56 protein-coding genes (2 of these 56 only partly in view) are annotated in these 55837 nt (G+C 64.7%); 22 read left to right on the forward strand and 34 right to left on the reverse strand.

The window, feature by feature from the left end:
* On the forward strand, positions 1-454 hold the end of the coding sequence (locus ABT375_RS00295; protein ID WP_416463651.1) for a sugar transferase. It extends 896 nt beyond the left edge of the window; only the last 454 of its 1350 coding nucleotides appear in the window; its start codon lies off the left edge, out of view; its stop codon occupies positions 452-454.
* A gap of 3 nt (positions 455-457) precedes the next feature.
* Positions 458-1588, forward strand: a complete 1131-nt coding sequence (locus tag ABT375_RS00300; protein WP_416463652.1) for a glycosyltransferase — start codon at positions 458-460, stop codon at positions 1586-1588.
* Between the two features lie 15 nt (positions 1589-1603).
* On the opposite strand, the gene ABT375_RS00305 is transcribed toward ABT375_RS00300, so the two are convergent.
* Complete coding sequence (locus ABT375_RS00305) at positions 1604-3307, reverse strand: amidohydrolase (protein WP_416463653.1); 1704 nt, start codon at positions 3305-3307, stop codon at positions 1604-1606.
* Positions 3304-4173: an NAD(P)-dependent oxidoreductase gene (locus ABT375_RS00310; protein ID WP_416463654.1), complete on the reverse strand. Its 870-nt coding sequence runs from the start codon at positions 4171-4173 to the stop codon at positions 3304-3306. Before ABT375_RS00310 ends, ABT375_RS00305 begins: the two co-directional genes overlap by 4 nt.
* A 95-nt stretch (positions 4174-4268) precedes the next feature.
* On the opposite strand from ABT375_RS00310, the gene ABT375_RS00315 reads away from it, so the two are divergent.
* Positions 4269-5516, forward strand: coding sequence for a threonine ammonia-lyase (locus ABT375_RS00315; protein ID WP_416463655.1), 1248 nt, complete (start codon positions 4269-4271; stop codon positions 5514-5516).
* Positions 5517-5628: 112 nt separating this feature from the next.
* Positions 5629-6447, forward strand: coding sequence for an arginyltransferase (locus ABT375_RS00320; RefSeq protein WP_416463656.1), 819 nt, complete (start codon positions 5629-5631; stop codon positions 6445-6447).
* 368 nt (positions 6448-6815) lie between these two features.
* Here the strand turns inward: ABT375_RS00320 and ABT375_RS00325 are convergent, their stop codons facing one another.
* Positions 6816-7907: an RcnB family protein gene (locus tag ABT375_RS00325; RefSeq protein WP_416463657.1), complete on the reverse strand. Its 1092-nt coding sequence runs from the start codon at positions 7905-7907 to the stop codon at positions 6816-6818.
* A 175-nt stretch (positions 7908-8082) separates the two neighbouring features.
* Entirely contained in the window at positions 8083-8565 is a 483-nt protein-coding gene (locus ABT375_RS00330) for a GAF domain-containing protein (RefSeq protein ID WP_416464948.1), read from the reverse strand.
* 105 nt (positions 8566-8670) lie between these two features.
* Between ABT375_RS00330 and ABT375_RS00335 the strand changes: the two genes are divergently transcribed.
* Genes ABT375_RS00335 through ABT375_RS00345 form a run of 3 tightly spaced genes read left to right on the forward strand, consistent with a single transcriptional unit; the run spans position 8671 to position 11260 of the window.
* Positions 8671-9915, forward strand: a complete 1245-nt coding sequence (locus ABT375_RS00335; RefSeq protein ID WP_416463658.1) for a glycosyltransferase family 2 protein — start codon at positions 8671-8673, stop codon at positions 9913-9915.
* On the forward strand, positions 9915-10862 hold the full coding sequence (locus tag ABT375_RS00340) for a glycosyltransferase (protein ID WP_416463659.1): 948 nt from the start codon (positions 9915-9917) through the stop codon (positions 10860-10862). The genes ABT375_RS00335 and ABT375_RS00340 overlap by 1 nt, the downstream gene beginning before the upstream one ends.
* Positions 10862-11260, forward strand: a complete 399-nt coding sequence (locus ABT375_RS00345; protein ID WP_224550297.1) for a GtrA family protein — start codon at positions 10862-10864, stop codon at positions 11258-11260. The genes ABT375_RS00340 and ABT375_RS00345 overlap by 1 nt, the downstream gene beginning before the upstream one ends.
* Here the strand turns inward: ABT375_RS00345 and ABT375_RS00350 are convergent.
* From ABT375_RS00350 to ABT375_RS00360, 3 genes are read right to left on the reverse strand one after another with little or no spacing between them, the layout of a single operon-like run.
* Entirely contained in the window at positions 11229-12920 is a 1692-nt protein-coding gene (locus ABT375_RS00350) for a hypothetical protein (RefSeq protein ID WP_416463660.1), read from the reverse strand. The genes ABT375_RS00345 and ABT375_RS00350 overlap by 32 nt on opposite strands.
* Positions 12921-12948: 28 nt before the next feature.
* Positions 12949-13353, reverse strand: a complete 405-nt coding sequence (gene arfB, locus ABT375_RS00355) for an alternative ribosome rescue aminoacyl-tRNA hydrolase ArfB (protein WP_416463661.1) — start codon at positions 13351-13353, stop codon at positions 12949-12951.
* Positions 13340-14017, reverse strand: coding sequence for an RluA family pseudouridine synthase (locus ABT375_RS00360; RefSeq protein WP_416463662.1), 678 nt, complete (start codon positions 14015-14017; stop codon positions 13340-13342). The genes arfB and ABT375_RS00360 overlap by 14 nt, the downstream gene beginning before the upstream one ends.
* A 78-nt stretch (positions 14018-14095) precedes the next feature.
* Here ABT375_RS00360 and ABT375_RS00365 point away from each other — a divergent pair, with 78 nt between their 5' ends.
* Positions 14096-15055, forward strand: coding sequence for an acyltransferase family protein (locus ABT375_RS00365; protein ID WP_416463663.1), 960 nt, complete (start codon positions 14096-14098; stop codon positions 15053-15055).
* Here the strand turns inward: ABT375_RS00365 and ABT375_RS00370 are convergent.
* From ABT375_RS00370 to ABT375_RS00380, 3 genes are all read right to left on the reverse strand, one after another.
* A complete protein-coding gene (locus ABT375_RS00370) occupies positions 15052-15522 on the reverse strand; it encodes a hypothetical protein (protein WP_416463664.1) in 471 nt (156 codons plus the stop codon). The genes ABT375_RS00365 and ABT375_RS00370 overlap by 4 nt on opposite strands.
* Before the next feature lie 85 nt (positions 15523-15607).
* On the reverse strand, positions 15608-16468 hold the full coding sequence (locus tag ABT375_RS00375; protein ID WP_416463665.1) for a sigma-70 family RNA polymerase sigma factor: 861 nt from the start codon (positions 16466-16468) through the stop codon (positions 15608-15610).
* The gene (locus tag ABT375_RS00380) at positions 16468-16923 is read right to left on the reverse strand and encodes a carboxymuconolactone decarboxylase family protein (protein WP_416463666.1); all 456 of its coding nucleotides are present in this window, start codon (positions 16921-16923) and stop codon (positions 16468-16470) included. The genes ABT375_RS00375 and ABT375_RS00380 overlap by 1 nt, the downstream gene beginning before the upstream one ends.
* Positions 16924-17049: 126 nt before the next feature.
* On the opposite strand from ABT375_RS00380, the gene ABT375_RS00385 reads away from it, so the two are divergent.
* The gene (locus tag ABT375_RS00385; protein ID WP_224550305.1) at positions 17050-17256 is read left to right on the forward strand and encodes a hypothetical protein; all 207 of its coding nucleotides are present in this window, start codon (positions 17050-17052) and stop codon (positions 17254-17256) included.
* Between the two features lie 121 nt (positions 17257-17377).
* Here ABT375_RS00385 and wrbA read toward each other — a convergent pair whose 3' ends face one another.
* Positions 17378-17977: an NAD(P)H:quinone oxidoreductase gene (wrbA, locus tag ABT375_RS00390; RefSeq protein ID WP_224550306.1), complete on the reverse strand. Its 600-nt coding sequence runs from the start codon at positions 17975-17977 to the stop codon at positions 17378-17380.
* A gap of 101 nt (positions 17978-18078) precedes the next feature.
* Positions 18079-18798: a pirin family protein gene (locus tag ABT375_RS00395; RefSeq protein WP_416463667.1), complete on the reverse strand. Its 720-nt coding sequence runs from the start codon at positions 18796-18798 to the stop codon at positions 18079-18081.
* A 106-nt stretch (positions 18799-18904) separates the two neighbouring features.
* Here ABT375_RS00395 and ABT375_RS00400 point away from each other — a divergent pair, with 106 nt between their 5' ends.
* From ABT375_RS00400 to ABT375_RS00410, 3 genes are all read left to right on the forward strand, one after another.
* Entirely contained in the window at positions 18905-19798 is an 894-nt protein-coding gene (locus tag ABT375_RS00400) for a LysR family transcriptional regulator (RefSeq protein WP_224550308.1), read from the forward strand.
* 278 nt (positions 19799-20076) lie between these two features.
* Positions 20077-20784: a response regulator transcription factor CtrA gene (gene ctrA, locus ABT375_RS00405; RefSeq protein WP_224550309.1), complete on the forward strand. Its 708-nt coding sequence runs from the start codon at positions 20077-20079 to the stop codon at positions 20782-20784.
* 153 nt (positions 20785-20937) lie between these two features.
* On the forward strand, positions 20938-21630 hold the full coding sequence (locus tag ABT375_RS00410; protein ID WP_224550310.1) for a pentapeptide repeat-containing protein: 693 nt from the start codon (positions 20938-20940) through the stop codon (positions 21628-21630).
* 116 nt (positions 21631-21746) lie between these two features.
* Here ABT375_RS00410 and ABT375_RS00415 read toward each other — a convergent pair whose 3' ends face one another.
* Together ABT375_RS00415 and ABT375_RS00420 are read right to left on the reverse strand one after the other, a co-directional pair.
* Positions 21747-22445, reverse strand: coding sequence for a hypothetical protein (locus ABT375_RS00415; protein ID WP_416463668.1), 699 nt, complete (start codon positions 22443-22445; stop codon positions 21747-21749).
* 101 nt (positions 22446-22546) lie between these two features.
* Positions 22547-23830: a S8 family serine peptidase gene (locus ABT375_RS00420; RefSeq protein ID WP_416463669.1), complete on the reverse strand. Its 1284-nt coding sequence runs from the start codon at positions 23828-23830 to the stop codon at positions 22547-22549.
* 88 nt (positions 23831-23918) lie between these two features.
* Here ABT375_RS00420 and ABT375_RS00425 point away from each other — a divergent pair, with 88 nt between their 5' ends.
* Together ABT375_RS00425 and ABT375_RS00430 are read left to right on the forward strand one after the other, a co-directional pair.
* A complete protein-coding gene (locus ABT375_RS00425) occupies positions 23919-24407 on the forward strand; it encodes an RNA polymerase sigma factor (RefSeq protein ID WP_224550313.1) in 489 nt (162 codons plus the stop codon).
* Entirely contained in the window at positions 24404-25093 is a 690-nt protein-coding gene (locus ABT375_RS00430) for an anti-sigma factor family protein (protein WP_416463670.1), read from the forward strand. Before ABT375_RS00425 ends, ABT375_RS00430 begins: the two co-directional genes overlap by 4 nt.
* A gap of 45 nt (positions 25094-25138) precedes the next feature.
* Here ABT375_RS00430 and ABT375_RS00435 read toward each other — a convergent pair whose 3' ends face one another.
* From ABT375_RS00435 to ABT375_RS00465, 7 genes are all read right to left on the reverse strand, one after another.
* Complete coding sequence (locus ABT375_RS00435) at positions 25139-28282, reverse strand: amidohydrolase family protein (protein ID WP_416463671.1); 3144 nt, start codon at positions 28280-28282, stop codon at positions 25139-25141.
* A 1-nt stretch (position 28283) separates the two neighbouring features.
* Positions 28284-31112 carry a TonB-dependent receptor plug domain-containing protein gene (locus ABT375_RS00440; protein WP_416463672.1) on the reverse strand — a complete coding sequence of 943 codons (2829 nt, stop codon included), beginning with the start codon at positions 31110-31112 and terminating at the stop codon, positions 28284-28286.
* 185 nt (positions 31113-31297) lie between these two features.
* Positions 31298-32050, reverse strand: coding sequence for a metallophosphoesterase family protein (locus tag ABT375_RS00445; protein WP_416463673.1), 753 nt, complete (start codon positions 32048-32050; stop codon positions 31298-31300).
* Positions 32051-32066: 16 nt separating this feature from the next.
* Positions 32067-32621 carry a dCTP deaminase gene (gene dcd, locus ABT375_RS00450; protein ID WP_224550318.1) on the reverse strand — a complete coding sequence of 185 codons (555 nt, stop codon included), beginning with the start codon at positions 32619-32621 and terminating at the stop codon, positions 32067-32069.
* 6 nt (positions 32622-32627) lie between these two features.
* Positions 32628-33086 (reverse strand): cytidine deaminase, encoded by a 459-nt coding sequence (locus ABT375_RS00455; RefSeq protein ID WP_416463674.1) that lies wholly within the window; start codon positions 33084-33086, stop codon positions 32628-32630.
* Positions 33086-33769, reverse strand: coding sequence for a GH25 family lysozyme (locus ABT375_RS00460; protein ID WP_390902351.1), 684 nt, complete (start codon positions 33767-33769; stop codon positions 33086-33088). Before ABT375_RS00460 ends, ABT375_RS00455 begins: the two co-directional genes overlap by 1 nt.
* Before the next feature lie 13 nt (positions 33770-33782).
* Positions 33783-34265, reverse strand: coding sequence for a UPF0262 family protein (locus ABT375_RS00465; protein WP_224550320.1), 483 nt, complete (start codon positions 34263-34265; stop codon positions 33783-33785).
* A gap of 114 nt (positions 34266-34379) precedes the next feature.
* On the opposite strand from ABT375_RS00465, the gene ABT375_RS00470 reads away from it, so the two are divergent.
* A complete protein-coding gene (locus ABT375_RS00470; RefSeq protein ID WP_224550321.1) occupies positions 34380-35864 on the forward strand; it encodes a replicative DNA helicase in 1485 nt (494 codons plus the stop codon).
* A 54-nt stretch (positions 35865-35918) separates the two neighbouring features.
* Here ABT375_RS00470 and ABT375_RS00475 read toward each other — a convergent pair whose 3' ends face one another.
* The 11 genes from ABT375_RS00475 to ABT375_RS00525 all read right to left on the reverse strand — a co-directional run bounded on the left by ABT375_RS00475 (position 35919) and on the right by ABT375_RS00525 (position 47877).
* Positions 35919-37718 carry a DUF885 domain-containing protein gene (locus ABT375_RS00475; protein ID WP_416463675.1) on the reverse strand — a complete coding sequence of 600 codons (1800 nt, stop codon included), beginning with the start codon at positions 37716-37718 and terminating at the stop codon, positions 35919-35921.
* Positions 37719-37816: 98 nt separating this feature from the next.
* On the reverse strand, positions 37817-39115 hold the full coding sequence (locus ABT375_RS00480; protein WP_416463676.1) for a chloride channel protein: 1299 nt from the start codon (positions 39113-39115) through the stop codon (positions 37817-37819).
* Positions 39116-39323: 208 nt separating this feature from the next.
* Positions 39324-40235: a beta-1,6-N-acetylglucosaminyltransferase gene (locus ABT375_RS00485; protein WP_416463677.1), complete on the reverse strand. Its 912-nt coding sequence runs from the start codon at positions 40233-40235 to the stop codon at positions 39324-39326.
* A 252-nt stretch (positions 40236-40487) separates the two neighbouring features.
* A complete protein-coding gene (locus ABT375_RS00490; RefSeq protein WP_224550325.1) occupies positions 40488-41273 on the reverse strand; it encodes a phosphoadenylyl-sulfate reductase in 786 nt (261 codons plus the stop codon).
* Entirely contained in the window at positions 41266-41706 is a 441-nt protein-coding gene (locus tag ABT375_RS00495) for a DUF934 domain-containing protein (RefSeq protein WP_224550326.1), read from the reverse strand. The genes ABT375_RS00490 and ABT375_RS00495 overlap by 8 nt, the downstream gene beginning before the upstream one ends.
* Entirely contained in the window at positions 41699-43330 is a 1632-nt protein-coding gene (locus ABT375_RS00500; RefSeq protein ID WP_224550327.1) for a nitrite/sulfite reductase, read from the reverse strand. The genes ABT375_RS00495 and ABT375_RS00500 overlap by 8 nt, the downstream gene beginning before the upstream one ends.
* Before the next feature lie 3 nt (positions 43331-43333).
* Entirely contained in the window at positions 43334-43630 is a 297-nt protein-coding gene (locus ABT375_RS00505; RefSeq protein WP_224550328.1) for a DUF2849 domain-containing protein, read from the reverse strand.
* Positions 43627-44415, reverse strand: a complete 789-nt coding sequence (gene cobA, locus ABT375_RS00510) for a uroporphyrinogen-III C-methyltransferase (RefSeq protein ID WP_416463678.1) — start codon at positions 44413-44415, stop codon at positions 43627-43629. Before cobA ends, ABT375_RS00505 begins: the two co-directional genes overlap by 4 nt.
* A 96-nt stretch (positions 44416-44511) precedes the next feature.
* Positions 44512-45945, reverse strand: coding sequence for a succinylglutamate-semialdehyde dehydrogenase (astD, locus tag ABT375_RS00515; protein WP_224550330.1), 1434 nt, complete (start codon positions 45943-45945; stop codon positions 44512-44514).
* A 71-nt stretch (positions 45946-46016) separates the two neighbouring features.
* Positions 46017-46394, reverse strand: coding sequence for a hypothetical protein (locus ABT375_RS00520; RefSeq protein WP_416463679.1), 378 nt, complete (start codon positions 46392-46394; stop codon positions 46017-46019).
* Positions 46395-46491: 97 nt separating this feature from the next.
* Positions 46492-47877, reverse strand: coding sequence for a protein adenylyltransferase SelO family protein (locus ABT375_RS00525; RefSeq protein ID WP_416463680.1), 1386 nt, complete (start codon positions 47875-47877; stop codon positions 46492-46494).
* 37 nt (positions 47878-47914) lie between these two features.
* On the opposite strand from ABT375_RS00525, the gene ABT375_RS00530 reads away from it, so the two are divergent.
* The 6 genes from ABT375_RS00530 to ABT375_RS00555 all read left to right on the forward strand — a co-directional run bounded on the left by ABT375_RS00530 (position 47915) and on the right by ABT375_RS00555 (position 52826).
* On the forward strand, positions 47915-48784 hold the full coding sequence (locus ABT375_RS00530) for an alpha/beta fold hydrolase (protein WP_261935151.1): 870 nt from the start codon (positions 47915-47917) through the stop codon (positions 48782-48784).
* Complete coding sequence (locus tag ABT375_RS00535; RefSeq protein WP_416463681.1) at positions 48777-49922, forward strand: glycosyltransferase; 1146 nt, start codon at positions 48777-48779, stop codon at positions 49920-49922. Before ABT375_RS00530 ends, ABT375_RS00535 begins: the two co-directional genes overlap by 8 nt.
* A gap of 91 nt (positions 49923-50013) precedes the next feature.
* On the forward strand, positions 50014-51417 hold the full coding sequence (locus tag ABT375_RS00540; RefSeq protein ID WP_416464949.1) for an NAD(P)H-dependent flavin oxidoreductase: 1404 nt from the start codon (positions 50014-50016) through the stop codon (positions 51415-51417).
* An 11-nt stretch (positions 51418-51428) separates the two neighbouring features.
* A complete protein-coding gene (locus ABT375_RS00545) occupies positions 51429-51644 on the forward strand; it encodes a DUF2093 domain-containing protein (protein ID WP_416463682.1) in 216 nt (71 codons plus the stop codon).
* Between the two features lie 423 nt (positions 51645-52067).
* A complete protein-coding gene (locus ABT375_RS00550; RefSeq protein ID WP_416464950.1) occupies positions 52068-52448 on the forward strand; it encodes a VOC family protein in 381 nt (126 codons plus the stop codon).
* A 222-nt stretch (positions 52449-52670) separates the two neighbouring features.
* Positions 52671-52826 (forward strand): hypothetical protein, encoded by a 156-nt coding sequence (locus tag ABT375_RS00555; protein ID WP_416463683.1) that lies wholly within the window; start codon positions 52671-52673, stop codon positions 52824-52826.
* Positions 52827-52913: 87 nt separating this feature from the next.
* Here the strand turns inward: ABT375_RS00555 and astD (ABT375_RS00560) are convergent, their stop codons facing one another.
* Together astD (ABT375_RS00560) and ABT375_RS00565 are read right to left on the reverse strand one after the other, a co-directional pair.
* The gene (gene astD, locus ABT375_RS00560; RefSeq protein WP_416464951.1) at positions 52914-54317 is read right to left on the reverse strand and encodes a succinylglutamate-semialdehyde dehydrogenase; all 1404 of its coding nucleotides are present in this window, start codon (positions 54315-54317) and stop codon (positions 52914-52916) included.
* Between the two features lie 2 nt (positions 54318-54319).
* Positions 54320-55348: a DUF1338 domain-containing protein gene (locus ABT375_RS00565; protein ID WP_416463684.1), complete on the reverse strand. Its 1029-nt coding sequence runs from the start codon at positions 55346-55348 to the stop codon at positions 54320-54322.
* 87 nt (positions 55349-55435) lie between these two features.
* Between ABT375_RS00565 and gcvA the strand changes: the two genes are divergently transcribed.
* Positions 55436-55837, forward strand: the beginning of a protein-coding gene (gcvA, locus tag ABT375_RS00570) for a transcriptional regulator GcvA (protein WP_416463685.1). It continues 498 nt past the right edge of the window; 402 of the gene's 900 nt are visible here — the first part of the coding sequence; its start codon is at positions 55436-55438; its stop codon lies off the right edge, out of view.

Raw genomic sequence — 55837 nt, forward strand, 5'->3', positions numbered from 1 at the left:
GGACGCCCGGCCGTTCGCGATCTACAAGTTCCGCTCGATGCGGGCGGAGGCGAGCGACCATAAGGCCGCGACGCTGACCCGGCGCGACGACGACCGGGTGACGAAGGTCGGCGCCTTCCTGCGCAAGACCAGCATCGACGAACTGCCGCAATTGTTCAATGTGTTGAAGGGCGACATGAGCATCGTCGGCCCGCGCCCCCACGCCGCCGCCGCCAAGGCCGGCGACAGCCTCTATTGGGAGGTCGATGCGCGCTATTGGGAACGGCATTGCATCAAGCCGGGCATGACCGGCCTGGCGCAGGTGCGCGGCCATCGCGGCTCCACCGATCATCATCAGGATCTGATCGATCGGCTTCAGTCGGATCTGGAATATGTCAGCGACTGGTCGGTGTGGCGTGACCTGCGGATCATTTTTGCGACGCTGGGCGTGCTGGTCCATCACAAGGCCTATTGAGCGATGGCGACCAACCTTATTCTTGGCGTTGTTCTGCTGCTTTGTCTGGCTGCGGTGGCATGGCCGTTTTTATTCTATCCCTTGATCCTGCGCGCTTTGCCGACCGTGGCGGAAGCGCCGGTCGAGGGGCCGAAACCCAGCGCGTCCCTGCTGTTCTGCGCCTATAATGAAGCGGCGGCGATGCCGGAGAAGCTGGCTAATCTGGCGATGCTGAAAGCGCGGCATCCGGAGCTGGCGATACTGGCGTTCGACGATGGATCCTCGGACGGCACCGGCGATCTGATCGCCGCGCAAGATGATATGGTGACGCTGGTGCGTGGGCCGGGGCGTAGCGGTAAAGCGTATGGGATGAAGCAACTGGCCGCCCGCGCGCGCGGTGATGTGCTGATATTTACCGACGCCAACGTGCTGCTGGAAGCCGACGCGATCGACAATCTGCTTGCCCGCTATGCAGACCCGCAGGTCGGTGGCGTGCTGGGCTCGCTCCACTATATCGGCGCGGAGGATAGCGCGACCGCCTCGGTCGGGTCGCTCTACTGGCGGATCGAGGAAAAGTTGAAGGACGAGGAGTCGCGCACCGGCAATGTGCTGGGCGCGGACGGATCGATCTTCTCGATCCGGCGCAGCCTGTATCCCGATTTCCCCGATAGCGTGCTGGACGATCTGACCGTGTCGATGGCGGTCGTGTTCGCGGGCAAGCGTTTGGTGAAGGCCAAGGATGTGATCGCGCGCGAGCGGTTGGTGACGGCGCGCAAGGACGAATATCGGCGCAAGGTACGGATTGCCGCGCGGGCCTGGCACACGCACGCCCATTTGCGCCTGCAATTGCGGCGGATGGCGGCGGTCGATCGCTTCAAATATGCGTCGCGCAAGATCGTCCGCTGGTTTGGCGGACTGTTTATTCTGGTCGGCGCGATCGCGGCGGGCGCGCTTGCGATGCGGGTATCGCCAGCGCTTTATCTGGCGGGCGCGCTGGGCGTAGCATTGGTCCTTTGGATCGGCGTGCGGGCGAAGAGCGGTCCCTTCGCCGCGCTGGTCGATGTTATGATCGCCTATGCCGCGACCCTGCAGGGCGTCGCCAAGGCCATGACGGGGCGTACCTTCACCGTCTGGAACCCCGCCCAGTCTCGCTAAATCGACCGCGTCGAACTACTGCCCCTTCACATAGACGCGCTTGCCGCCGATCCAGGTTTCCAGCACCTGGGTCTGGCGGATGTCGGCCGGACGCGCCGTCGAGATATCGCGATCGATCAGCAGGAAATCGGCGCGCTGGCCCGGAACGAGGCTGCCGAATTTCTTGTCGGCGAAACCGGCATAGGCGGCCTGGCGCGTGAAACCGTCCAGCGCGGCGTCGAAGCCGACCCGCTGTTCGGGCATCCAGCCACCGGCCGGTTCGCCCTTGCCGTCCTCGCGGCTCATGGCCACGGCGATGCCGGCAAAGGGATTGGGGCTTTCCACCGGCACGTCGGAACCGAAGGCGAGGGGCACCTTGTTGTCCAGCATCGCTTTCCACGCATAGGCGCCATTCAGCCGGGCTTCGCCCAGTCGGGCCGTCGCCATGCGCCAGTCCGACGCTTCATGGACCGGCTGCATCGATGCAATTGCGCCCAGCGGCCCGAAGCGCGGCAGGTCGCTGGGCGTGACGATCTGCGCATGTTCGATCCGCCAGCGGCGGTCGCCCTTATAGGTGTCGTTCAGTTCCTCGATCGCGTTCAGCAATTCATGATTGGCCGCATCGCCGATGGCGTGGACGGCGACCTGGAAATTGTCCATCGCCGCGCGGCTCATGAAATTGCGCAACTGCGTGTCTGGGATCATCGGCAAACCGCGCTGGCCCGGCGCATCGGCATAATCGGCGCGCAGCCAGGCGCCGCGCGACCCCAAGGCGCCGTCGAGCAGCAACTTCACGCCGCCCATGCGCAGATGATCGTCATAGAGCCAGGGCGTCGGTTCCGGCCCGGCGATCAGTACCATATTGTCGATGCCATAGGCATAGGACATGATCCGCACCCGCAGCGCGCCGCGATCGGCCGAGCGGCGGAACGCCTGCCAATCCTCTATGCTGGTGCCCATGTCGGCAATGCCGGTGATGCCAACCGCCAGCAGCGCGCGCTGCGCCTTTTCCAGCGCGATGTCGCGGTCCTTGGGCGCGGGCGGCGGTGTTACCTTCTGGATCAGGTCCATCGCCTTGTCGACGAAGACGCCGGAAGGCTTGCCGCCGGCCATTTCGATCCGCCCGCCCATCGGCGCCTTGGTCGCGGGGGTGATGCCCGCCGCGCGAATCGCCGCGCTGTTGGCCCAGCCGGCATGGCCGTCGATCCGCTCCAGCCACACCGGAATGTCGCCGACCGCCGCGTCCAGTTCTGCGGCGGTGGGGAAGCGCCCCAGACCCCATTGTTCCTGATTCCAGCCGGTGCCGATGATCCACTTGCGCCCGGCATTGGCCTGCGCATAGGCGCGAATCTCGGCCTGCGCCTCCGCCAGCGATCGCGTTTCCGACAGGTCGAGCGTGATCAGCGACAGGCCATAGCCCATCACATGCCCATGCGCGTCGATCAGGCCGGGGATCAGCGTCTTGCCGCCCGCATCCAGCTTGAACGCCAGCCCTTTGGGCGGTTCAGGCCAGGGCTGCCCCTTTTTCGGCTTTTTGGGCCGCTCATATTTGGGCTCCTGATAACGGCCCGGCAGCAGCTTTTCGACCTTGCCATCGTCATCGATCATCAGCGCGGCGAACCGGACGACCTTGCCATTGGGATCGATGGCGATGCCGTTGACATTGTCGATGACGCCCGCGGCGAGCGCGGGGAGGGGCAGGGCGAGCGCAACGATGGCCGCAAGATATAGGGGCTTCATGCGCGGGTGATCCGGCGCACCAGCGCGCTGGTATCCTGCCGGTTGCCGCCCATAGCCTGCACGTCGGCGTAGAATTGATCGACCATCGCGGTCACCGGCAGCGTCGCGCCATTGGCCCGCGCTTCTTCCAGCGCCAGTCCCAGATCCTTGCGCATCCAGTCGACGGCAAAGCCGAAGTCGAAACTGTCCTGCGCCATCGTCTTCCAGCGATTGTCCATCTGCCAGCTTTGCGCCGCGCCGCCGGAAATCGCTTCGAACACCGCGTCCAGATCCAGTTCGGCGGCCTGGGCGAAGCGCAGCGCTTCCGATAGGCCCTGCAAGACGCCGCCGATGCAGATCTGGTTCACCATCTTGGTGGTCTGCCCCGCGCCCGCGCCGCCGACATGGACGATCCGTGCGGCATAGGCCTGCATCACCAGCTTGGCCGCCGCCACCGCCGGATCGCTGCCGCCGCACATGATCGACAGCCGCCCGTTTTCCGCGCCCGCCTGACCGCCCGATACCGGCGCGTCGACGCTGTGGATGCCGCGGCTTTCGCCCTCTACGAACAATTGCCGGGCGATCCGCGCCGACACGGTCGTGTGGTCGATGAACAGGCTACCCTCCTTCATCGTGCGGAACGCGCCTTCGCGGCCCAGCGTAATCTGCGACAGGTCATCGTCATTGCCGACGCAACTGATGACGATGTCCGCCTCTTCCGCCGCCTTGGCCGGGCTGATGGCGACGGCGCCGCCATAGGCTTCCGCCCATGTCTTCGCCTTGCCGATGGAGCGATTGTAGACGGTCAGGCTATGCCCCGCCTTGGCCAGATGTCCTGCCACGGGGCTGCCCATGACGCCCAGGCCGATAAACGCGATATTAGCCATATGCCTCGTACATTTTATGCGTGCGCCCTGCCATAGGGCCAGTTTTGCGACAGTGCCAGTTTCTTAACCCGCAATTTTCGTTTAGGTGCCCGCTCATGAACACGCTCGCCAAGATCGAAAGCGCCCTGCCGCTGCCCGTCACCGTCGATGACATCCTTGCCGCCCGAACCCGGATTGCGGGTTCGATCGTCAAGACGCCGACTTTGATCAGCCAGACGCTGTCGAACATGCTGGGCTGCAATGTCTATCTGAAGTTCGAGAACCTCCAGTTCACCGCTGCCTATAAGGAGCGCGGCGCGCTCAATCGCCTGATCCAGCTGGACGACGCGGCCAAGGCGAAGGGCGTGATCGCGGCGTCGGCGGGCAATCATGCGCAGGGGCTGGCCTATCATGGCAGGCGGCTGGGCGTACCCGTCACCATCGTCATGCCCACCACCACGCCTACGGTGAAGATCACGCAGACGCAGGGCCATGGCGCGACCGTGGTGCAATATGGCGAGAAGTTCGACGATGCCTACGCCCATGCGCGGTTGCTGGAGGTGGAGCAGGGCCTGACCTTCGTTCATCCGTTCGACGAACCCGACATCATGGCCGGGCAGGGCACGGTCGCGCTGGAAATGCTGGAGGACGCGCCGGAAATCGACACGCTAATCATCCCGATCGGCGGCGGCGGCCTTTTTTCGGGCATGGGGACCGCGGCGCGTGCGATGAAGCCGGACATCCAGCTTTTCGGCGTGCAGGCGGAACTGTATCCGTCGATGTACGACTTTATCAAGGGCGCGGATCTGGCCTGCGACGGCGATACGCTGGCGGAGGGCATCGCCGTCAAGCAACCCGGCGAACTGACCCGCCGCTTCGTCGAGCGGCTGGCCGACGATGTGCTGCTGGTGACCGAGCGGCGGCTGGAAGAGGCGCTGAGCCTGTTGTTGCAGATCGAAAAGACCGTTGTGGAGGGCGCGGGCGCCGCGGGCCTCGCTGCGCTGCTGACCTATCGGGAAAAATTCGCCGGGCGCAATGTCGGGCTGGTGCTGACCGGCGGCAATATCGACACCCGCCTGCTCGCCAATGTGCTGCTGCGCGACCTGGCCCGGTCGGGCCGTCTGGCGCGGCTGCGGATCATCCTGCAGGATCGGCCCGGCGCACTGTTCCATGTCGCCCGCATCTTCGATCAGGAAGCGGTCAACATCCTCGAACTGGCGCATCAGCGCATCTTCACCAACCTGCCGGCCAAGGGGCTGAGCCTGGATGTCGAGTGCGAGACGCGCGATCGCGCGCATCTTCAGCGGTTGATCGCGGCGCTGGGCGAGGCTGGTTATGAGGTCGCGCCGATCGAGGTTGCGTGACCGCGGGAAGCGGGCGCGATTTTTCGTGGTAAACGCCCTTTTCAGAGGGGCATCGTGGCGGCATAGTCAATGTTATGACTGACGTCCGCCGCCATGAAAGGAAGCCTGGAGCGTGACTGCCGCCTTCCGCTTTCCCCGTTTCTTCGTCACCAACCCCAGCCCTTGCCCCTATCTGCCGGGCAAGAGCGAGCGGAAGGTGTTTACCGAGCTGAACGGGGACAATGCGGCGGAACTGAACGACGCGCTGGGCCGCATCGGCTTTCGTCGCAGCCAGAATGTCGCCTATCGGCCGAGCTGTGCGGACTGTTCAGCCTGTGTGTCGGTGCGGGTCGTCGCCCATGAATTCCAGCCCAATGCGACGCAACGCAAGCTGATCCGTCGCAACAGCGACCTGATCGTCACGGCCTGCAAGCCCTGGTCCACCGAGGAGCAGTTCGCGCTGCTCCAGCGCTATCTGGTCGATCGTCATCCCGGCGGCGGCATGACCGAGATGGACGAGATGGACTTCTCCGACATGGTCGAGCAGACGCCGGTCGACAGCTATATTATCGAATATCGCGAACCGGGCGTCGATGGTCGCCCCGGCAAGCTGATCGGCGCCTGCCTGACCGACCGTCAGGGCGACGGCCTGTCGATGATCTACAGCTTCTTCGATACGCAGCTTGAGCATCGGCCGGGCCTGGGCAATTACATCATCCTGGATCATATCACCCGGGCGTCCGGTGCCGGCCTGCCCTATGTCTATCTGGGCTATTGGGTCGATGGATCGCAGCGAATGCAATATAAGATCCGCTATCGTCCGCTGGAAAAGCTCAGCCGCAGCGGCTGGGTGCGTTTCGATCCGCACGAGCAGGCACAGGCCATTCGCGGCGCCCAGCAGCGCGACGAACCGCCGCTGCCGGTCGAACTGGTGGGCATGTTCCGTAAATAGACAGCCAGATCGGCGAAGGTCGATCGTTCAATGATGGTTGTGCCATCCGTTTCGGTCGCTGCAACCTGATGCGCTTTTGTCTTGTCGGTCTTCGAACTGATTTTGCCGCCATTGCTGCGCTAGGTAAAACAGAATGGTGCCGCGCCAAACGCCAACGCACGGGCTGGTCGAGGTCTAGATCCTGATGACATGCAGCGGACCGTGGCGTGTCTGGCGCGGTGCGTCGGGCAGGACTTCCATCTGGGCCGACCACTACCGGGCGACACCTTCAGTTCTCCGAAATTCGATCGGCAAAAAAAGGGGTCGGGCCTGTGCGGCCCGACCCCGATCCAGCGCTGGTCCGGCGTCGTGACTCGCCGGACAGGCGCTTATTTGCAGCGGCAGCCTCGGACGGCCCTGCGGCGTACCGGCTGGCGAACCGTTTCGGTGACGTAGGTGGTCGTCGTAGTCGTTGTCGTCTGGGCGGGCTGTATCGTGACGGTCGTCACCACCGGTGCGGGATAATAATAGCCACCCGCGATATAGCCGCCGCCCTGCTGCACCACCGGGCCCGGACCTGCCGACCAATGCGACGCCCCGGCATAAGGCGGCGCGTCATAGTCGACGCCAGCGCCGCGCACTTCGCCCTCGAACCGGCCGTCATAGGTGCCGCTCACCTGCCGCCCGTCATCCGTGGTCCAGGTGCCGGTCCAGCGGCCTTCATAATCGTTCTGGGTGGTGACGCTGTCGTCGGCATAGCCATAGCCATCGTCATAGCCCACGCTCGGACGGCGCGACGGGGGTGGCGCATGACGGCCGGGGCCGTCCTCGGCCTTGTCGATCGCCATGCCCGCCACGGCGCCGACGCCGGCGCCGATCAGCGTGCCCGCGGTGCGATTGCCGCGCCCGGCGATGCGGTTGCCCGCCACGCCGCCGACCACCGCGCCGATGGCGGCGCCACCAACGCCATTATCGTGGCGCGGCTCGTCATAATAGCCGTCATCGCCATCGGGACCATAGCCGCCTTCGTAGCGGTTCCATTCGATGTTGCTGCGCGAGTCGTAGACCCGGCCATAACGGTCGGTCATCACCGCATCGTCATAATAGCGCGACCAGCCATAGCCGTAGGCAGGCGCAGGCAGGCCATAGGCGCCATAGTTGGCGATATAATAATTGGGGCTGGTCCAATATTGCGGCAGGACATAGCCATAGATCGGACGCTGATAGCCGCCCCAGCCGCCCGGCGCGCGCCAGCCGGCGAACCAGCGGCCGTTCTGGCGCGGTCCCCAGCGATGCCCACCATTATTCCAGTGTCCGTTCCAGCCGCCACCGGGGCGTGGCATATGCGTGCCGGGACGGGGGCCGGGGTGCGGCATCGAACCGCCGGGGCGTGGCCCATTCGCGCCGCCGGCGATAGCCGGCGCGGCGACGCCTGCCAGTGCAACGCTCGCCCCCAAAAGAAGTAAGGTTGGAGTCCGCATGGTTAACACTCCCTGTTTTTACGGCGCGCCAACCGGATGCGCAGCCTAAAATGCTAACGCTTCGTTTAGCATGGCGATCCTTGGCTATCCATGATCCAGGGCTTGAAATCCTGTCCCGAAACGGGGCGGAAAGCGCGGCACTGCGGAGGTGCCGTGAAGAAACAGGGTTAATGGATCAGCAAATGCGGGCCGCGATCCGCGCCGCCAGCGCCTCAAGCCCGGTGGCATCGTCCGAGTCGAAGCGGGCGGGAAGCGGGCTGTCGAGATCGATCACGCCGATGAGCTTGCCGTCGTGCAGCACCGGGACAACGATTTCGGACGCGCTGGCCGCATCGCAGGCGATATGGCCGGGGAAGGCATGGACGTCCTCCACCAATTGGGTTTCGCGGGTTGCTGCGGCCGCACCGCATACGCCGCGACCGACCGGAATGCGGATACAGGCGGGCTTGCCCTGGAACGGGCCAAGGACGAGTTCATCCTCCACAATGCGATAGAAGCCGGCCCAGTTGAGATTGGGCAGGAACTGCCAGAGCAGGGCGGACAGGTTCGCCATGTTGGCGATCGGGTCCGGCTCCGATGCGGTCAGCGCATCGGCGGCCGAGAGCAAATCGGCATAAAGGGTGGGCTTGTCGGCGGCGGTGGGGGCGAAATCGTACATGGCGCCCATATAGGCGCGACCTTCGATCGCGACCAGAGCGCGACAAGAATGCATTAACCAAAAGCCGCTATCGCCATCCAAAGGCCTGAAATCCCGAGGGTGACGATGTTCGTAGACGCCATGCATAGTCTGTCCCACCTGCGCGGGGATGTTCGCGCGATCGACGTGTCGATCGTCATGCCCTGCCTGGACGAGGCGATCAGCCTGCCGCATTGCATCGCCAATGCGCGTCGCGCGCTGGATTTGATCGAAGCGCGGCATGGGCTGTTCGGCGAGATCGTAATTGCCGACAATGGATCGACCGACGGCAGCCAACAACTGGCGACGGGGCTCGGCGCGCGGGTCGTGCCAGTGGAGCGGCGCGGCTATGGCGCGGCGTTGATAGGCGGCTGCGAGGGCGCCTATGGCCGCTACCTGCTGATGGGTGACGCTGACGGCAGCTATGACTTCACTGACGGCGTGGCGATGATCGGCGAATTGCTGGATGGGGCGGATTTGTGCATGGGTTCGCGCTTCAGGGGCGGGATTGCGCCCGGCGCCATGCCTTGGAAGAACCGCTATATCGGCAATCCGGTGCTGACCGGCATCCTCAATCTCTTCTTCCGGTCGGGCATCAGCGATGCCCATTGCGGTCTGCGGGCCATTACGCGGGACTGTTTCGCCTCGCTGGACCTGTCGGGGTCCGGCATGGAGTTCGCCAGCGAAATGGTGATCAAGGCCAGCCTGCGCCGCTTCCGTCTGGCCGAGGTGCCCGCGACCTTGTCTGTCGACCTGCGCGACCGGGCGCCCCATTTGCGGCCCTGGCGCGATGGGTGGCGGCATCTGCGCTACCTGATGATGCTGAGCCCGACCTGGGTATTCGGCGTGCCAGGCGTGGTGGCGCTCGGCGTCGGTCTGGCGCTCTTCGCCATGGCGCTGATGCAGGCGCTGGCGCCGGGAAGCTTCCCCGCGGTCGGCAATTACTGGGTCGTGCTGGCGGCGGCTCTGGTGTCCGGCGGGCATTTATGCGGTATGCTGGCGTTCGCCGGCAAACTCTATGGTTTGCGCGCCGGCTATCGCGCTGCGCGACCATGGGAATTGCGGCTGGGCGAAAAATTGTCGCTGGAGGCGATGCTGCTGTCTGGCCTTGCCATCAGCGGAACGGGCGTCGCGGTGCTGGCGGCGGTCTTCTGGAAATGGACGGCCCGCGATTTTGGCGCCACCTATAGCATCCTGCCGGCGGTGTTGGGCACGACGCTCGTCACCATGGGTATGCAGACTGTCATGGGTGGTTTCCTCATGGCGATATTGGGCGGCAATGAATCGCGCTTTTATCGCATGCAAGCGGTGCCGCCGCTGCCGTTGCGCTGATGCCGATACCGCGTCTTTCCATCATCATGCCCGTGCATGAGGGCGATGCCTATCTCGATGCCGCATTGGCGAGCCTGCCGGACGACGCCAACGGCCTGATCGAAGTGATCGTGCTCGATTCCAGTTCGACCATGCGTTGTCGCGACATCGCCGCGCGCCATGCCGGCCGACTGACCCTGCGGTATGAATATCGGCCTGACATTCTGTCCTGGACGGCCAAAACCAATCGGGCCGCGGCGATGGCGCGGGCGCCGCACGTCGCGATGTTGCACCAGGACGATCTTTGGCTTCCCGACCGGCTGACCGCTATTTTGGCTGCGCTGGATGCTGATCCTGATGCCGCTATGCTGCTGACGGCGGCGACCATCATCGACGAGGGTGGGCGGACATTGGGCCGCTGGCGTTGCCCGCTGGAAGGTCGGTCGAGTTGGGAGGGGCCGGCCGTCATGGAGCGGCTGCTGGTGCAGAATTTTGTGGCGCTGCCCTCTGTCGTCATGCGCCGGGACATATGGAAGGACGCGGGCGGGCTTGACGAGAGCCTGTGGTACACCCCAGACTGGGACATATACATGAAGGCCGCGATGCGCGGACGCGTCAGCTACCTCGCCGAACCGACCGTCGCCTTTCGCATCCATGGCGGGTCGCAGACAATGCTGGGCAGTCGGACGCCGGCTGATTTCCTGAATCAGATGGAGATTGTCGTCGCTCGCTACGCGCCGGTCATCGCCGGGCCAAAGGCAAAGACGATCCGCCATATTGCCGCGGCATCGGCGCGCATAAACTGTCTGCTGGCCGAAGTGATGCATGGTCGCACAGCCGCGCTGGCGCAAATCATGGGCGAGTTGCTGAGGCTGGGACCGTGGGGTGTGTGGCGTTATATGAGCCATTCGCGCATTATCGATCGCGTATTGCCACGCATCCACGCACGGTTGCGAGGGGCGCTGTGATGCACGCAGGACTGTTGCGGTTGATGCGGTTCGGTATCGTTGGCGGCGGGGTGACCCTGATCGCTTATCTGCTGTTCCTGGGGGCGATAGCAGGCGGCCTGCACTATGTGGCTGCGAGCGTGCTGGCCTGGGCCGGGGGGCTGTGCGTCGGTTTTCTGGCGCATCGGCATGTCACCTTCGGCGACCGCGGCGGATGGCGCAGCCAGATCTGGCGCTATATTGGCGTGTATCTGCTCCAGCTTTTGTTCGGGACGGCGACGCTTGCCGCGCTGATCGATTTGGCGGGGCTGGCTCCGTGGCTGGCCTATCCGGTCAACATCATCTTCACGGCGACATTCAGCTATGTGCTGATGAGCCGCATGGTGTTCACGCCGGCGGGCGACGTGCAACGCGCCTGATGCTGGCGCAGAGCTTTTCCAGGCGCAGAAATCGATCGGTCGCTGTTTCCTTGGCGGGAATGGCGCGCTGGATTGGGGCAAGCTGCTTCTCGCCGACGAATGCGATGCTGTGCGTGCGGCAGAGCGCCGCCATTGCGCGATCATCCAGTTGGCTGGCCATCAATCGCACCGGCCTGTTGCCCAGATCGGGGCGATTGGATACCAGGTCGCCGCCAAAGGCCGTTGCAAGATCGTCGATCACCGCCAGGTCGCTGTCCGTTCGGTCGATAGTGCGGGACACGGTGGCATAAGGACGCACGATAGTCGCGGCGAGGGCGATGTGGACTGGCACGACGGCCACAAAATTCGCGATGTTCGCGGCCGTCCACAGCGCCGGCGTTCCGGTCCGTTTTCGAAGCGCCGACCAGCCATAGCCCCCCAGCAGGCAGGCATTGCCGATCACGCCGTGGAGATAGCGATAGCCCCATCCGTGTCCCTGATAGGCCAGCAGCAGCGTCGCGGCGGCAATCGGAAGGAGCAGTCCAGCGAGCAGTGAGAGAGCCAGCGGATCGCGCCAGGCGAAACGTATGCCGGCCACCGCCAGAGGGAGCAGCAGCAGATGCTGCCAGGCGACGAAGCGCAGCAGGTTGAGGCTCATCAGCCAAAGGCTGATCCCGTCGAAGCCGGACAGGAGCATGGCGATCCGCGCGCCATAGCCGAGTTGCCCGCCCTGCGTGGCTGCTCCACCCGCTGCGCTCGCGGCAAAATGCGGCCAGGCAAGCCAGGCGAGGCCGATCGCGGCATAGGTCAGGCCATAGAGGCAAAAGAGTCGCCAGCGACGTTGCCAGGCGAGCATGACGATAAACGGAAGGACGAACAGCGGATGGAAAATCGGCTGATGCCAACCGGTGGCGATCAGGCCGATGCATAGCGCGCCACCATGACCCATTACGCCGCCGCGCAGGAAGAGCGCCAGCCAGATGAGATTGAGGGCCAGATAGCCGGGCATGGCATAGCTGCTCATTCCCATCACGACGATCTGGGACGACCCGACGTAGAGCAGGAGGGCGGCTATCTGCGCACTGCCGTCCTGCGGCCAAAGGCGGCGGGCGATGCGCCAGAGGGCCGTGGCGCCAATGGCGGTGAGAAGCGGATTGGTGAGTGCAGGATCGGCGATCGTCCCCAGCAGGTTTCGGGTCAGTGCATGAACCGGCAGATAGTCCGAAATCCAAGCCCGATGCCCCGCAATCGGCAATATGAATTGCTGATTGAGGGCGAGGGCGTTGTGCTGCCAGAAGGCAGGTAACGGCCATCCGAGACGGGCATGGTGATAGATGAATCCGTCGAACAGGCCCATCTGTTCGTCGCGAGTCAAATCATAGCCGTCAAAGGCCAGGCGATGGCCGGCCCAGCAGAGGAGGAGCAGAAGGACAGGAGCGCTCCACCAGAATCGGCCCGCCTTTTCCGCCCATAGCGGCACGGCCGGCGCAGGCCAGAGGCCGAAGCGGAGCAGCAGGATCAGAAGCAGGAGGAAAAGCGCATCTTGCCGCACGAAAAGAAAGGCGGCGAACTGCCTCTTGTCCTGGACGGGGTCGATCAGGATGCCGGCGAAGGCCAGGAGCATCAGAATGCCCAGGCCGTAAAAAACCGCCTTCCGGTCCTGCGCCATTCCACCGTTCATGCCGTCGACGTCCCCCTAAATTCTGTACTCAGTCCATCGGCACTCGTCCGCGGCCCTGCTTCACGTTGCTGCGCGCTTTCTTGGCATCGACCCGCCGCGCCTTCGCGGCCTTGCCCGGTTTGGTGGCGATGCGCCGGGCGTCGCGGACGTGGGCCTTGGCGATCATCTCGTTCAGGCGGTCGCGCGCGTCCTGCCGGTTCGCCTCCTGCGTGCGGAAGCGGGACGCCTGGATCACGATCTCGTTGCCGGCGGTCAGCCGCGATCCGGCCAGTTCCTTGAGCTTGCGATAGGCGTAAGGTGGCAGGGCCAGCCTGAACAGGTTCACGCGCAACTGGACGGTCGTCGCCACCTTGTTGACGTTCTGCCCGCCCGGCCCGCCGCCGGTGATGAAGCGCTCCTCCAGCGCATCATCGGGAATCTCAAAGCCCGGCATCGTCCAGCAAGTCCTGGCCGAAGCCCGCCGCAGCGAAGGTCGCAGGCAGGGGGGCGGTCGCCTCCGCCGCGGGCTTGTCGCCGCGCGGCATACTCAGGAAACGACTGTGCAACAGCATGGCTCCTTCCCCGTCACCATAGACCGGATCGCCGACGATGCCGAAGCCCAGGCCATGCAGCGCATGGACGCGGATCTGGTGGGTGCGCCCGGTCTGGGGGGAGAAGGCGATCAGCGACCGGCCGTCCTTTTCCGCGACCTTGCGCCAGTGGGTGATGGCGTTCTTCCCCGCCTTGGCCGGGATCATGCGCCATCCTTCCGCCGCGGTGCTGACCTTCTTGAGCGCCAGTTCGATCGTGCCTTCATCTTCTTCCGGCACGCCTTCGATCACCGCGACATAGCGTTTGACCACCGTGCCTGCCTCGAACGCGGCGGCGAAGCGCTTGTGCGCCTTGGGATTGCGGGCCAGCAGCAGGCAGCCGCTGGTGTCGCGATCCAGCCTGTGGACCGGCAGCGGCCAGCGCAGGAAACCGAAGGTCAGCGAGGCGAGGTGATTTTCAAGCGCCATGGAGCCGTCGCGCGGCGCATCGACCGGCAGGCCCGCAGGCTTGTCGAGGATGAGGGCTTCGCCATCGATGAACAGCACATGGTCGGTAAGCAGGGCCAAGGAAGAGTTTCCGATCGGGACAGAAGAAAATGGGAGGAGAATTGACGCACGCGGCGCTTCCTATAGGCGGTGGAGGCGATGGAATACAGGGGGCATGATCGGCGCCAGGCGCAATTTCGGCTTGATTGGGTCGATGTGGCGCGCGGGCTGGGCATATTGGCGGTGGTGATCGGCCATGTCTGGACCCGCGGGCCGCTCCGCGATGCCATGTACAGTTTCCATATGCCGCTCTTCTTCCTGCTGTCGGGGATGCTGTCGCGGCCGCACGATGTCGGCGCGTTCACACGGCGGCAACTGGTTGGCCAGATGCGGCCCTATGCCGCCTTCCTGCTGCTGCTGATCCTGATCGACCAGATCATCGAACCGCTGAAGGGCGGTCGGCCCATTTTCCACCAATGGCCGGAGGATCTGGTGCCGATCCTGCTGGGCGGCTTCTGGTTGCGCGGCCCCTATACCATCTTCTGGTTCGTGCCTTGTCTGATGATGGCGCGCATCCTGTTCAATGTCGCGCTAGGCCGCTGGCCCGATGTGCTGGATCGGCGCTGGGCGCTGCTGCTGCTTCCGGTGCTGGTTCTTGCCTATGTCCTGGGTTGGTGGCTGAAAGCGTCACCGTTGGGGATGCTGAGCGTGCCGATGGCCTTCGTGCTGTTATGGGTAGGAGCGGCGTGGCCCCGAGTCCGCTGGCGGGGCTGGATGATCGCGCCGCTGGGAGCGATGGCTGCGGTCGGGCTGACGGGCGTGCTCCCCACGCTCAACATGAAGGTCGCAGATTATGGCTGGCCCTTGCTGTCGGTCGCCTCGGCCATTGCCACTTCACTGCTGTTGTTCCGCCTGTCGGCCCTGATCGCACCCCTTGCCGCGCCGGTTGCGGCGGTGGGGCGGGCGTCGCTGGTCGTCATGTACTGCCATGTCGCCGTCATCCACTATCTCTCCCCCTATTGGGGCAAGCCGTGGCTGCTGCTGGCGGCGTTAATGATCCCGCTGGCGATCGACCGGCTGATCCGCCCGTCGCCGACGGCCAGCCGCTTCCTGCTTTAACCGTCCTGGATCAAGGACATGCGATTGTCGGTCCCGGCGCGGGCAACAATGGCATAGGCGGCCTGGGCGATGAGTTGTGCCTGGGTCAGTGATGCGCTGTCGGTCGCCGTCTGGGCGGTCGCGGCGGGATCGGCGACGGCCGAGGCTTCGGGGGAGGCGTAATAGCCTGCGTCGCTCAGTCGATTGCTCAGGCCGGCCGTGGGTGCGGGATCGGCTACGGCGGTCATTTGACGCGGGCCGGACGAAGGCGCGCTATAGGTTAGCGGCTCGGACGGGGCCGGGTTGGCGACGACTGTCGGCGGGGTAGGGGCTTCGGGTGATGTCGGCGCGTCCGGCGTGTTGGGGGACGGCGTAGGCGCAGGGGTGGCGCTCGGCGCAGGGGGCGTCGCCTGGGCAACCGTGTCCAGCGACTTCTTGATCTGTCCCCATGCGTTGCCGATGCCTGTCGCGTTGATCGCGCTCACCATGTAAATATTCTCCCGTCCCCGCCGTTCTTATCCGTTATCGGCCCTGCCATGCCCTCTACGAACAGGGTGTGCACCCCGTTAAGCGTCAATGCAGGTGCCGCAGCTTGTCCGGGTTGCGCATGATGTAGATGGCGGTGACCCGACCGTCCTGGATGTCCAGTGCCGTGGTCTGCACCTCGCCATCGGCCTCCCGCGTGACGAAGCCGGGCAGGCCGTTGATGAGGCAGGTGCGCAGCAGGGTGGAGCCATGCTTGCGGAAGTTGACGGTCAGCGCCTTGTGCAACTGCATGACCTGACCGAAGCCGATCGCCGGGCGCACCGTCGCGGGCCGCTTGCCCCCCCCGTCGCTGTGCAGGCTGACATCCTGCGCCAGGAGCGCGCCGAGGCTGGTCATGTCGCCGCTGCGCGAGGCCGTGAAGAAGGCGCCGGCAATCTCCAGGCCGCGTTGCTTCTCGACCTGGAAGCGTGGCCGCGCGTCACGGACGTGGGTTCGTGCGCGCGCGGCGAGTTGTCGGCAGGCGGCGGCGTCGCGGTCGATGGTGCGGGCGACCTCCTCGAAGGCCAGGCCGAAGACGTCGTGCAGCAGGAAGGCGGCGCGCTCCAAGGGGGACAGCCGTTCCAGCGCCAGCATCAGCGGGAGGGTTACGTCCTCTTCCTCCTCGTCATCCCCGACCAGCGGCTCGGGCAGCCAGGGGCCGACATAGGTTTCGCGGCGCACCCGCGCCGATTTCAACTGGTCGAGGCAAAGCCGCGTCACCGTGCGGCGGAGGAAGGCTTCGGGTTCGCGGATGGCCGCCCGATCGACGCCCATCCAGCGGATGAACGCTTCCTGCACCACATCCTCGGCGTCGGCGACCGATCCGAGCATCCGATAGGCGACGCGGATGAGGCGGGGACGCAGCGGGTCGAAGCGCGCCGCCGCGTCCTGTTGCGTCCCCCGCTCCATCAGGCCGCCGCCTTCATCGGCATATCGTACCAGAGGTCGAAGCCGACCGCGATGCGGTTCCAGCCATTGATGATGTTGATCATCAAGGTAAGCTTCACCTGCTCCTCCTCGGTAAATTCCCAGTTGAGCGCCTCGCGCGCGGCGCTATGGCTATGCCCCTTGGCGATTTCGGTTAGAGCCTCGGTCCAGGCGAGAGCGGCGCGTTCCCGGTCGGTATAGCAGGGGGCCTCGCGCCAGGCGGAGAGGAGGTAGATGCGCTGCTCGGTCTCGCCCTTCGCGCGGGCTTCAAAGCTGTGCATGTTGATGCAGTTGGCGCAACCGTTGATCTGTGATGAACGAATCTTGACCAGCTCGATCAGGCTGGGTTGCAGGCTCTCTCCGATCGCGGTCGACAGTGCGGTCCAGCTTTTCATCAGTTGCGGCGCGGCGGCATAGGGGTTGATCTTGTCGGTCATGATGCGGTCCTTTCGCTTGGGGATGCAGACATGACGAGAGGCGCGCGCGGGATGTGACATGGGAACGAATTTTTTCGTCGCGAAGCGCTGGACAGGGGCGGGGGCGACGGCTAGCGGGCGCCCCCTATGTCAGTCATTGCCACAATCATGAACACGGCCACGGGCCAGCCCATCCAGAAAATGAAGTTCGAACGGATGCCCAAGCCTTGGGTATCGCTGAACCTGGAAAATGGCGAATTGGTCACGGCCGACCGCGTCGTCGTCGGCAAACCCGCGCCGGGCAAGTTCATCATCCCCGTCGAGGTCTGGGTGACGCCCAAGACATTGGGATAGGCATGGCAGGAAAGGGGCTGGCGCATAGTCCCGATGCGCCAGCCCCTACGGCGTGATTCAAGCCTTGATGCGACCAAAGGGCTCTCGCTGCGCCGCCTCATACAGACGGCGCGGCAGGCGATCAGCCGTGCAGCTTGATCGCGGTCTCCGCGATGCGGCGACCCTGGTAGCGGGCGCCGTCCAGTTCCTCTTCGCTGGGCTGGCGGCTGCCGTCGCTATCGGCCAGGGTGGTCGCGCCATAGGGCGATCCCCCGCGCACCTTGTCCACGCCCATCTGACCCGCAAAGCCATAGTCGAGGCCGACGATGGTCATGCCGAAATGCAGCAGGTTGGTGATGATCGAGAAGAGGGTGACTTCCTGTCCGCCATGTTGGCTGGCGGTCGAGGTGAAGGCGCCGCCGACCTTGCCGTTCAGCGCGCCGCGCGCCCACAGGCCGCCGGCCTGATCGAGGAAGGCCGCCATCTGGCTCGACATGCGGCCAAAGCGCGTGCCGGTGCCGACGATGATCGCGTCATAGTCCGCCAGTTCGGCGACGGTCGCGATGGGGGCGTCCTGGTCGAGCTTGAAATGCGCATTCTGCGCCACTTCGAGCGGGGCGGTTTCGGGCACGCGCTTGATATCGACCTGCGCGCCGGCGGCAATGGCGCCTTCGGCCATGGCCTTCGCCATCGTCTCGATATGACCGTAGGAAGAATAATAGAGAACCAGTACCTTAGCCATGAGGCATCTCCTTGAAAGGATGGGGAAAGGGTAGCCGCCCGCATAGGGGATACGGGCGGCCTGGCCCGTCCGGGGGGAGGGGATTGGACGGGCCGATAGGGTCAGATGCTGTCCACCAGGACGATTTCGGCGTCCTCGATGGCCGTGATGGTGATCGGATCGCCGCCCAGGATCGCCGCGCCATCGCGGGCCTCGAACGGCTGGCCGTCAATCTCGATCCGGCCCGTCGCGGGAACCAGATAGAGGTGGCGACCTTCCGCGCTGTCATAGGTCACGCTGGTCCCGGCCTTCACCGTGCCGCCGAGCAGGCGGGCGTCGGCGCGGATGCGCAGCGCTTCCCTGTCATCGTCATAGCCGCTGGCGAGGACGACGAGCTTGCCGGAGCGATCGCCCTTGGGGAAAGGCTTGGCCCCCCAACTGGGCTGGCCGCCGCGGGCGCGGGGAATGACCCAGATCTGGAACAGGGTGGTTGTTTCATCCTCCAGATTATATTCGGCGTGGCGGATGCCGGTGCCCGCGGACATGACCTGCACGTCGCCGGCCTCGGTGCGGCCCTGATTGCCCAGGCTGTCCTTGTGCGTGATCGCGCCGGTGCGGACATAGGTGATGATTTCCATGTCGCTGTGCGGATGCGGCGGGAAGCCCGAGCGGGGGCCGATTTCGTCATCGTTCCACACCCGGATTGCCCCCCAGTGCATGCGTTCTTCGTCATGATAGTCGGCGAAGGAAAAATGGTGGCGCGCGTTCAGCCAGCCATGGTCGGCATGGCCGAGCGACGCGAACGGGCGGCGCTCGATGCGGCTCGTGGTGGTCGTGGTCATACAAGATGCCTTTCGTTGCGGAGGCGGATGCTTCCGCTTGCTTTCCGACAATCTAGCCATCAGGATCGTTTCTTAAACCGGCAGCTTTGAAACGGATTGTTTCCCGATGCGACTACCTGACTTCGAGGCCTGGGCCATGTTCGCCGCCGTGGTCGAGCATCGCAGCTTCACCGATGCGGCCAAGGCGCTGAGCGTGTCCAAGGCGACCGTGTCCAAGGCGGTGACCCGGCTGGAGGAGCATCTGGACACGAGCCTGTTCAACCGCACCAGCCGCCGCCTGGCGCTGACCGAAAGCGGCAAGCGGCTGGCCGACCACGCCCATCGCATCCTGGCGGAGGGGCAGGCGGCGGAGGAAGCCGCGCGCGACGAGACGGCGGAATTGTCGGGCGTGGTGCGGCTGGGCGCGCCGATGACCTTCGGCCTGCTGCGCGTCGCGCCGCTGGTTGCGCAATTCACCAAGGAGCATCCGTTGGTCGATGTCGACCTGCATTTGTCGGACGCGCAGATCGACATCGTAGAGATGGGGCTGGATGCGACCATCCGCATTGCCGACATGCCAGACAGCTCGCTGCGCGCGCGGCGGCTGGCGGATGTGACGATGCATGTGATCGCTTCGCCCGCCTATCTCGACGCGCGCGGGCGGCCGCAGCATCCCTCTGACCTCGGGAGCCACGACTGTCTCTGCTATTCCAACGTCGCGGCGCCCGACGTGTGGCGCTTTTCAGGTCCGGGGCAGCAGAATGTGGTGGTGCAGGTGCGCAGCCGCATCACGGTGAACAGCGGGGAAGCGATGCTGCCCGCGCTGCGCATCGGGGTGGGCATCGCCCGATTGCCCGACTTCATCATCGGCGATGCGCTGGCGAAGGGCGAGGTGGAGGAGATATTGATCGACTGGCGCCCCGCGCCGTTCGGCTTGCATCTGGTGACGCCGCCGTCGCGCCTGCGCCCCGCGCGGGTCGAAGCGCTGCTGGACTATCTGACGAAGCATCATGGCTGTTAACCCGCAGCATTAAGGTTAGCGAAAAATTTCCGTCCTCGGTTCAGGATGATGGGCGTTTGGACGCGTTTGAGCGTCGTTTCGCAGGTGAATCCATCTTGACTCCGGGTCGGCCGTTTCGGCTTCAACCCTTTGTAAACAGATTCGTTTTGGTGCGACTCGCGGATTTCTGCCGGTTAGCGAAAAATTAACCTTTGTCCTTCAGAAGTTTTTTGGTTAATGATTTGGAGCAGAAGCCGTTCTGGTGGGGTGAACGGGACTGCGACGCAAAGGGGCTTCACATGCGCGTGCTGCTGATTGAGGACGAACCGACCACCGCCAAGGCGATCGAGCTTATGCTCACGACCGAAGGCTTCAACGTCTACACGACCGATCTGGGCGAAGAAGGCCTCGATCTGGGCAAGCTCTATGATTACGACATCATCTGCCTGGACCTGAACCTGCCCGACATGCACGGCTATGACGTGCTGAAAAAGCTGCGGGCGGCCAAGGTGCAGACCCCGGTGCTGATCCTGTCGGGCATTTCGGAGATGGACAGCAAGGTCCGCTCCTTCGGCTTCGGCGCCGACGATTATGTGACCAAGCCCTTCCATCGCGAAGAGCTGATCGCCCGCATCCACGCCGTGGTGCGCCGGTCCAAGGGCCATAGCCAGTCGGTCATCCGCACTGGCAAGCTGGCCGTCAACCTGGACGCCAAGACGGTGGAGGTGGACGGCAACCGCGTTCATTTGACCGGCAAGGAATATGCGATGCTGGAGCTGCTTTCGCTCCGCAAGGGCACGACGCTGACCAAGGAAATGTTCCTCAACCACCTTTATGGCGGGATGGACGAGCCGGAACTCAAGATCATCGACGTGTTCATCTGCAAGCTGCGCAAGAAGCTGGCGCTGGCCTGCGGTGGCGACAATTATATCGAGACGGTGTGGGGCCGTGGCTATGTGCTGCGCGACCCGGACGAGATTCTGGAGGAGCAGGCCAAGGTCGCCTGATCCCGGACTGGTTAATGGGGGGTGGAAAGGCCGGGGTCCGAAAGGACGCCGGCCTTTTCCGTTTTGGGTGTCGGCAAAAGATATGTTCTCTTTTTGATCGCATTTCATCGTTGGGGCGTGGATCATCCTTCCGCTTGCGGTTAAGGCAGGGGCATGGATGACCTGTTTGCCGATCGATCTTTAAGTGAACAGACGCTGGGCCGGGGCGACATCGCGCCGCTGGCGAAAAAGGGTTTGCCTCATCATTTGATCGATTGCGATCTGGACGAGGCGGATCTGTCTGGGCTGGACCTGTCGCGCTGGATCTTCGAACGCTGCCAAGTCCGCCGCACCGACTTTACCGGGGCGAAGCTGGACGCGACGCGCTGGCAATCCTGCCGGGGCGGGTTCGTGCAATTGACGGGCGCGGACCTGCGCGAAGCGGAATTTCTCGCCTGCGATTTCAACAATGGCGTGCTGCGGCGCGCGAAGCTGTTCGGCGCGCAGTTCGAACGATGCAAGCTGACCGGCGCAGACCTGAGCGAGGCGAGCGCGCTGGACGTGCAATTTGCCGAAACGCTGCTCGTCAATGCGCGATTGCCGGGCTTTTCCTTTCGCAAGCTGGTTTTGAAGGCGATCGATTTCAGCCAGGCGGACCTCGCCAAATGCGATTTTCGCGGCACCTTGTTCGATGGATGCAGCCTGCGCGATGCGGCGCTGGACGGATGTCGGTTCGATGGTGCGGACTTGCGCGGGGCAGATATCGGCGGATTGCGGCTGATCAATGCCGGTCTGTTTCGCGGCGCAACGATATCGCGCGAGCAGGCGGGACAGTTGCTGGGCGAACTGGGCTTGAACGTCCGCTGATCGGCACAGTGGAACGGGCCGGCGGTCTCAAAGGCAGCCGGCCCGTTCGTCAGGCGGTGGGGCGTCGGGCGGCGGCGTGGAACTTGACCGCTACCCGCGTGCAGCCCCGTGCGGGGTCAATCGTCCGCCTGATTCGGTGTAGGGGTGCTGCTGCTTGCCGAACCCTGGCCGGTGGCTTCGCCCGAAAGCTGGCCGCTGGCATCGACCGATGCGGCATTGTCGAGCGCGCCTTGCGCTTGGCCCGCAGCACTGCCCGCTGCCGAACCAGCGCCATTGGCTACACCCGAAGCGCGATCGCGGGTGGCATTGACGGCATTGCCTGCCCGGTCGCGGGCATTGGCAGCCGTCGCGCTGGCGCGATCCCGCGCGGCGGAGGCGGTGTCAGTCGCCCGATCACGCGCGGTTCCCACCGTGTCACCGGCGCGGTCGCGCACCGTGCCGACGGCGTTGCGCGCGTCGCTGGTCCCCAATGTGTCGACCGCCAGGCCGCCATCGGCCGATCCGCTGGCCGACCCCGAGGCGCTGCCGCTGCGGGTCTTGCCGTTGCGCGTCGCCGAACCGGTCGCCGAGCCATCGGCCCGACCGCGGCTTGATCCGCTCGCGCCGACCCGACCATTGTCGAGGTCGATGCTGCGATCCAGGCTGCCCGAACCGCCCAGCGTACCGCCGAGCGATCCGCCAAGGCCGCCCCCCAGGCCGCCCAGCGACCCACCCAGGCCGCCGCCACCGCCGCCGCCGCCCAGCAACTGGGCCGAGGCCGGCGCTGCGGTTAATGCAGCGAGGCAGGCGGTCGCGATCAGGAACTTGGCTTTCATCACTCGTCTCCTTCATAGGCGTATCAATGCGATGAAGGGAGAACGGGAGGGGCGGCCGCTTTAATCCCGGTCCGCCAAGAAAAATATCAAGCCTTTGAAAATCATTCGTTATTTCTGCAATCGGCGCAGATGATCGGCGTCTTTCCCTTGGTCGGCGGGGTGGCTTCGGCGCGCAGCGCAGCGATGCCGCCACGCATCAGCAGGCGGCCAGCGACCAGCGGCGCGGCGAAGCTGGTGCCGCGCACCGCGCCCTTGCCGCCACTTGTGGTTGCTGCCTGCATGTCTGCGCCGGGAGCGGCGAAATCGATATGCAGCGCGCGGCCCGCTTCGGGCAAGGGCCGGCCGCGTCCATCGATTCCCGTCACGGCGATGACGCCGGGATAGGAGGCGGGATAGGCCGGCGGGGCGGCGGGGCCGTCATTGCCGACCGCCGCGACCACGGTCACGCCCTTGTCCTGCGCCAGCCGGATCGCGCCGTCGAGCAGCGGATTGGCCGGGCCGACCAGACTGACGGTGACGACGCGCACGCCGCGCGCCGCCATCCATCCCAGCGCGCGGACGATCGCAAAGGCGCCGCCCCCCGCCGGATCGTCGCCATAGACGTCCGCGACCAACAGCGACGCAGCGGGCGCTGCGCCCCGTATCGATCCATCGCCGCTGATGAGCGAAGCGACGGCAGTGCCATGGGCGCTGGCGCGCGGCGCACCATGGGCGAAGCCGCGCTGTTCGATTGGCCCGGTGAGCGCCGGATGCCGCGCGACCCCGCCGTCGATCAGCCCCGCCAGACGACCGTCGACCCCGCCGCCGCCCGCCAATGCGGCGGCGGTGAGCGGCAGCGCCGCGCCGCTGGGGAAATAGAGATTGTCCGCGCTGGCCTGCGCACGCGGGGCGATCCGGCGCACCTCGCGCAGCGCCCTGGCCAGGCTGCGGCCCTTGGGCGGGGTGAGGTGGGCGACGCGCAGGTCGATGCCCTCAACCCTTTCGTCAGTCACGCCATAGCCCGTCGCGCGCAAGGCATCGAGCGTCGCGTCGTCCGCGCCGGTGAGGAGGATGACGCCGCGCCGCGCCGGTTCGCGCCGGTCATCCAGCTCGATGCGATCGCCGTGGCGGCGCAGTAAATCGGTGAGGCGCGTGGCGCGCGCCGCCGCCAGCCGGTCGGCCAGGCGCGCGGGCGACAGGCGGTCGAGATCGGCCGCATCGACCGCGCCGCCGACACGCTCCATAATGTCGGGCACCACCTGACCCACCGTGCCCAGCCCGCCGCCGCCGGGCAGCAACTGCGCCTGGGTGGCGGATGGCGCGATCAGGATCATCCCCGCGATCAGCCAGGGGCGCGTCAGCTTCATGTCCGTCTCACCGATCCTCTCGCATGCAAAATCAACCATTGCGAAAAAATGTCCATCCGTCTTCTGTCTGCGGGATGAAACGGATGGGCTGGCGCGTTTCATCCCTCGAACAAGTGACGGAGTATCGATGTCGTTCGAAAGCGACCTGCTGGCGATCCTGCCCCGGCTGCGGCGTTTTGCCGCCAGCCTGTCGCGGGACCGCGCCGATGGCGATGATCTGTGCCAGGCGGCGCTGGAACGTGGCTTGAAGGCGCGCGATCAGTGGCAGCCCGGCACCCGTCTGGACAGTTGGATGTATCGGATCATGCGCAACCTGTGGATCGATGAGGCCCGCGCGCGCCAGCGCGCCGCCAAGACCTTCGCCCCCGAAGAGGCCGGTGCGCATGTCGGCCATGCCGGCGACCGCGATGTCGAGGCGCATATGATGCTGTCCGACGTCGATCGGGCGATGCAGGCATTGCCCGAAGAACAGCGCGAGGCGATCGCGCTCGTGCTGGTGGAGGGGCTATCCTACAAGGAAGCGGCAGCGGTGCTGGGCGTGCCCATGGGCACATTGACGTCGCGGCTGGTGCGTGGGCGCGGCGCGTTGTTGGAACTGATGGGAGAGGCGGCATGACGGACATAGACGAAGCCATGCTGATCGCGCTGGTCGATGGCGAACTGGACGAGGTGAACCGGCGTCGGGTCGAGCGGGCGGTGGCCGCCGATCCGGCCCTGGCGGCGCGGCTGGCGCAGCATCGTTCGTTGCGCGCGCGACTGGCGGGCCATTATGCGCCTGTGGCGCAGGAGCCGGTGCCAGATCGTTTGCGCGCGGTTCTGGAGGACAGCGCGACGGTGACGCCTCTGGCGCGCCCAGCGCCCCGCTGGCGTGGCTGGGCGATGGGCGGGGCGATCGCCGCCAGCCTTGTGCTGGGGCTGGGTCTGGGGCGCATGTCGGGCGAGGAGCCGGGATCGATCGGCATGCAGGGCGGCGTGATGGTGGCGCAGGGCGCGCTCGCGACCGCACTCGACGGGCAATTGGCGTCTGCGCAGCGGGATGGACCGATCCACATCGGCCTGAGCTTCCAGCGCAAGGGCGGCGGCTGGTGCCGCAGCTTCGATGGCCCCATTGCGGGCGTAGCCTGCCGCGAGGGGGAAGGCTGGCAGATGCAGCAGGCTTTGCCCGGCGCGGGTTCTCAGACCGTCTATCGACAAGCCTCCTCCGCCGACGCGCGGGTCATGGCGACGGTGGACGCGCTGATCGACGGCGCACCGGTGGATGCCGCCGGGGAAAAGGCGGCGCAGGCGAAGGGCTGGCGGTGAGTTGCGGCGTTCTCCCGCACAGGCAGGAGAACGCCGCCTCATTGTCTAGGCATGCGCCACCGCATGACCCGCGCAGCATGCGGCACGGCTGCTTTCGACATAGTCCGGGTCATGCCACCAATAATGTTGATGAGCGTCCGCCAGCATCGGCAGCATCTTGCTCGCCGCCGCCTGCGGCTTTGCATTGACGAAGGGCGCCATCAGCGCCTCGGGCGTATGGACGACGCCGTTGGCGATCACCTGCTGCACATTCGCAACGGCGGCGACATCCTTCAGAGGATCGCCGTCCACCAGGATCAGGTCGGCCAGCATCCCGCGCTCGATTCGGCCGACCGGTTCGCCCAGAAATTCGCCGCTCCAGCGCGTCGTCATCAACAGCGCTTCATAGGGCGAGATGCCGAACTTGACCATGCCGCGCAGGTTGAGGTGCAGGCTGATCGCGGTCAGGTCGATCGGCGCGTCGGTGCCGGAAAAGGGATGCCATCCCGCCGCCAGCGTCATCTTGATCTGTTCGACCTGCCGTTCCAGCGAGGCAAGCATCGGCTTGCCGCCGTCGCCCGACATCGCCTTCACCCGCGCGCGCAGCTTGTCATATTCCCATGGGGGATAGAGCGTCGTGATGCGCGGATCGCGCGTAAAGCCGTCGTCCAGTCCCAGCAGGGACGTGGCCGCGAATAATGTCGGCGTGCGCCCCGCCTTGGCCGCGGCGAACAGGTCGTTGACGTCATGATAGCCGCCGCCGAGCGAGGTGATGGTGCGCGAATAGCCGTAGCGGTTGGTCGCGCCGGTATGTTCCATGCAATCCATGCCGCTGTGCAGGGCGGGGTAGTGATAATGGGACGACAGGTGCATCCCCATCTTGTGGGAAGCGTCAACCACCTCCTTCTGCGTGTCGTGGCGCAGGCGGACATAGGTTTTCACCATGTCGTAGTCGAGCGCCTTCGCGCGCTCCAGCTCCAGCGCCATCTGCCCCTTTTCGGTCACGGGCCGCATGAAATTATAGAAGATGCGCCCGCCGTCGATCGCCTCGCCGGTGGCGTAATGGCGCGCGGCGATGCGCTTGCCGCTCTGGATCGCCTCGCGATCCTCGACCATATGATAGGCGGGGCAACCGGGTGACCGTGTCGCCGTCACGCCCATCGCCAGCCACAGCCGCCCCATCCGGTCGCCATAGCCATAGCCCGCCATCTGCCGGTGGGTGTGCATGTCGATCAGGCCCGGCATCAGCGTCAGGTCGGGCGCGTCAATCAGCCTGGCGTTGGCGTCCGATGCGCCCGCGCCGCGCGGTGTCACGGCGGCGATCAGGTTGCCGTCCAGCACGACATCGACTTGAGTCTTGTAATCGGTCGAGAGGGCATCCCAGACTTTGCCCGCCCGTATGACGGTGCGATCCGAAGGCTTGGCATTGGCCCAATTGAGGCGGCAGGGCACGGTCTGCGCTGCGCCGCCGGTGGCGGATACGATGCGCAGCTTGCCGTTGCTGAGATACAGCAATTTGCTGCCGTCGCCGCCCCAGCTTGGCGCGTCGGTGACTTCGGTAGTGATCTGCTTCGGCGCGGCGGTAAAGCTGCCGTCGGGCGCGACCGGCGCGACCCACAGGGTGCTGGCGAAGACGAACGCCATGCGCGTGCCGTCGGGCGACCAGACCGGGCCGTCATGGCCGCGTGTGCCGAGCGACTTGCCGTCGAACACCGGGCGGTATGTGCCTTTGCCGGTAGCGAGGTCGACGGTCAGTATCTGGCTGGCGCCTTCGCGATAGCGGCCGGTGACGGGCTTGAACGCGGCATAGGCGATGGTCTTGCCACCGGGGCCGAAGCTGGGGCGGCCCGGTTCCCAGATAGCGTCGAAGCGTTTCGTGACAACGCCGCTCGCGACATCGACCGTATGGAGCGCGCCGTCCTGGTCGAGGAAGGCGATCATCTTGCCGTCCTGCGACCAGCTGCCCCAGGCGACCGCCTTGTCGGGGATGTTGGTGAGCTGCTTTTCCTTGCTCGTAGCGACGTCATGCAGCCACAGATCCAGCGTGCCGCCACGGTCGCAGGAATAGGCGATGGTCCTGCCGTCGGGCGACCAGGCGGGGTCGCATTTGTGGAATCCGTCGCCGACGATTTTCTTCGGCGCGCCGCCGACGGGCATCAGATAGAGGTCGTTGAGCGCAGCGAAGACGATATGCTTGCCGTCCGGCGAGAGCATCGGCGCAGCGATGCCCACCACGGGCTTTGCCGTGGTGGAGGTGAAGTCGCGGGTCTTCTTGCGGTAGCTGGGCGTGGTGACCGGCACGTCGGTGCGGAAGGGAATGACGCTCGCCTTGCCTCCTTTCAGGCTGCGCAGCTTGCCATCGGAGCCGTAGAGGATCGCGCCATCTTTGGTGAAGGCGGGGCGGAAGGGATAGAGATCTTCGCCGACGACGATATCCTTGCCGTCATGGACCAGCGTCATTGTGCCCGGCTGCACGCGGGTATAGGCGATGGTCCCGTCGGGCGCGAAGGCAGGGGCCATGATCGCCGAAGGGTTGAAACGGTCGGCCGATGGCGTGACCGACGCCACGTCGGTCACCGCCCCGCTGGCGATGTCGATCGTGACCAGCTTCGTGCCCCCCGCGACATAGGCGACGCGCTTGCCGTCGGGCGACCAGGCGGGTTCGCTGTCGTTGGTCGTGCCCATCGACAGGGGCGTGACCTGGCCGCTCGCCACGTCGAGCAGATAGATGGCGTAGCGGCCGTCCGCCCGGTCGCTGGAAAAGGCGATGCTCTTGCCGTCGGGCGACCAGCGCGGCTCGCGATCGTCCAACAGGCCATCGGTGTGCTGGCGCATGTCGCCGCCGTCCGCTGCGATCGACCAGAGGTGGAAATTGCCGGTGCGATAGGATTGGAAGACAATCCGTTTGCCGTCGGGCGACCAGTCGGGCTGCGCGAGATCGTCAAAGTCGCCGGTCAAGCGGGTCAGCGGCCCGCCTGACACCGGCATCGTCCAGAGGATGCCCAACAGGTCAAAGGCGATCGTCCGCCCGTCGGGCGACAGGGCGAGGGCGACGTTGGTGCAGTCTTCGACCTTGACGATCGTATCCTGTCCCGGCGCCGGGGCGCCTGCCGTCCCCTGCGCCACCGACGTCGCGCTGCCCGCGGCAAGCAGCCCGATCCCGCCCGCCGCGAGTGCTTCGCGGCGGTTGACACCCTTGGTCTTCGTCATATCAGAACTCCAGGTTGAACCGGCCATAATAGAAGCCGCCGCTGATGCCGTAGGGGGCGTAGGCGTTGTAAAGGCTGCCCGCGAGCCGGTTCACCGGCTTCAGCTTGTTGGGATAGGTGTTGAGCAGATTGTTCGCGCCGATCGACAGCTTGACGCCCTTGGCCAGCTTGTAGCCCAGTTCGAGGTCGAGAATGACCTTGGGCTTCAGCTCTTCGTCGGCATAGCCCGACGTACAGGTCGCCGACACGGTCGAGCAGGACACCCAGTCAGCGGTGTGCAACACCGGCAACGCCGCGCGCTGGGTGACCTTGCCAAAGCGCGTGGCGCGCAGATTGGCGTTGATCGGTCCATTCTCCCAAAGGAAATTGGCGATGAACTTGTTGCGCGGCGTGCCTTCGCTGAGGTCACCCTGACGATCACGCGCGACGAAGGAGACGCCGCTGCCACCCGTCGGCGGCGGATCGATATGGGTAAAGATGGTCTTGTTGAAATTGGCCGACAAGGAACTCGTCAGATGGCCCATGCCGCCCAGATCGGCGCGATGGGTGGCGACGATATCCAGGCCGCGGGTCCGCGTATCGGCGGCGTTCGAGAAAATGAGCGCGCCGAAATTGCCAGCATAGCCGTTGGCGTTCAGGATATCGACGACAGCCGTGCCGGACAGCGTGCCGCTGAGCAATATCCGGTCCTTCACCTTGATCTGATAGGCATCGACGGTGAGGTTGAAGTTGGGCAGGGGCGTCAGCACCAGCCCCGCCGAAAAGCTGGTCGATTTTTCAGGCTTGAGCGCAACGGCGCCGAGCGCCTGCGCCGCGGCGCTATCGACCGGCAGCGCGACTACGGGACGCAACTGGCTGACCCCGTCGATGACTACGCCGATCGTGCTGGACGAATTATAATGTTGCTGCTGGAGCGTGGGTGCACGGAAACCAGTGCTGGCCGTGCCACGGATCGCTATGCCCCTGACGGGTTCTATGCGCAGCGACGCCTTGCCCGTATCGGTGGTGCCGAAATCCGAATAATCCTCATGTCGCCCGGCAAGGCCGAACTCGACGCCCTCGACGATCTTGCCTTCGATATTGCCGTAGGCGCTCCAATTGTCACGGCTCCAGCTACCCGATCCCTCGGGGGTGAAGCCGATGACGCCCTGCGACCCGATGCCGCTGGCAAAGGTGCCGCCGCGCCAGCCGCCCGTCGGGAAGATATAGCCGCCGTTGATATAGGACACCGCATCGCCGGGGCTGATGACGAACTTGTTCTTCTTATACTCGCCGCCCACCGCGACCGAGAGCGGCCCGGCAAGGCCGATGTCGAATTCCTTGCTGAGGTCGAGATTGCTGACCCATTCGTCGAAGCGCAGCTTGCCGAGGTAGAAATGGGTCGGGCTTGCCGGCCCGAGCGAGGGGTTGAGCGAGGTCGTCTGGGCATATTTGACCTCGTCCTGGCCGTAGCTGGTGCTGAGGTCGAAATGCACGCCGCCGCCCACTTCGCCGCGCAGGCCGCCCGCAAACTGGAAATCCTCGTCATAGACGTGGATGCGCGGGATATAGCCTTCGGGATAGATTTCCAGAATATTATTGGCGGCCTGCGGTGTGCGATAGGTGAGCCAGCCCGCGGCATGGCGCTTGGAATAGGTGCCGAAACTATAGAGTTCCAGGCTGTTCCCTACCGGCATCATCGCATCATAGCCCAGATTGCCGCCGATCACCTGCGGCTGCCCATATTTGGCGCGGATGCGGTCGGGATCGGCGTTGCGCGGGTCGCCGGTCGGATAGAATTGCCCGGTGATCGGGCTGCTCTTCGTGATCGTATTATCCTGCAGCACGCCGTCCGCCGACAAGTGGACATAGCCGCCGTCCTGGCCCAGGGCGAACCCCTTGTCGACCTGCCAGCGCCCCTGCCAGCCACCATTGTCGGCGGTGCTGCCCATGGTCAGCGCCGCGCCGCCCGACATATCGTTCTTCAGGATGATGTTGACCACGCCGGCGATCGCATCGGAGCCATATTGCGCCGATGCGCCATCGCGCAGCACCTCGATCCGCTGGATCGCGTTGCCGGCAATCAGGTCGAGGTCAGGCGGCGACTGGCCGTTCTGGACCGACCCGTTGATGAAGAGCGTCGCGGTATTGTGCCGGCGCTTGCCGTTTACCAGCACCAGCAACTGGTCGCCGCCGAGGCCGCGCAGCGACAGGGTGCGCACCGCCCAGCTCGCGCCCGCGCCATTGTTCGACACGTTGATCGAGGGGACCAGCGTGCCGAGCAGGTCGCGTACCGACTGTTTGCCGCTCGATTCCAGATCCTTTTCGCCCAGCACGTCGATCGGCGCCAGGCTTTCGGCGACGGTGCGGTTCGTGGTGCGCGTGCCGGTGACGATGATCGGCGTTGCATCCTCGACCGGTTCGGGGGCGGGGGCCATGGTCATGGCCTGCGCGCCCGTACCCGGCAGGGTCGCCTGCGCATATTGCAGCGCGAGCGGGCTGCGGCGCGCGGCGCTGCGATTGGCGGGGGCGGCCAGGGCGATCACGCCCGCGCCGGCCGGGGTAGAAGTGAGTTCGGTGCCGGCCAGCAGCCGGGCGAGGGCGTCCTGCGTCGACAACCATCCCTGGATGCGGCGGCTGCGGATCGCGGCGACCTCGTCATAGGGGAAGAGGATGCGGACGCCCGACTGGGCCGACAATTCCCGCAGCGCGCTGCTGAGTGGCTGGACATGGATGTCGAATTTATGCCGCTGGGTCAGCGTGGCGTCCGGCGTCGCGGCGGCGAGAAGTTGCGTAGGCGAGACGAGGCAGATGGCGAGGGCGATCCCCGCCATGGCATGGCGTTTATGCATGTGTCTGTTCCCCTGCTGTAACGGCATTTCCTGCCGCTCTGCTGTCTCCAACGAAGAAACTTTAGGGTTCCGCTATCGCGAATACTGGACAGGCAATATAAAATCTTTCTCATGGATTTATGAGAAGCGCTGGGCGTCCGGTCGCCGCCGCGAACCCCGCACGCCGATGCAGTCATGCGGGGCCATCACCCCCTGGTCTGCAAAATCCAGCGATCGACGCCTTCCAGGCCGATTGCGGTCAGGCGTCCCGAAAAGAAGGCGCCGGTGTCGATGCCGATCCGGCCCGCTTGTTCGTCCACATCGGTGCTGATGCTATGGCCATGGACGACCATGCTGGGATGGCGGCCGCGATGCGTCAGGAATTCCTGTCTGATCCAGCGCAGGTCGGCCGGGCTTTGATCTTCCACCGGCACGCCGGGGCGAATGCCGGCATGGACGAACAGATAGTCGCCGATCGCGATGCTGTCGGGCAGGGCGTCGAGGAAATCGACATGCGCGCGCGGCACATGGCGCTCCATCCAGGCGGCCAGTTCGGCATCGGTCATCACCCGGAACAGCGCGGGGTCGAGGCCATAGCTGGCCAGCGTCGCTTCGCCCTCCATGCGCCGGAACAGAGGCAGGGCGCGCAAGTCGCCGCGTGCCGCCAGGATGAAGGCTTCCTCATGATTGCCCTTGAGGCAGCGTACGTCGCCGCCCGATGCCGCCAACGCCATCACCCGGTCCACCACGGTGCGGGAATCAGGGCCGCGATCGACCAGGTCGCCCAGCAGGATCAGGCTGATCGGCTTGCGCAGCCGGACATCGTCGTCGCGCGCGATCATCGCCAGCAGCGCGTCGAGAAGGTCGGCGCGGCCATGCACGTCGCCGATCGCATAGACCCGCCGGTCAGCGCCGATATCGGGTCGCGCACCCCGTAATTCGCTGCGCCAGAAGCTCATGGCGCATAGTGTCGCATCACAGGCGGGGCAATGTCACGCCCTGCTGCCCCATATATTTGCCCGCGCGGTCGGCATAGCTGACCTCGCATGGTTCATTGCCCTGCAGGAACAGGAACTGGCACGCGCCTTCATTGGCGTAGATCTTTGCGGGCAGCGGCGTCGTGTTGGAAAATTCCAGCGTCACATGCCCCTCCCAGCCCGGTTCCAGCGGCGTCACGTTCACGATGATGCCGCAGCGGGCATAGGTGGATTTGCCGAGGCAGATGACCAGCACGTCGCGCGGCACGCGGAAATATTCGACCGTGCGGGCCAGCGCGAAGCTGTTGGGCGGGATGATGCAGCAGTCGGTCTGGCGATCGACGAAATTCTTGGGATCGAAATCCTTCGGATCGACGATCGTACTGTCGACATTGGTGAAGATCTTGAATTCGTCCGCCACCCGCGCGTCATAGCCGTAAGAGGATAGGCCATAGCTGATGCAGCCTTCGCGCCGCTGGCTCTCCACGAACGGCTCGATCATGCCGGTGCTCAGCGCCTGTTCGCGAATCCACTTGTCGGAAAGAATGGCCATGTCGTGTCAGCTCTTTTTCATGGGACCGATGCCCAGGTCCGCAGGACCGAAGGCATGGGGGAGGAGGTCTGCGACCTTAAGGTCCAGGATGCGGTCGCCGCTGGGCGTGGCGCAATAGATGGCAAGGGTGCGGCCGGCCATCTGTTCGGCTTCGTTCATGATCTGGCGGCAGCGGCCGCAAGGTGTGACGAGCGCTTCTTCCCCAGCATCCATGGCGCCACCGACTACGGCGATTTCCGTTACGTCAGCGAAACGACCTTGTGCGTTGACGCTGGCGAGCGCGACCGTTTCGGCGCAGAGCGACAGGCCATAGCTGGCATTTTCGAAGTTGCAGCCAGTGATGATCGTGCCATCGGTCAGCCGCACCGCTGCGCCCACTGCAAAGCGGCTATAGGGCGCATGGGCATGGGCCATCGCCCCCCGCGCAGCCGCAATCAACTGTCCAACTCGTTGTTCGTCTCGCATCAGGGCGTCACCACATTCCACCGGACCGGGCCATCGACGCCGTCGATATGCCGCATGTCGCTGGCTGTCCACATCACCCAGGGCTTGGTCGCATAATCGGGCGGGAAGAAATTGCCGTCCAGCCACAAGGTCCGGTTGATGCCGGAGCCGATATCATAGGCCTTGTCGAAATCCTCAGTCACATTGAGCAGCACGGTCTTGCCGGCATGGCCCTCGATCAGATTGACCAGCGTGTTGAGTTCCGACAGCAGCAGGTCGCGGTTCGGCCGGGCGGTGCAGGCGGGGGAGAAGGCGAGGCGGATCACCGGCGGCAGCGCGGCGTTGTCGCGCGGCACCGTGGTCATGTAGCGGGTCGCCTGATCGCTGGCGAGGCGACAAGGGGTGAATTCGAGCAGCGCGCCGTAGCGCAGGCCCGCTGCGCGCGCCGCGCGCCAATTGGCGGCGAAGGCCGGGTCGCGCCGGTCGGCGGCGTCGGCGGCGCGGATATAGGCGAAGTCTGCGCCCTGCGCCGCCAGCGTGCCCCAGTCGACCGGACCATTGTTGGCGCTGATGCTGACGCCCTGCACCGGATATTGGTCACGGCTGGGCGCCCAGCCGCGCGCATAGAGCCACAGCGCCAGCGCCAGCGCCGCGACCACCGCCAGTCCCGCACCGATGCGGACCAGCAGGCCCCCCAAAGTCACAACCCTGATCGTTCTACCCCTTGATATGCAGCACGCAGATCAGCGTGAAGAGCCGCCGCGCCGTGTCGAAATCGACGTCGATCTTACCCTCCAGCCGCTCCTTCAGCACTTCCGCCGCATCATTGTGGATGCCGCGCCGGGCCATGTCCACCGTCTCGATCTGTTGCGGGGAAGCGTTGCTGATCGCCTGATAATAGCTGTCGCAAATGGCGAAATATTCGCGGATCGGGCGACGGAAGCGGCCCAGGCCCAGGATGATCGCCTCCAGCGGCGCGTCGTCCTCCCGGTTGATCTCGATCACCAGCCGTCCGTCCTCGACCCGCAGCACGACCTTGTACGGGCCGGCATAGCCGTCGGCATGGACCCGCTGCGGCGCGAAGTGATTATCCTCAAGCAGGTCGAAGATCGCGATGCGCCGTTCCTGCTCCACGTCGGCATTGCGCCACAGGATCGTGCGCTGGTCCAGCTGGATGTCTATGATGCGCGGATCGGCCATGGTGAAGCCCATAGTCAGTGCGGCGGCGCGCGGCGAAAAGCAAGCGCGACTTATCCACAGATGGTTTCCGCCTTGGCCCTTGCGCGGCGTGCGCCGGCAGAGGAAAGAGAGGCCATGGTCGAACTGCTGAAAATCAATCCCGCCGACAATGGCGGCACCGAATTGCCGCGCAACGTGGAGGCCGAAGCCGCGCTGCTGGGCGCGATCATGATCGACAACCGCATTGCCGAGGATGTCCAGCTCAAGATCAAGGCCGAACATTTTTTCGAGCCGCTGCACGGCCGTATCTACGACGCGATCATGCGCCTGCTCGACAAGGACATGATCGCCAATCCGGTCACGCTCAAGCCGATGCTGGACATGGACCCGGCATTGAAGGAACTGGGCGGGGCGGGCTATCTGGCGCAACTGACCGGCAATGGCGCGGCGCTGATCGGCGCGCGCGACTTCGCCACCCAGATCTACGATCTGGCGTTGCTCAGGGAACTGGTCAATGTCGGCCGCGAACTGGTTGAAAATGCGCTGGACACCAGCGAAGCCGTCAATCCGCGCGAGCAGATAGAGGCGGCCGAAGTCGCGCTCTACAAAGTGTCGGAGGGCGAGGGCGAGGGTGGTTCGGTCAAGAGCTTCCTCATGGCCTCCACCGCGGCGGTGCAGGTGGCGGAGCGTGCGCTCAACAGCGGCGGTCATGTGTCGGGGATCACGACCGGGATCAACAGCCTGAACGCCAAGATCGGCGGCCTGCACAATTCGGACTTGATGATCCTGGCCGGTCGGCCGGGCATGGGAAAGACGTCGCTGGCGACGAACATCGCCTATAATGCGGCGTCGCGCTGGTTGCGCGACAATGCCGACGGCATCCCGGCGGAAAAGAATATGGGCGCCAAGACCGCCTTCTTCAGCCTCGAAATGTCGGCCGACCAGTTGGCGACCCGCGTTCTGGCCGAACAGTCGGGCATCAGCGGCGAAGCGCTGCGCATGGGCAAGATCAGCCGGGCGGACTTCCAGAATCTGTCGCGCGCGGCGCGAGAGTTGCAGGAATTGCCTTTATTCATCGATGATACGCCGGGCCTGACCATCGCCGCGCTGCGCACCCGCGCGCGTCGGTTGAAGCGGCGGCATGATATCGGTTTCATCGTCGTCGACTATCTTCAGCTATTGCAGGGCACCGGCCGCGGCAACGAGAATCGCGTCAACGAGATTTCGGAAATCTCGCGGGGTTTGAAGACGTTGGCGAAAGAATTGCATGTTCCGGTGCTGGCGCTGTCGCAGCTCAGCCGTGCGGTGGAACAGCGCGAGGACAAAAGGCCGCAGCTCTCCGACTTACGCGAATCCGGCTCGATCGAGCAGGATGCGGACATGGTCTGGTTCGTGTTCCGTGAGGATTATTACGAAGCGGCCAAGGAGCCCAAGCCCGACGATGAGGCGGCTTACGCCACGTGGAAGGAAAATATGGAGCGAATCTACGGCCTGGCCGAGGTGATTATCGCCAAGCAGCGTCACGGCTCCACCGGCCGCATCCGCATGAAGTTCGACGCGAAGATCACGCGATTCTCGGATATTGCGGACGATAGCTATCAGGATTTGAACTACGAATAACCTGGCTGATCAGCCCCCGTTCGTGTCGTCTGAAACGAACGGGGGCATGGGCGCCTAGCCCTTCGCCCGCGCGGCGACCCGTTTCTCCAGCATCGACAGCGGCATTGCACCTTCCTCAAGAATGGCGTGGAACTGCTTGAGATCGAAGGATTTTCCCTGCACGGCCTGGGCGTCGGCGCGGGCTTTCGTCCAGACGCCATGGCCGACCTTGTAGCTGGTCGCCTGGCCGGGCTGGGTGCAGTAGCGCTCGACCTCCCGCTGGCAACGCGGCCGGGCGAAGCCGGTCTTCTCCACCATATAGTCGGTCGCCTGCTTCACATCCCATTTCTTCGCATGGATGCCGGTGTCGACCACCAGTCGCGCCGCGCGGAACAGGAAGGACTGGAGATAGCCGGCCCGGTCGAGCGGCGTCGTATAACCGCCCAGTTCGTCCGCCAATTGCTCCGCATAGAGCGCCCAGCCTTCGCTATAGGCGCTCATGAACGCGGTCTTGCGCAGCATCGGGATGTCGCCGGCTGTCTGGGCGGTCGAGATCTGGAGGTGATGGCCCGGCACGCCCTCGTGATAGGTCAGCGCCGGCAGGCCATATTTCGGCCAGTCGCCGACATCCTTGAGGTTGATGAAATAGATGGCGGGCCGCGATCCGTCGAGCGCGGCGCGGTTATAATAGCCGTTGGAGGCGCCGTCCTGAATCTCGACCGGTACGGCGCGGATTTCCAATGCCGTGTCGGGAATGGTGGTGAAGGCGTTGGGAAGTCTGGCCTTCATCGCATCGAGATCGCGATTGAGCTGCGCCAGCAAGGCCGTCCGCCCGTCCGTGCTGTCGGCATAGAGTTGCGAGGGTTCGACATTGAGCGCGGCGAGGCGCTCGCCGATCATGCCCTTGCTGTAGCCCGCGCCCTTCAAAATGGTGTCGAGCTGGGCGCTGATGTCGGCCACCTGCTCCAGCCCCATGGCGTGGATCTGGTCGGCGGACAGGTCGGTCGTCGTCGCGCTCTTGAGCGCGGCGGCATAGATTTCATCGCCGCGCGGCGTGCGCCATATGCCATCGCCAGCCGCGGTCTTGCCCCGTAGACTTTCGATCGCGGCGATCTGCTCGTCCAGCGCGGGATAGATGGATTTTTCTACTACCGCGGCCGCCTGCGCTTGCCAGTCGCCCGCGATCCCCTTGGCGGCGGCGCGCTTGACCAGCGACTGGACCATCGAACTGTCGGGGGCCGGCTGCCCGCGCAGCTTCTTCATCTGGCCGAGCGTCAGGTCGAGCGACCAGCCCGGCGCCAGATAGCCGCGCGCGGCTTCGTCGCGCTGGAGCGCGGTGTCGGTGCGCAGGTTGCGGGCGAAGGCTTCCAGCCGCGCGACATAGGCGTCGCCATCGGCGGCGGCGTTGATGGTGTGGGCGGTATTCAGGAAATCGGGCGTCGAGAAATAGCTGCCGCCCTGCTGGAAGATGCGATAGGGGCGAACCGCGCTGTTGAGGCCGAACTTGGCCGGGGCGACGGTCTGCTGGCGCAGCGCATAGAGGATGACGTCGAGGTTGAGCCGCTGCGCATCGGACAGGCTGGCGGCCTTATAGCTGTCCAACTCCTTGATCGCGCCTTGCGTCGCGGCCAACCGTTTCAGCATCGCAGACTTGCTGTTGTCGTCGAGCTGGCTTTTGGCCCCAGCACGCGCGCCCTTGTCGAGGCCCAGGCTGGTGACGAAGCTGGGCGACAGGTCCAGTTGCCGCTCGAAAATGGCGGCGAAGGCGGCCGAGAGGCGCGCATCGTCGCTACCGGCTGCCTGCGCCAGCGCGCGGGGGGCGGCGGCGGTAAGCGCGACGGCGCAGGTGGTGGCGAGGAATTGACGGCGGTCCATGGGGCGACTCCCTTATGTCTGACAATGGCGCGCGGGTATCGCCCGGCTGGTGCGGTTCGTCCAGTCGCTTGTAACTTTGTTACGCGGACGGGATAGATTTAGCCGGGCAGAGTGAAGCGTTTGGCCAGCCCGTGGTACAGCCGTTCCTTGCTGACCAACTGGGCCGAAAAGTCGGCGACCAGGGCCGCTGCGAGCAGGGGCATCATCAGTCCACGGCTGGCGGTGGTTTCGGAAATGATGATGACGGCGGTCAGAGGCGCGCGGACGACGCCGGTGAAATAGGCGACCATACCCAGCAGCACCACCGCGCCCTGCGGATAGCTGGGGAACAGGCTGCGCAGCATGTCGCCGATGCCGGCGCCAACCGACAAGGAGGGTGCGAAGATGCCGCCCGGCAGGCCGGATACCGCGGTCGCCAGCGTCGACACGAATTTCGCCGCGCCGAACCACAATGGCACGTCCCGCCCGGTAATGACCGCCTGCGCCGTTTCGTAGCCCGTGCCCCAGGTCAAGCCCGTTGCGACCCCCATGATTGCGACCGCGGACCCGCACAGCAGAGCAAGTCGGACCGGCCGCTCGCGCAGCCACCGCATCGGCTTCCATTGGGTGGAGCCGGACGCCAGCATCAGCCGGGAAAAGAGGCCGCCGGCGATCCCGCCCAGAAAGCCCGCCACCGGTGCGGCGATCAGCGCGTCATGGACGCTCAACGTCTGGCGCATCTCCCCGAAATAGACATAGTCGCCAGCCAGCCCCAGGCTGACCATGCCTGCGATCAGCACGGCGGCCATCACCAGCAGGGTCATGCGCTGCTCATAGGCGGCCGCCAGTTCCTCGATGGCGAAGGCGACCCCGGCCAGCGGCGTGTTGAACGCCGCCGCCACGCCCGCCGCGCCACCGGCGATGAACACCGACGCGCGCAGCGGGATGCGCATGAAGCGGTGCATATAGCCCATGATGCTGGCGGCGATCTGGACCGTCGGACCTTCGCGGCCCACCGACGCGCCGAACAGCAAGGTGCCGATGGTCAGCCAGAATTTGACGAAGGCTGTGCGGGCGGACACCAGTTGCTTCATCCCTGCGTCGGGATTGCGCGCGGCGGCGATTACCTGCGGTATGCCCGATCCTTTGGCGGCAGGGGCGAGCTTCATCGTGATCCAGGCGAAGGCGGCGAACCCCAGGGGCGTCACGACCAGCGGAAGCCACCAGCGCCAGGCTACCATGCGCCGGAACAGCGCGCCGGCATGGTCGGCCAGTTCGGCGAACAGCAGCGCCGTCAGGCCGACCAGCACTGCGCCGGCCAATATGGCGATACGCCGCCGCCAGATCAGTGCTTCGGGGCCATGGCGGCGCATGATGACGCGTGCCCGCCGCCGGAACAGGCGAAGCTGTCCGATCATGATAGTGGCGCCATGCCGATAATCCGCCCGTGCTGTGACCGGTCAGGCCGGGAAGGCCGACCCATAGCGACGTCGGGTGCGAGACGGAACCCCGCAAGGCCGATTTTTCCGGCCTTCCGATCGATCGGAAGATCGACAGTCGGGCGAGACTTTATGAATCGATCATATGAAAGGGCATGACGGCGCGTGTGGACGCCGCCGTCCGATTTCAGGCTGGAGAGACGATTCGTTCAGAAGCCGGTGACAATGTTGCGTGGATGCGCGCCGGTGCCGGCAGCGTTGCGGCGGCGGGCGTCTGAAGATGGGCTTCGAGCAGGTCGAGAATATGGCTGTCCTCCTGCGCGTCGAATTTGCGGGCGAACAGGTCGGGGCTGAGCGTCAGTCGCAGCGCGTCGCGGGTGACGAAGGTGCGGGGGCGCAGCTTGATGTCTCCATCGGGGATCCAGTCGATCGTGCGCAGATCGTCATTGACCACCTTGCCGCCGGCAAAGGCGTTCATCATGAGTGTCTGGAAAAAACCTTCGTCGGCAATCAGGGTGCGGCGATAAAATTGCTTGAAGCGCCGGGCCGCAGGTGCGTGGCAGGCGAAGGCGCAGAATTCGCGCGTGACCGCCTTCCACTGGGTGCCGATATAGGGCGTGATCCCGGCCATCGGCCGGCGACTTATGCCAGTGCGCACGATGCGGTTGAAGGCTTCGACGAAATAATGGCTGAGGCGATTCATTGTGTCCGGGCGAACCGCCTGTTGCGGTACGTTGCGGATGAACTCCGTGCCGTCATGGCGGGCCAGATAGTCGGCGATATAGGCCTGAGACTTGAGCGGAAAATCCTGCCCGCTCAAATTGATGAAATAACGCCAGTCCGCATTCATCTCCAGCAGCTTGGCCATGCCCCGCAATTCGGCGTCCACCAGACTGTACCCGCCCCACAGCATCTTGTGCGAGGGTAGCATGGCGACGTTGATATAGGGTTTGAGGAAGGCGGCGATGTCGGCCGTCATGGCTGCGCCCGATCGCTGGTCTACGTGGATCAGATAATGGTTGCCCGGCACATAGATGGCCTGGAACATGCGTTTGAACTGCTCTGGAAAGCGATGGACGAGGATCAGATAGGCGATCATGCGGGGCGTACTCCATCGGGCACGCATCGGGCCGATCGACCGATGCGATGCAGGTGTTTCCAGCCTTTTGGAAAATTATCGAACCGGAGTTCGACCGACATAAGGGGTTCAGGTCGAAGCGAGGCCGCCACGGTCCTATGCCGAAATCGGCATATGGGGACTAAATGCAGCGATTGTTAGGGGCCGCCGAAATCAGGCGGCCATGATTGGCAGGAGCGGCGGCGCAGGACGGGCGGCACAGGCTTGCCTATGTCAGAACACCGGCTGGTTGGCGGGGTCTTCGGGATCGACGACGGGGATCGGCGTGACCGGCGAATGGATACCGCATTCCACCTTGTCCCAGCCGCGCCAGCGGCCCGCACGCGGGTCTTCGCCCGGCATCACCTTCGACGTGCAGGGTTCGCAGCCGATCGACAGATAGCCTTGCGCCTCCAGCGGATGGCGAGGCAGTTTCTCGGCCTCGAAATAGGCCTCCAGATCGGCCTTGTTCCAGTCGCCCAGGGGATTGAGCTTGAGCCGGCCGTCTTCGACTTCGAAACGGGGCAGGTTCTGGCGCGTCACCGACTGGAACGCCTTGCGGCCCGAAATCCAGGCATCCAGGCCATCCTTGGCGCGCTTCATCGGTTCGACCTTGCGGATTTCGCAGCAGCCGTCCGGGTCGTAGGACCAGCGCAGGCCGGTCTCGTCCTTCTTGGCGATGACGTCGGCGATCGGCGTCACCGTGCGGCTGTCGGTAAAACCGAAGCGCTTGATGAGCGTATCGCGATAGTTGAGCGTCTCGGCGAACATCTTCAACGTATCGACGAAGATCACCGGAATGGTCGGATCGGCCTTCGCCACCAGATCGAGCAGCACCGCGCTTTCCGTGCCGAAGGAGGAGACGACGGCGACATTGCCGGCGAGCCCTTCTGCAAACACGGTCTTGAGCATGGTGATCGTATCGACACCCTCAAACCGCGCGTTCAGCGCATCGGCCTGTGCCTGGGTGAAGGCGGGGCGGGCGTCGATCAGGTCGATCTGACGAGCAGGTTCAGCCATTAATCTTCTCCGGGTGCCGTTTCGCCCAAATCGGGGTGCGGCCGTCGATCGCCTTCTGATAGACGTCAGCATAGCGATGGAGCGCGCGGTCGACGGCGGCGTCGTCCAGCGGCTTGGCGGGATGAAAACTGTCGAAACCGCAGCGGCGCATGGCGACGATCTGATCGACCAGCACGTCGCCCACCGCGCGCAGTTCGCCCCGATAGCCGGATTCCCGCAGGATGCGGGCGGCGGAATAGCCGCGCCCGTCCCCATAAGCGGGGAAATTTATCTCCACCAGCGACAGGCGATCGAGATAGGGCAGCAGTTCGCGCGCATCTTCACCCGCTTCGATGCGGACGGCGGTCGAGTTGGACTGGCCGGTAAAGGCCTCGACCGTGACGGAGGGTTCCTGCGCGGCTTCGCCGTCGCGGAAGGACAGGAATTCAACCATAGATCGCCTCCTTGAAGGGCTTCATGCCGATGCGGCGATAGGTGTCGAGGAAGCGTTCGCCACCTTCGCGCTGCGCGAGATAGAGGTCCGTGACCTTCTCGATAGCATCGACCACGCCGTCTTCCGAAAAGCCCGGCCCGGTGATCTGACCCAGCGATGCATCCTCCGCGCCCGATCCGCCCAGCGAGAGCTGGAAATTCTCCACGCCTTTCCGATCGACACCCAGAACGCCGATATGGCCGGCATGGTGATGGCCGCAGGCATTGATGCAGCCCGAAATCTTGACCTTGAGTTCCCCCAGTTCCGCCTGACGCTCCGCCGCGGCGAAGCGCTGCGCGATCTTCTGCGCCAGCGGGATCGAGCGCGCATTGGCGAGGGCGCAATAATCAAGGCCTGGACAGGCGATGATGTCGGTGATGAGGTCGAGATTGGCCTCGGCCAGACCCGCTTCCTCCAGCTTCTGCCAGATGGCGTGGAGGTCGGCCTTCTTCACGTGCGGCAGGACCAGGTTTTGCGCATGGGTGACGCGCAGTTCGTCGAGCGAATATTGCTCGGCCAAGGTCGCGACCAGTTCGATCTGTTCCGCCGATGCGTCGCCGGGAATGCCGGTCAGCGGCTTCAGGCTGATATTGACGATGGCATAGCCGGGCGCCTTGTGCGGCGCGACCTGACGATCGACCCAAAGGGCGAAGGCCGGGTCGGCGCGTTCGATCGCATCGGACAGGCCGTTTTCATAGGCCGGTGCGGCGAAGAAGGCGCGGATGCGGTCCAGTTCCTCGACCGGCGGGTTGAGGCCCAGCGTGCGCATATGGGCGAACTCTTCCTCGACCTGGCGCTTATAGTCCTCGACGCCAATCTCGTGGACCAGGATTTTGATCCGGGCCTTGTACTTATTGTCGCGGCGGCCGTAGCGGTTATACACGCGCAGGCAGGCTTCCAGATAAGAAATAATCTCATCTTCCGGCACGAAGCCGTTGATAAGCGGTGCGACCATCGGTGTGCGGCCCATGCCGCCGCCAGCATAGACTTCGGCGCCGATCTTGCCGTCTTTCGACACCAGCTTAAGGCCGATATCGTGCAGCCGCATCGCCGCGCGATCATCGTCGCTGGCGATCACGCAAATCTTGAACTTGCGCGGCAGATAGGTGAATTCCGGGTGGAAGCTCGACCATTGGCGCAGCAGTTCGGCCCAGGGGCGGGGATCTGCCACCTCGTCGGCGCTGACGCCGGCATATTGGTCGGAACTGATGTTGCGGATGCAGTTGCCCGACGTCTGGATGGCATGCATCTCCACCGTCGCCAGCTCGGCCAGGATGTCGGGCGCGTCGGCCAGCTTGATCCAGTTATATTGGAGATTTTGGCGCGTGGTGAAGTGTCCATAGCCGCGATCATATTTCGCTGCGATCTCGCCCAGCTTGCGCATCTGTTTGCCCGACAGCGTGCCATAAGGGATGGCGACACGCAGCATATAGGCGTGCAACTGGAGGTAGAGGCCATTCATCAGCCGGAGCGGCTTGAACTGATCCTCTGTCAGCGCGCCGGTCAGGCGGCGCTGCACCTGGTCGCGAAATTCCTCGACGCGAGCGTCGACGATGGACTGGTCATAGCTGTCGTAGCGATACATGGTTCAGATCACCCAGTTGCCGGCATCGGCGTCGTTTGGTTTCAGCGTCAGATCGGGGCGCACCGTCGGGCCGAGCGCGCGGATGCGGTCCTTGATATGGGCCGGGCGCACACCGTCTTCGGTGACGGTCGCGTCGATCACATAGGCGCCGACCACGCGCAGCGCGGCTTCCTCGGTGCGGGCGAGGTCATCGCCGCGTTCGCCCACGTCGGCGCTGTCGCCGACCTGGCGCGACCAGCCATCGCCCGCCCACCAGATGACGTCGCCGCTCACAAGATCGTTGCCGGTCAATATCTTCACGAACGCATCTCCGAAATACTCTCCCCTTTGGCGGTCCAGTCCGCCAGCACATCTTGCGCCAGCGCATGGGCCGCCACCTCGCCGACCACGATCAGGGCCGGGCTTTTGATCTGCTCGCGCGCCACCATGTCACCCAGGTCGGCGAGCAGCGTGCGCAATGTCCGCATGTCGGCGCGCGTACCATTTTCCAGCACTGCGACCGGGATGGAGGGCGACACGCCGTCCGCGATCAGCTTGTCGGCGATGTCGGCCGCGGTTGCGACGCCCATATAGATGACGAGCGTGCGACCTTTGCCCGCCAGGCCCGACCAGTCCTGGTCCGTCAGTCCCTTGCACTGGCCTGCGACGAAGCTGACGGCGCTGGACGCATCGCGAAGGGTCAGAGGCAATTGCGCCATCGCAGCGCTGCCAATCGCGGCACTGATGCCGGGCACGACTTCGAGCGGCACGCCCGCCGCACGGCAGGCGTCGACTTCCTCGCCACCGCGGCCGAAGATGAACGGATCGCCGCCCTTCAGGCGGACGACATGACGGCCTTCACGCGCCAGATCGACCAGCAGGGCGTTGATCGCGTCCTGTGGCATCGAATGGCGGCTTCGCTGCTTGGCAACGGAGATAAGTTCGGCGTCCGGCGAAGCCAGCGCAAGAATGTCGTCCGACACCAGCCCGTCATGCACGATGACGTCGGCCTGCGCAATCAGGCGCGCGGCCTTGATGGTCAGCAGGTCCGGATCGCCCGGTCCCGCGCCCACCAGGTGGACTGTCGAAGATGCTTTGTCAGCCATGCTGGTCAGATGGCGAAAGCGCCGCGAAAGTTCAATTCAGAATGGGTATGGAGGGGACTAGGAAATGTTTTGGGGAAATATTTGCCCCTATCTCCGTCAATCGCCCATCACGCTGACGTCGATGTCCTTCAGGCCGACGCCGATTGAGGCGCGGGGTGTTTCGATTTCTGCCGACACCACCGGATAGGCACAATAATCGGCGGCATAATAGGCGCTGGGGCGGTGATTGCCCGAAATGCCGGTGCCACCGAAAGGTGCAGAAGAGGAAGCGCCATTGGTTGGCCGGTTCCAGTTGACCACGCCGGCGCGGACATTGGCCCAGAACTGATTATATTGCTCGGGCGATCCACCGATGAGCGAGGCGGAGAGGCCATAGCGGGTATTGTTCGCTTCCGCGATCGCGTCGCCGAAGTCCGCGACGCGGATGACTTGCAGCAGCGGGCCGAACAGTTCGACATCGGGCCGTTCCTTCATTGCGGTGACGTCGATGATTGCGGGGCTGAGGAAGGGCAGGCCCTTGTGGGGCCGGACCATATGCTTGATCGGCCTGCCGCCATTGCTCATCAGGAAGAGGAAGCTTTCGGTCAGTCCGTCGGCAGTAGGGTTGTCGATCACCGGACCCATATAGGGGGTAGGATTGGCATGGGGATGGTCCACGATCAGCCGGTCGGCCAGTTTCTTGATCTCCGCGATCAGCCGATCCGCGATGCCGTCGCGCACGATCAGGCGGCTGGCGGCGGTGCAGCGCTGACCGCTGCTCATAAAAGCCGACTGGACCACCAGCGTCGCTGCGGCGTTGATTTCGGGCGTGTCCCATACGATGATCGGGTTATTGCCGCCCATTTCCAGCGCCAGTATCTTGGACGGCTGCGCGGCATATTGCCGGTTGATCGCGATACCGGTCTGGGCCGATCCCGTGAAGAGTATGCCGCCGACATCGGGGTGGGCGGCCAGCGCCTTGCCCGCATCCGGGCCGCCGAGCAGCAGTCGGATCGCATCCACCGGTACGCCGGCTTCCTGATAGAGCTTCACCAGCATTTCGCCCACGGCAGGCGTCTTTTCCGACGGCTTGAACACCACGGCGTTGCCCGCCAGCAGCGCGGGGATGATATGCCCATTGGGAAGGTGTGCGGGGAAATTATAGGGACCAAGCACCGCCATGACGCCATGGGGCTTGTGCCGCACCGACTGGCGCGCGCCCAGCGCCGCTTCCAGCCGGCGCTGGCCGGTGCGTTCGGAATAGGCGGCGACGCTGACATCGACCTTGCCCATCACCGCATGCACTTCGTTGCGGGCGTCCCATAGCGGCTTGCCGGTTTCGCGCGCGATGAGATCGGCGAGCGCATCTTCCTGCCGACGCACGACGTTGACGAAGCGGCGCAGCGTTTCGATGCGATAGGCGATGGGCTGCGCCGCCCATTTGGGCCAGGCGGCGCGGGCGCGGGCGACTTCCGCGTCGACATCGCCCGTCTCGCCTTGCCAGAGCAGGGCGCCGGTGGCGGGTTCATGGGATGTAAGCGGCGCGACCATTTGACGCGATATATGGCTGAAAAAGGTTAAGGAAAATAGGGCGGAGGCGAGGAGGCAGGCGCGACGTCAATCTATTGTGGCGGCGGCAGGTCTGCGGCCATCAGCCACATCTCTGCCGGCAGTCGCGAGCTGAATGCGCCCACTTCCGATCCGTGCAGCTTCGCGCGCAAGCGCTGTTTGCTCTGTTTGTCAGGGGTCAGGATCGCCACCCGGTCGCCCGGCTGATAGGTGCGATGGCATTCGGTCAGAACATAGTCGTCTATGCCCATATCCTGTTCGTCGGCGGTGCTCAGGTCCGAAAGCACCCGAACAGGTTCGCCGTTTCGTCTTTTCTGCGCGACGATCTCACGCATCGCTCGAAAATGCGCATCCAGCTCTGCCCTTGTCCAATGCCCCGAAGACCGGACGGTTATAATGCCGTCCGGGTCAGTCAAGTCGCGCTCGATCATGGTGCCACCACAGGTTGCAGGATCGCAGAATGCTTAACCTCCGATAATCTTCCTCTTGTTAATATTGTTCCTTCAATTCAGCATTTGTCATTATCTGTCATCGTGCAATGCGATGAGCGTCGCCCATCCGCCTGATCGCGGCGACTTTGTTATGAAGCGGTGTCCAGTCGTCATCCGTGTCGATGGCACTCCAGATCGACTCCACCTCATCGATATGCATGGAGCAGGGCGCTTCGTCCGACCAATAGGGATGGTCCCTTGCGTTGGGCAAAGCGGTAAAGCCCGCAATCGCCTCGCGGAACGGCGCCCAGCCAGCATCGTCATAATGCGCGCCGGAGGGGACTGTGCCGCCGCGCCAGTCGTGGAAGAAACGGTCGATCGGCGTGCCGCTCGTCACCAGGCCGCGCACCGCCGCCTCGATCATCGCGCCAGGGTCGGTGCCCTCGACGCCCAGTCGCCAGCAGAAGCGCCGCTGCATAGCATCGCCGTAGAGCGTCGGGAACCGTTCCAACTGTTCGATCAGGGACGGCGCCTCCACCAGCGGGCGGAGCGATACCGCGAGTTGCGCTACATCCCAATGGATCGCTTCGGCCTGCCGTCCGAAGGCATAGAGTCCCTGCTGGTCGAAATAGGCGGCGGTGAAATGGGCATCCCACAACGGAGTGAAACGCCAAGGACCATAGTCGAAGCTCTCGCCCGTCACATTGATATTGTCGCTGTTGAGCACGCCATGGACGAAGCCCGCAACCATGTAGCTGGCGGCGAGGTCGGCGGTGCGCTCGACCACCCGACCCAGCAATTGTGCGGATGGATTGTCCCCCGGCGTCTCGCCATAGAGGCGGGTGAGGGCATAGTCGGTCAGCTTCGCCAGCAGCGCCTTGTCGTCATGAAAGGCCGCGCGCTGGAACGACCCGATGCGAATATGCGAATGGCTCAGGCGCACCATAGCCGCGCCGCGTGTGGGGGACGGTTCGTCGTTGCGCTCCAGTGCCTCGCCCGTCTCGATGATGGAAAAGGTCTTGGACGTGTTGACGCCCAGGGCTTCCAGCATCTCGGTCGCCAATATCTCGCGCACGCCGCCCTTCAGCGTCAACCGGCCGTCGCCGAAGCGGCTATAGGGGGTCTGGCCCGATCCCTTGGTCCCCAGGTCCAGCAATCGGTCGGCATCGTCGCGCAACTGGGCGAACAGGAATCCGCGCCCGTCGCCGATATCGGGGTTATAGTGGCGGAACTGATGGCCGTGATAGCGCAGGGCCAGCGGCTGGGGCAGGCTGCCCTCCAGCGGCTCAAAACGGCCGAAATGGGCGATCCATTGCGCGTCGCTCAACTCGTCCAGCCCCACCGAGGCGGCGGCGCGGTCGTTGCGGTAGCGCAGGATCGTCTGCGGAAAGTCCGCCGCCGTGACCGGGGCGGCGATGTCGGGCATCAGCGCGTCGATTTCAGAGGCGGGGCGATAAATGGCGGCTTGCGGCGTCTGGTTCATAAGGCGATATGGGGGAAGGTCACCAGAAGGATCAAGCTTGAGCGGCTACAGCGATGGATATTGGTGGTCACCCGATGGGCTGCGGCTCCATTATCGGGATTATGCGGGAGGCGATGACGGCCGCCCGCCCTTGCTCTGCCTGCCGGGGCTGACCCGCAACGCCCGCGATTTCGAACCGCTGGCCGGTCGGCTGGCGGGCGAGTGGCGGCTGATCTGCCCGGACATGCGCGGCCGCGCCGAAAGCGCCTATGCCAAGGATGCGATGACCTATGTCCCGCTAACCTATTTGCAGGATATCAGCCGCTTGCTGGCCGATCTCGCCATCACCCGCTTCGTTGCGGTCGGCACGTCGCTGGGCGGCGTCATCACCATGTTGATCGCCGCAACCCACAAGGAATGGCTGGCGGGCGCGTTGCTCAACGACGTCGGGCCGGTACTGGACGAAGGCGGGCTGGCGCGCATCCGATCCTATGTCGGCGTGGGCCAGTCGCACCCGACCTGGGTCCATGCCGCCCGCGCCCTGGCCGAGGCCAATGGCGACGTCTATCCCGGCTATGACCTGGAACAATGGCTGGCCATGGCCAAGCGCCTCTATCGACTGAACAGTGGCGGGCGCGTCGTGCTGGACTATGATATGAAGATCGCCGAACCGATCCGCGCCATGGGCAGCGAGGCCGGCGTCGACATGTGGCCCGTGATGCAGGCTTTCCGCGGCATTCCGACGCTGTTGCTGCGGGGCGAGCGATCCGACCTGCTGTCCGCCGCCACGGCGCAGCGCATGGTGGAGGGGATCGGCGACAGTGCCGAACTGACGACCGTTCCTGACGTCGGCCATGCGCCGGGGCTGGACGAGCCGGAAAGCGTCGCCGCGATCGACCGGTTGTTGGACCGCGTCCTGCATGGTTGATATTTCGGGCAAGAATAGGCCGCATATCCTCCACGTCCACGGCAGTTTCACTCTGGGCGGCAAGGAAGCGCGCGCCGTGCGGCTGATGAATATCTGGGGCGACAAGGCGCGGCACAGCATCGTCAGCGCCGATCCCGCGGCCATGGGTGCGCGGGACGCGATCGATCCTGCGATCGACGTCGAATTTCCCGATGGGCCGTCTTTTGCGGGCAAGCCGGGGCTGGCGCGTTACAAGGTCATCACAGCCTTCCTCAGGCGGTTCGACCTGATCCTGACCTATAATTGGGGATCGATGGATGCGGTCATGGCGCATCGGCTGGCGGGCGCATCGGCCGGCCTGCCGCCGCTGATCCATCATGAGGACGGGTTCAACGCCGATGAGACCGAGCGGTTGAAGACCAAGCGCAACCTGTTCCGTCGGGTCGGGCTGCAACGCGCGCACGGCATGGTGGTGCCCTCGGTCCGGCTCGAAACCATCGCGCGATCGGTGTGGAAGCAGCCGGCAGGCAAGGTCCATCTGATCCGCAACGGCATCGACGTCGTTCGTTATGCCACGCCGCCAGCTAAGGACGCCATTCCTGGCCTGGTCCGCACGCCCGGCAAGCTGCTGGTCGGCACGCTGGCAGGGCTTCGGCCGGTCAAGAATATCCCCCGCCTCGTACGCGCCGTCGCGGCGCACAAGGATAGGCTGCAACTGGTGGTAGTGGGCGAGGGGCCGGAGCGCGAGGCGATCCTGGCGCAGGCCGCCGCCCTTGGCCTGGACGATATCCATATGGCTGGTTTCATGGACCGTCCTTGGCGCTTCGTCGGCCTGTTCGACATTTTCGCCCTGTCTTCCGACAGCGAACAGTTTCCGATATCGCTAGTAGAAGCGATGGCGGCCGGCGTGCCCGCGGCGTCCATGGATGTCGGCGATGTCGCCAACATGGTCGCCCCGGAAAACCGGCCGTTCGTCGTGTCTGACGAGCAGAGGATGGCAGATGCGCTGGAAACGCTGGCTGGCGACGCCGAACTGCGGGCCCGACTGGGAGCCGCCAACCGAGGCCGCGCAACGCGCGACTATGCCGAAGCCGACATGGTGAATGCTTATGCGCGCCTATATGGCGAGGCACTGGCCAGCCCCATGATTTTGCGCTAGGGCGCGCCAAATTCGTCATAGACAGCCAAAGCTGCTATAGGGTCGCTTTTACCCGGTCGAGGGGGCCGGGCGGTTTTTGCGGGAGATGTCGTTGTTCAAGGGGTTGAAGCCCATCGTCTATGGTGGCCGTGAAGTCTGGCCGCTGGTCGAAGGCGGCAAGGGCGTTGCCGTGTCCAACCACGCCAGTTCCGGCGCGTGGGCGGCTGCGGGCGGCATCGGCACGGTGTCGGCGGTGAACGCCGACAGCTATGACAGTTTCGGCAACGTCATCCCTCAGATCTACCATGGCCGTACCCGTCGCGATCGTCACGAGGAACTGGTCGCCTATGCTATCGACGGCGCGGTCGAGCAGGTGAAGCGCGCCTACGAGATCGCTGGCGGCAAGGGTGCGATCAACATCAACGTGCTGTGGGAAATGGGCGGCGCGCAGCGCGTGCTGCACGGCGTACTGGAAAAGACCAAGGGCATGGTGGCGGGCGTCACCTGCGGCGCGGGCATGCCCTATAAGCTGTCCGAGATCGCGGCCTCCTACAATGTCAGCTATCTGCCGATCGTGTCTTCCGGCCGCGCCTTCCGCGCGCTGTGGAAACGCGCCTATTCCAAGGCGTCGGAATGGCTGGCGGCAGTGGTCTATGAAGATCCCTGGCTGGCGGGTGGCCATAACGGCCTGTCCAACGCCGAAGATCCCAAGGTGCCGCAAGACCCCTATCCCCGCGTCAAGGCGCTGCGCGACACGATGCGCGAAGGCGGCATTTCCGACGACGTGCCGATCGTGATGGCGGGCGGCGTCTGGGCTCTCAAGGACTGGAACGACTGGATCGACAACCCCGAACTGGGCGCGATCGCCTTCCAGTTCGGCACCCGTCCGCTGCTGACGCAGGAAAGCCCGATCCCACAGTTGTGGAAGGAGCGGCTGACCCAGCTCAATCCCGGCGACATCCTGCTGCATAAATTCTCGCCGACCGGCTTCTACAGTTCGGCCGTCCGCAATCCCTTCCTGCGCAGCCTGGAGGCGCGCTCGGAACGGCAGATTCCGTTCAGCACCGAACAGGCGGGCGACCATACCCACCAGCTCGACGTGGGCGTGAAGGGCAAGAATTTCTGGGTTACGCTGGGCGATCTGACCCGTGCGCGCGAATGGGTAGGGCAGGGCTTCACCGCTGCGCTCAAGACGCCGGACAATACGCTGGTTTTCGTCGGCGAAGAGGAAAAGGGCGTCATCCGCAAGGATCAGACGGACTGCATGGGCTGCCTCAGCCAATGTTCCTTCTCGTCCTGGATGGACAGCGAGACCAATTCGACCGGTCGCCTGGCCGATCCGCGGAGCTTCTGTATCCAGAAGGCATTGCAGGAAGCGGTGCATGGCGGCGACCTCGACCAGAATCTGCTGTTCGCGGGTCACGGTGCCTATAAATTCAAGCAGGATCCCTTCTACTCCAACGGGTTCGTGCCGACCGTGAAACAACTGGTCGACCGTATCCTGACCGGCGATTGACGGCGTCGGCGATGATCGGGGACATTCAGGGTCTGGCGGTGCTGCACTATGACACGCCGCATTTCGACATCGTGCAACCGGGGCAGTTCGTGCTGTGCGCCGTATCCGGCGCGAGAATCGATTTGGAAGATCTGAAATATTGGAGCGCCGAGTTTCAGGAAGCCTATCGCGGGCCGGAAGAAGCGACTCGGTCCTTTCTGCAACATCGCGGCCCGGATTTCCGATAAATAACGGCCGTTAAAGCGACGCCAGCCTGTCTGCCAGAAGGGGTGGGCTGGCCTAAATCGCTTTCAAGAGGTGCTGAACATCGGTTCAGCGTCTCAATAAGGCGATTGGTCGCAACTTTGCTATTCCGATACGGTGAAAACTGATGTAATCTTTTCTCAGAGGCGACGTAGAGCGCTGCATGTGGAAGGATGTTTTTCTGATGTCTCGTATCGACGTCTTTGGTGATCGTATTTGCATCGTGTCGAGCCTGCTGATCGTGGGCTGGTTCCTCTACAGCACGATCTTCTGATTCCTGCGGCGGGATTTCCCGCCTGACCGCGCTTTGGTCGGGGTCATTGTCTGGATCGAGCGCCTGTGCCACGTCTATGGGCGCGGCTATGTTGCGTCCATGCACCCTGTGGTTCTGCATATTGGAGATGATGATGTTCAGCCACATCATGGTGGGTGCCAACGATATGGAGGCGTCCAAGTCCTTCTACGACGCGACATTCGGTGCGCTGGGTGCGAAACCCGGCTTTTACGACGAAATGGGGCGTGTCATCTATATGCATGACAATGCCTTGTTTCTGGTGACCAAGCCGATCGACGGTGCGTCGGCCTGTCATGCGAATGGCGGGACGATCGGTTTCACCATGGCCTCGCCCGAACAGGCGGACGCTTGGCACGCAGCAGGCGTGGCAGCGGGCGGCGCAACCTGCGAAGATCCGCCCGGTGTGCGCGAAGGCGGCTTCGGCAAGCTGTATCTCGCCTATCTGCGCGATCCGGCGGGCAACAAGCTGTGCGGGCTCCATCGGATCGGGTGATTAGGCATAGGCTGGTTTTGGTTGGGATGACCAAGCAGGACTGGCGGCACCCCAAGCAAAGCTATTTCGACTTTCTCAACTAAATGACTAGATAGAGTGGCGAGCGTTTCGCTCCGCGGCTTTTGAAGGATGTCAGCTTGCTCCGCGTCACCAACGGCTAAAGCGCACGGTGCCGAAGCGACGACGCCAGGTTTCGTGTTCCCTTGCTATGAGGAGAAGACGATGACTCGCAAAACCACACGCCCCCGCCAGCCTCATCGCGTCCAGCCGGACAGCCATGTCTATCTGCCCCATTCGTCCTGGACTCGCGTCGAGCGCAAGGCGGCTGCGGGCGGCGCGATCGCGCCCGATGACTTTTGGGCGCGGCTCGGGCTTTGAACCCAGGTCCGGTCAGGAAAGCTATCATCTTGGAGGGCGAGGCGCCCGCGTCGTTCGGTCACGCGACCGACGGCGCGGGCGGCCGTATCAATTGCTCAAGCCGTTGACTGGCACCGCCGCGACGCCCTCCGCCTCGAAACTGGCGATGGGATAGGCGCAATAGTCTGCGGCATAATAGGCGCTGGGGCGGTGATTGCCTGATGCGCCCAGGCCGCCAAAGGGCATGTTGCCCGCCGCGCCCGTGGTCGGCCTGTTGCGGTTGACCACGCCAGCGCGGCTTTCCTCGACCACCCGCTGCCACAATGCCTGATCCTGCGAGATCAGCCCGGCGGACAGGCCGAAGCTGGTGGCGTTGGCGGCGGCGATCGCAGCATCGAAGTCCGGCACGCGGATGACCGTCAGCACCGGTGCGAAAATCTCCGCATCGGGCGCGTCAACGCCGGTCAGGTCGAGCAGGGCTGGGGTGACGAAGGCGGCGCTGCGATCCTGCACGCTGTCGAAGTCGCGGATCACCCGCGCGCCGCGCGCGATCAGGTCGCTGACGGCGCGGTGTGCGGCCGCGGCAGCCTGGTCCGACACCAGCGGTCCCATGAAGGCGTCGCCCGGCTCGTTCCAGGCGGCGATCGGCAGGCGGGAGGCAAGGGCGGCGGTAGCCTCCACGATGGAGTCGCCGGTCGCGCCTTCGGGCACGATCAGACGGCGGGCGCAGGAACAGCGCTGGCCGGTGGTGATGAAGGCGGAGTTGACGATGATCGACGCGGATGCTTCTGGCGAGTCCCAGGCGATCAGCGGGTTATTGCCGCCCAGTTCCAGCGCCATGACGACATGGGGCCGGTCGACCAGCGCCCGACGCAGCGCGGCGCCCGCGCCTGCCGATCCGGTAAAGAGCAAGCCGTCAATATCGCCCGCGACCAGCGCCTCGCCGGTAGCGCGACCACCCTGGACCACGGTCAACAACCCGTCGGGCAGGCCCGCCGCTGCCCAGGCGTCGGCCATCGCCGCACCGGTCGCGGGGGTGATCTCCGACGGTTTGAAGACGACGGCATTGCCTGCGATCAGGGCGGGGACGATATGACCATTGGGCAGGTGGCCTGGGAAATTATAAGGGCCAAGCACCGCCATCACGCCATGGCCGCGGTGACGGAGCACTGCGCGACCGAAGGGCATGTCGGCGGCGCGCTCGCCGGTACGTTCGGCATGAGCCTTGATCGACACATCGACCTTCGCGATCATCGATCCGATTTCGGCGTCGCTTTCCCAGAGCAGTTTGCCCGTTTCGCGGGATATGAGTGCGGCCAGCGCCGCGCGCCTGTCCCCCAATATCTGCGCATAGCGGCGCGCGATGGCGGTGCGGTCGTCCACCGGTAGCGCGCGCCAGCCGGGCAGGGCAGCATGGGCGGTGGCAATGGCGCGGTGACAGTCGTCCGCGCTTGCGACCGGGCCTTCCCAGACCAGTTCGCGCGACGCCGGATCGAAGGACTGGAGCATCATACTCACCGTGCCGCGCCCGCTTGCGCACTGGTCATGGCGAAGATGCCAGTCGCGTTGCCGGTGTCGAAGGCGAGGTCGAGCCTGCCCGTCGCGGGATCGACATCGCGGCTGATGAATTCGTAGAAGGAGCCGGGCACCTGCCGCAATTCCCCGTCGGCGAAGAGTCGTTCGACGCTGTCGGCGCGGAAGGCGGTCTGGCGCACGCGGCCCGTTGCGGAGACTTCCAGTTTCTCTTTCATCGGGCGATCCTCCGCTTTCAGCCGTTCAGCAAGAGCGGCGACATCCGCAACCCGGTCGGTCGCATGGTTGAAGCCATTGCCCTCGGTCGCGATCCAGGCGGCTTCGTTGGAGCGGGACAGGAGCAACTGATAATCGGCGAAACCCGGTGCATCATGCTGACGATCGAAGGCGGACAGGATCACCGGTAGCGTGGCGATTGCGTCAACGAGTTGGACAGCTTCTCCGGCTTCATAGCGCGCCAGCATCGCCTTCGCCCGATCGTCCAAGGGATCGCGCGACGTGCCGAAGACACGGGCGGCGGCCTCGGCAAATTCCGGGTCGAAGCGATCGACATGGAGTTCGGACAGGAAGAATTGCGGGATCGCTTCGGGGAAGTCGCTATGGCGGTAGGCCCGGCCGGTCATCTTCAGCCGGTCGAGCGGATAAATGGCCGCCATTGCATAGCCCAAGGGCAGGAAGATGCGGGTAAAGGCATCCTCACCGCCGGGCAGCGCGCCGGTCGGGCCATCGGGGAAGCGGATCGAGCGGAGCGCGCCATGGTCGAACATAACCTTGCCGCCCCGGGTGAGCGTATCGGCGACATAGGCGTTTCCGCTCGGCACCCGATGCAGCAGGTCGGCGAACAGGGTGACGTTCAGCGCCATGGCGAAGGCGGCGCGCGACACGGTGTCGCCGCGCTGCGTCAGCAGGGCGGGATCGATCGCCAGCATGGCGAGCGTCTGGCGGCCCGCCGCTTCGCCTAGGGTGGCGACGACCAATGTCTCTATGCTGCCCATATTCTCAATCGACATGAAATGCTCCGGGATGACAACGCCCTTATCGCAAGATAGGCATGATTTTCAAAATGGCGACCTGTCATCTGTAGATGCGAGTTTGGAATGAGTGGATTGCGCAAATGGCTGCCGCCAATGAACGCACTGACCGCCTTCGAAGCGGCAGTGAGCCATGGCGGATTTTCGCGCGCGGGCGAGGAGATTGGGCTGACCCAGAGCGCGGTCAGTCGCCAGATCGCGCAACTGGAGGACTGGCTGCAGACGCCCTTGTTCGACCGGATCGGACGACGGGTGCGGCTGAACGAAGCGGGGCGGGCCTATGCCGACGACCTGTTGCCGGCGCTCGACGCCATCCGCCGCGCGACGGCACGAGCCTCGGCGCGGCCGTCACAGACCGCCCTGCGGGTCGCGACCTTGCCCAGCTTCGGGATGCGCTGGCTTGCGCCGCGCCTGCCGCAACTGACCGCGCGGCATCCCGATCTGGTGATCGATTTCGCCGCTCGTTCG

This window comes from Sphingomonas sp. VDB2 (genome assembly GCF_047946695.1).
Classification (GTDB): Bacteria; Pseudomonadota; Alphaproteobacteria; order Sphingomonadales; family Sphingomonadaceae; genus Sphingobium; species Sphingobium bisphenolicum.

Coding starts and splice junctions, on each gene's coding strand:
- ABT375_RS00300 (WP_416463652.1), top strand. CDS start 458: ATGGCGACCAACCTTATTCTTGGCGTTGTTCTGCTGCTTTGTCTGGCT.
- ABT375_RS00305 (WP_416463653.1), bottom strand. CDS start 3,307: ATGAAGCCCCTATATCTTGCGGCCATCGTTGCGCTCGCCCTGCCCCTC.
- ABT375_RS00310 (WP_416463654.1), bottom strand. CDS start 4,173: ATGGCTAATATCGCGTTTATCGGCCTGGGCGTCATGGGCAGCCCCGTG.
- ABT375_RS00315 (WP_416463655.1), top strand. CDS start 4,269: ATGAACACGCTCGCCAAGATCGAAAGCGCCCTGCCGCTGCCCGTCACC.
- ABT375_RS00325 (WP_416463657.1), bottom strand. CDS start 7,907: ATGCGGACTCCAACCTTACTTCTTTTGGGGGCGAGCGTTGCACTGGCA.
- ABT375_RS00330 (WP_416464948.1), bottom strand. CDS start 8,565: ATGTACGATTTCGCCCCCACCGCCGCCGACAAGCCCACCCTTTATGCC.
- ABT375_RS00335 (WP_416463658.1), top strand. CDS start 8,671: ATGTTCGTAGACGCCATGCATAGTCTGTCCCACCTGCGCGGGGATGTT.
- ABT375_RS00340 (WP_416463659.1), top strand. CDS start 9,915: ATGCCGATACCGCGTCTTTCCATCATCATGCCCGTGCATGAGGGCGAT.
- ABT375_RS00345 (WP_224550297.1), top strand. CDS start 10,862: ATGCACGCAGGACTGTTGCGGTTGATGCGGTTCGGTATCGTTGGCGGC.
- ABT375_RS00350 (WP_416463660.1), bottom strand. CDS start 12,920: ATGAACGGTGGAATGGCGCAGGACCGGAAGGCGGTTTTTTACGGCCTG.
- arfB (WP_416463661.1), bottom strand. CDS start 13,353: ATGCCGGGCTTTGAGATTCCCGATGATGCGCTGGAGGAGCGCTTCATC.
- ABT375_RS00365 (WP_416463663.1), top strand. CDS start 14,096: ATGGAATACAGGGGGCATGATCGGCGCCAGGCGCAATTTCGGCTTGAT.
- ABT375_RS00370 (WP_416463664.1), bottom strand. CDS start 15,522: ATGGTGAGCGCGATCAACGCGACAGGCATCGGCAACGCATGGGGACAG.
- ABT375_RS00375 (WP_416463665.1), bottom strand. CDS start 16,468: ATGGAGCGGGGGACGCAACAGGACGCGGCGGCGCGCTTCGACCCGCTG.
- ABT375_RS00380 (WP_416463666.1), bottom strand. CDS start 16,923: ATGACCGACAAGATCAACCCCTATGCCGCCGCGCCGCAACTGATGAAA.
- ABT375_RS00385 (WP_224550305.1), top strand. CDS start 17,050: ATGTCAGTCATTGCCACAATCATGAACACGGCCACGGGCCAGCCCATC.
- wrbA (WP_224550306.1), bottom strand. CDS start 17,977: ATGGCTAAGGTACTGGTTCTCTATTATTCTTCCTACGGTCATATCGAG.
- ABT375_RS00395 (WP_416463667.1), bottom strand. CDS start 18,798: ATGACCACGACCACCACGAGCCGCATCGAGCGCCGCCCGTTCGCGTCG.
- ABT375_RS00400 (WP_224550308.1), top strand. CDS start 18,905: ATGCGACTACCTGACTTCGAGGCCTGGGCCATGTTCGCCGCCGTGGTC.
- ctrA (WP_224550309.1), top strand. CDS start 20,077: ATGCGCGTGCTGCTGATTGAGGACGAACCGACCACCGCCAAGGCGATC.
- ABT375_RS00410 (WP_224550310.1), top strand. CDS start 20,938: ATGGATGACCTGTTTGCCGATCGATCTTTAAGTGAACAGACGCTGGGC.
- ABT375_RS00415 (WP_416463668.1), bottom strand. CDS start 22,445: ATGAAAGCCAAGTTCCTGATCGCGACCGCCTGCCTCGCTGCATTAACC.
- ABT375_RS00420 (WP_416463669.1), bottom strand. CDS start 23,830: ATGGTTGATTTTGCATGCGAGAGGATCGGTGAGACGGACATGAAGCTG.
- ABT375_RS00425 (WP_224550313.1), top strand. CDS start 23,919: ATGTCGTTCGAAAGCGACCTGCTGGCGATCCTGCCCCGGCTGCGGCGT.
- ABT375_RS00430 (WP_416463670.1), top strand. CDS start 24,404: ATGACGGACATAGACGAAGCCATGCTGATCGCGCTGGTCGATGGCGAA.
- ABT375_RS00435 (WP_416463671.1), bottom strand. CDS start 28,282: ATGACGAAGACCAAGGGTGTCAACCGCCGCGAAGCACTCGCGGCGGGC.
- ABT375_RS00440 (WP_416463672.1), bottom strand. CDS start 31,112: ATGCATAAACGCCATGCCATGGCGGGGATCGCCCTCGCCATCTGCCTC.
- ABT375_RS00445 (WP_416463673.1), bottom strand. CDS start 32,050: ATGAGCTTCTGGCGCAGCGAATTACGGGGTGCGCGACCCGATATCGGC.
- dcd (WP_224550318.1), bottom strand. CDS start 32,621: ATGGCCATTCTTTCCGACAAGTGGATTCGCGAACAGGCGCTGAGCACC.
- ABT375_RS00455 (WP_416463674.1), bottom strand. CDS start 33,086: ATGCGAGACGAACAACGAGTTGGACAGTTGATTGCGGCTGCGCGGGGG.
- ABT375_RS00465 (WP_224550320.1), bottom strand. CDS start 34,265: ATGGCCGATCCGCGCATCATAGACATCCAGCTGGACCAGCGCACGATC.
- ABT375_RS00470 (WP_224550321.1), top strand. CDS start 34,380: ATGGTCGAACTGCTGAAAATCAATCCCGCCGACAATGGCGGCACCGAA.
- ABT375_RS00475 (WP_416463675.1), bottom strand. CDS start 37,718: ATGGACCGCCGTCAATTCCTCGCCACCACCTGCGCCGTCGCGCTTACC.
- ABT375_RS00480 (WP_416463676.1), bottom strand. CDS start 39,115: ATGATCGGACAGCTTCGCCTGTTCCGGCGGCGGGCACGCGTCATCATG.
- ABT375_RS00485 (WP_416463677.1), bottom strand. CDS start 40,235: ATGATCGCCTATCTGATCCTCGTCCATCGCTTTCCAGAGCAGTTCAAA.
- ABT375_RS00490 (WP_224550325.1), bottom strand. CDS start 41,273: ATGGCTGAACCTGCTCGTCAGATCGACCTGATCGACGCCCGCCCCGCC.
- ABT375_RS00495 (WP_224550326.1), bottom strand. CDS start 41,706: ATGGTTGAATTCCTGTCCTTCCGCGACGGCGAAGCCGCGCAGGAACCC.
- ABT375_RS00500 (WP_224550327.1), bottom strand. CDS start 43,330: ATGTATCGCTACGACAGCTATGACCAGTCCATCGTCGACGCTCGCGTC.
- cobA (WP_416463678.1), bottom strand. CDS start 44,415: ATGGCTGACAAAGCATCTTCGACAGTCCACCTGGTGGGCGCGGGACCG.
- astD (WP_224550330.1), bottom strand. CDS start 45,945: ATGGTCGCGCCGCTTACATCCCATGAACCCGCCACCGGCGCCCTGCTC.
- ABT375_RS00520 (WP_416463679.1), bottom strand. CDS start 46,394: ATGATCGAGCGCGACTTGACTGACCCGGACGGCATTATAACCGTCCGG.
- ABT375_RS00525 (WP_416463680.1), bottom strand. CDS start 47,877: ATGAACCAGACGCCGCAAGCCGCCATTTATCGCCCCGCCTCTGAAATC.
- ABT375_RS00535 (WP_416463681.1), top strand. CDS start 48,777: ATGGTTGATATTTCGGGCAAGAATAGGCCGCATATCCTCCACGTCCAC.
- ABT375_RS00545 (WP_416463682.1), top strand. CDS start 51,429: ATGATCGGGGACATTCAGGGTCTGGCGGTGCTGCACTATGACACGCCG.
- ABT375_RS00550 (WP_416464950.1), top strand. CDS start 52,068: ATGTTCAGCCACATCATGGTGGGTGCCAACGATATGGAGGCGTCCAAG.
- ABT375_RS00555 (WP_416463683.1), top strand. CDS start 52,671: ATGACTCGCAAAACCACACGCCCCCGCCAGCCTCATCGCGTCCAGCCG.
- astD (WP_416464951.1), bottom strand. CDS start 54,317: ATGATGCTCCAGTCCTTCGATCCGGCGTCGCGCGAACTGGTCTGGGAA.
- ABT375_RS00565 (WP_416463684.1), bottom strand. CDS start 55,348: ATGTCGATTGAGAATATGGGCAGCATAGAGACATTGGTCGTCGCCACC.